The sequence below is a fragment of the Methylocella sp. genome, assembly GCF_041905455.1.
GTDB lineage: Bacteria > Pseudomonadota > Alphaproteobacteria > Rhizobiales > Beijerinckiaceae > Methylocapsa.
This window is the reverse complement of the sequence record NZ_JAYRLA010000003.1, coordinates 1-54,879: the sequence shown is the minus strand read 5'-3', so window position 1 is coordinate 54,879 and position 54,879 is coordinate 1. Positions and strand designations below refer to the sequence as shown.

Sequence of the window (54,879 nt, the reverse complement as noted above, 5' to 3'; positions counted from 1 at the left end):
CGCGACCGACGACTCCGCGCGCAGCGGAAGCGCCGGATCAAGATGCGCCCGCCACTGAAAGGCGTAAAGCGGCAGCAGGCCGCCATCAGCCTCGCCCTTCGCCACGGCGTCGAGAATCTCGTCATTCTCCAGGAATCGGACCCACAGGGAATATCCCTGCTCATTGAGGACATGGCGGGCGAAGGACGTCGCGAGCACCGCGACATGGCCGCTTTTGAACTCGGCCAAATCATGCGCCTGCGCGCGGTCCTTGGGCACGACGAGCGTCGAGCGCACGCGGACATAGGGGATCGTCTGCTTGAGCGGATCGTCCCCTTCGATCGCGACGGCGGGAACGAGGTCGCAGTCCGTCTTGCGGATATACTCCGCCGAGAACAGCCAGGTGTATTCGGCTTCGACGCCGAGGTTGCGGGCCAACGCGTCGCCGATGTCGATGAAAATTCCCTTCGGCTTCGGCCGGGCCGAAGAATAGGGCGGATTGTCTTCCTGCACGCAGATCTTGAGCGCGCCTGAGCTCAGGATTTCCGCCAGCGGACGCGCGAGGCCTGTATTCGCCGAGAGCGACAACGCGGCGAGCCCGGCGAGGGCGAGGCTATTTCGCCGCCGGCTTCGCCTGGAGCGAAAGCACATAAGCCACGAGTTTCCAGATTGTCGGCTCATCGAGCGAATCCTTCCACGTCGGCATGACCAGCGAGCCGCTTCTCTTGCCGTTGGAAATGGTCGTGAAGAGATAATCCTGCGTGAGATCGTCCCGACCGGCGATCGGCCCGGTCTTGCCGCCGCTGCCCGCATTGCCGTGACAGTAGACGCAGGTTTGCGCGAATTGAACCCGCCCCTCTTCGATGATCGCCGGGTCGCCGAGGTTGAACGGCGGCTGCGTTTCGGCTTCCTGCGCCTGCGCGGCGCCGCAAAAGGCGAGCGCGACCGCGGCCAGGCGCGCGGGATCGAAGCGCCGTCATGATCAAGAGTACAGGCATGTTCGATTTCGTCCTCATGGTCGCCGCCGTGCGGCGCAAAGGCGAAGGCTGGAAAAATCGGGCGCGAGCGAGCCGCCCGCGCCCGAGGGCTGGGAAAGTCAGTTGTCCTCGACCGAGAAAGTGATGACCGCCGCGCCGCCCTGCAGCTTGCTGACCGCCGGGAAGGCGCTCGCCATGAAGCCGGGCGCGAGCGATCCCCAGCCGGCGGGCACGGAGATATACTGTTCGCCGTTCACCGCGTAGCTGACGATGCCGGCGCGCACGCCGGAGCCGACGTTGAATTCCCATAGCTCCGCGCCGGAGTCCGCGTCATAGGCGCGGACGAATCCGTGGGCGACGCCGTTGAAGACGAGGCCGCCGCCCGTCGTCAATACGCCGCCGAGTCCGGGGATGTCGTAGGGGATCGACCATTTCAGCTTGCCGGTGAGCGGATCGCGCGCGTCGAGCCTGGCGCTCGCCGGCGCATTCAGCGGCGGGACCGCCTCGAGCTTGGAGACGCCGAGATAGAGGCCGGCGACGCCGATCTTCGAGACGTCCTGCCGCGCCGGGACGAGCGTCTGGCACACCTCCATAGCGTTCGTGTACCAGAGCTTGGTCGTCGGATTGTAGGCGCCCGCGTTCCAGCTGCGCACGCCGAGGAGATAGGGGCAAAGCACCGTCTCCTTTCCTAGCGGGAAGTCGCCGACCTGACCGATCGTCTCGCCTGTTTTCGGATCGATGTCTTTGACCCAGTTGATGTTCTCGGCGAGCCGCCACACGTTGTAGATCCTGCCGTTGCTCTTCTCCATCACGAAGACGAAGCCGCTCTTGCTCAGATGCATGATGAGCTGGCGCCCTTCGTGGTCGATCGCCACCGCTTCATAGGCGGCGTCGTAATCATAGTGATCGCCTGGAACTTCCTGCCGGTGCCATTTGAGGGAGCCGGTCTTGGGGTCGAGGGCGAGCAGGGACGCCGCGGCGTCTCCTGTCGCGTTGTTTTCGCCCACCGGCGTCGCATTCAGGCTTTCCCATTGTTTCCCCCTCTCACTGTCATGGACGGCCCGCGAGCCCGCAGGCGCGCCCCCCTCCGTTCAGGCGCCGAGCGATTTCTTTATGATCGCATTGACCGCTGCGGCCTTCTCCATCTGCACCATGTGTCCGGCGCCCTCGATCACCTGCGCCGTCCAGCCCGCGGGCGGCGGGGCGGCGTGCGAGGCCGGGATGACCTTGTCGGACGCGCCCCAGATCACCGTGACCGGCTTGCCGATCGCCTGCGCCTCCTTCGTCATGACGGCGCTCTGGCGCCCGCCGGCGAAGGCCGCGGAGGAGATCGCCGCGAGCGCCTCGCCGACGCCGTCGAGGCGCTTGTATTTCAGGAGGTCGTCGATCATCTGCCGGCTGACGAGGCCGCCCATCAGGATGACGTTCGGATCGCGCGCCATCTCAAGGTCGAGCGCTTCGTTGACCGCCTGCTTGTAGCTGATCTTGCGAGCCATGCCCGCTCCTCCCCTTTTTTCAGTATGAGACGTAGACGTCGGCCATGAGGTCCTTGGGCGAAGGCTGCGGCGCGGCCTTGGCGCTCGCCTCCTCGCCCGCGTAGAGATGGACGAAGCCCGGGATGTCCCCCTTGGCGAATTCGATGTGCAGCCGCTCCTCGAACTCGCGGATCGTCTTCATCTGGCGGTAGGCTTCGAGCAGCGCCGCCTTGTCGAGCGGATTTGATGCGTCGGTCATGAACGTCTCCCCTGCCGCCTATCTGGTCGCGGCGGCTTGTTGCGGAACTGTGGGCGCGGCGGCCGCGCGCATGAGGCCCTGCGTCGCCGCGTAGGCCATGCAGGCGCCGACGTCGACGCTGCGGAAGGCGTTTTCGCGAAGCGCGATCGCGATCGCGTCGCCGTCCTGGAAACTCACTTCGCGCTCGCCGTCGAAGGCGAGGGTCCCGGCCTTGAGCGCGGGCCGCGCCGTCTCGCCGGGGAGGAGGCGGCTCCAGCCGGCGACCGCGACGGGCGCGACGAGGCCCGGCGCGAGGAGGCGCACGCGCAGGGCCGCCGGCTCGCGGCGCGACACGGGCTCGAGCAGGCCGGCGATCGCCGCCATGCCGATGACGTCGGGGTCGGCGAAGGCGACGTAAAGCTCGCGGAAGGTCTCGACGCGCCAGAGCGCCTTCGCGCCGACGTGGGAGTCGGAGACGACGGCGACGTCGACGAGCGCGACATGCGCCTCGCCGTTGACCTTCGCCTCGAGCAGCTTGTTGGCGCGAAAGGCGACGCCTTCGGGCGCCTGGCCGGTCGCGGCGAGCGCCGTCGCGAGGCCGACCACGGTCGGCTCGCGCAGCTCCGCGAAGGCGTTGTTGGCGCCGGTGGAGATCGCGGCGAGCGGCGTCGTTCCGCAATGGGCGACGACCGCGCGATGGGCGCCGTCGCCGCCGAGCGCCAGGATCGCCGCGACATTGGCGCGGGCCATCATGCGCGCGGCGACATGGGCGTCCTCGACGGCGCTCCTGACCGGCATGTCGAGGACGCTGAGGCGCGGATAGGGAGAGCCGCCGCGGCGCGCGGCGCGGTCGAGCGTGCGCTCGACGCTTTGGACGGGGCCGGCGCGGTCGGGCATCATCAGGACCTCGCCGACGCCGCCGGCGGCAAGGCCCGCGAGCGCGCGCATGACGGCGTTGGCCCGATCGGCGATCTGGACGCCCGACGCCTGCGCGACGACGCGCCGGACGTCGCGCGCCGAAAACGGGTTGGCGATGATGCCGACGACAGGCGTCAAGAGCGTGCTCCCTGCGCCGCATGGAACCCGCGGCCGCAGGACATAGCACAAGCAAGGCGCCAAGCCGCTCGCGACGTTTAATATTGTTTTGAATCAATTAGTTGAAGAATGCGGCCGCGGCCCGCAGATGCCTCGCCTGCGGCGACGCGACGCCACAGGCGAGGCGCGCTCCGCGTCCCGTCGCCTCAGTGCGCGCGCAGGTCCGTTCGCCGGGACGAGGCTTCGTCCAGCCGTTTCAGCTCAACGCGCGAGTTTGAAAAAGGCCGCACAATTTTTTGAGCGAAGGCTCATTTTCGCGCGAAGGCTCAAAATCCGCGCTTTTGCGGCGGCACGAGCCCGAGCCGGCGCATCCGCCGATGCACCGTCGTGCGGTCGACCCCGAGCGCGGGGGCGACGGCCGACACGTTCCAGCGGTGTTCGCGCAGCGTCTCAAGCAGATGGGGGAGCGCGTCCTCGCCGGCCTCGGCGGCCGGCGCCGGCCGTTCCGGCGGGGCGAGCGCGAACGTCGCGGCGGCGAGGAGCGTTTCGGGCAGATCGTCGAGGCTGATCTCGCTCCCCGGGCAGACGGCGCTCGCGTAGTCGAGGCAGTTGACGAGCTCGCGGACGTTGCCCGGCCAGGAATGGGCGCAAAGCGCGGCTCTCGCCTCCTCGCTCAGGCTCAGCGGCTCGCCGCAGGACGAGCGCCGCCGTTCGAGCAGGACGTCGACCAGCCGGCCCACGTCGGCGCGCCGGCGCAGCGGCGGCAGCGTCAGCACGGCGCCGTTGAGGCGGAAGTAGAGATCCTCGCGGAACGCGCCCTCCGTCACGAGCGCGAGGAGGTCGCGGTGCGTCGCGGCGAGCACCCTGAGGAGCCGCGTCTGCGAGGCGCGCGGGCATGTCGCCGATCTCGTCGAGGAACAGCGTGCCGCCGTCGGCCGAGAGCACGAGGCCCTTCTTGCCCTTGCCGCCGGCGCCGGTGAAGGAGCCCGCCTCATGGCCGAACAGCTCGCTTTCGATGAGGCTCTCCGGCAGCGCCGCGCAGTTCACGGCGACGAAGGGCTTGCCGGCGCGCGGCGAGGAGGCGTGCAGCGCCTTGGCGAGATGCTCCTTGCCGACGCCGGTCTCGCCCTGAATGAGGATGCTCATCTGGGTTCCGACGATCTTCGCGGCGCGGCGCAGCGATTCGAGCATCGCGGGATCGCCGGCGCACATTTCGCGCGGCAGCGGCGGCAGCGGCGGCGCCGGCGGGCGGACGCAAGCGAAGCGGATTCAAGTCCGAATGTTTTTCGCCGCCGAATCGGAATAGACTTCGGACAAACCTGGCCCATGCCGCGGTCCCGCGCCTCGCGCGTCCGCGCAGGCGTCCTTGGCGCGGGGAGCCTCATGTGCGGCGCATCACGCTTTTCCTCAAGGGCAACGTCGACGTCTACGACTCGCTGCATTCCTGCCGCCTCGGCGGACGGGTGACGTGGAACGGGCTGAACGAGATTCTGCGTCCGCAGGGCGTTTCGGTCCGCCTGAAGCATGAGACCTCGACCGGCGCGCAGGCCCTGCTCGAAGCAGGCGGCGACGTTCCGGCGGAGCTCGCCGGCTTCGACGCGCCGCTGCGCGCCTATCCGCTCGAAAGCCAGTTCAGCGCGAGGCTCTTCGCATCCGACGCCGACGCCTTCGTCCTCTCGGTCATGCCGGAGATCGCCGCGCGGCTCGTGCGGCACAGGGAAAAGGGCTTCCTGTTCTTTCCCTACGAGGCGGCGAGCTGGCCCGCCCCCCTGCGCGAGCGGCTCGCCCGCGAGTTCGTCGAGGTCCCGCCTTCCACGGTCGAGCAGTCGATGGAGGCGCTCGAAGGCGTCCTCGAACGCCTCGCCGCGCGATCCGACGCGCCGGTCCTCATCTACAACCTCTCCTGCGCAGCGCCGGGCGAGTTCATCCATTGCCATCTGGGGCTCGAGGACGCCTTCTCGACCGTGGCGCGGCGCTTCAACCTCGGGCTGATCGAGCTCTCCGCGCGCAGCGGCGTCTCGATCGTCGACGTCGACGCCGTCCTCGCGCGGGCGGGCGCCGACAGGCTCAAGCTCGACGCGACGCATCTTGCGCCCGAAGGCTGCCGCCTCGTCGCGCAGGAGGTCGCGCGCATCCTCGCCGACCTTGGCGTTCTCGAAGAGGAGCGCGCATGCGCGCGAGCGTGATCCTGCGCTCGCGCGACGAGGCGGCGCGGCTGCGCCTGACCCTCGCTTCGCTCCGGGCGCAGAGCGAGGAGGCCGAAATCGTCGTCGTCAACGACGGATCGGACGACGCGACGGACGACGTGCTGCGCGAGGCGACGCGCCTCGCCCCGCTCGTGCGGATCGACCATGAAAAGGCGCAGGGCCGCTCGCGCGCGGCGAACGCGGGGGCGGCGCGCGCCGGCGGCGACGTCCTGATCTTCCTCGACGGCGACACGCTGGCCGGCCCCGATTTCGTCGCGCGCCATCTCGCCGTCCATCGCCGCCTTGACGGAGCGCTCGCGCGCGGCGAGACGCTGCACCTGCGCCAGACGCGGCTCTTCCGCGATCCCGACGCGCTGACGCCGATGCCCGGCGAGGAGGCGCGCGTTTCGGCGATGAGCGCGGCCGACCTCGCCCGCGCGCGCGTCGGCGTGGACGAGGTCGCCGGCGATTTCGCCTCGATCGAGGCGCGCGCGCAGGAGGGAATCTATCCCGGCGCGGGGCCGCGGCGTCTCTATCAGCTGGAGATGGCCGCGCTGCGCGAGGCGCGGGGCTGCGCGGTCCTGTGGGCGGCCGCCTCGGGCTCGAACCAGTCCGTTCCGCGCGCCGCCTTTCTCGACAGCGGCGGCTTCGACGACGAGCTTTCGATCAACGAGCATCGCGAGCTCGCCCTGCGGCTGACGCAGGCCGGGCTCGCCATGGCGCCGGCGGACGGGGCGCGCTCCTTCCACATGATCCACCGCAGGGGCTGGCGCGACCCGCTCGTCGAGACGGACTGGGAGGCGCGCTTCTACGCGCGCCATCCGCTGCCCGAGGTCGCCCTGCTCGCCGTGCTGTGGGCGAGCCTTGCCGACGCGCCCGCCGTTCCCGCGCCGGCGCGCATCCTCTCCCTGCCGCAGCTCGCGGAGGCGGCGCGGCGCGTGGGCGTCGTGGGCCTCGAGGCGGCGCGGGCGGCGCATCTTTGCGCCTGCGCGGAACAGGGCGCCGCCCTTGGCTAGCCAAAACTTCCTGATCCGCGCCAAGCCGGGCGCGCTGGAACAGGCCGCCTTGCGGCGCGCCGTGACGCGCATGGAGGAAGCGCTCGTCGCCGCAGGGGCGGACGCGCCGCGCTTCGCCTTCGCGCCGCAGGGCGACGCGGCGCCGGACGACGGCGCGCCGCGCGAAATCGTCGTCCTGTCGCTCGCGCAGGACGTCGAGCCGCTTGCGCAGGCCTGGGACCAGACGCAGGCGCGCCTTCGCGCCGAGGTTCCAGCGGGCGCGAAAGCACATGAGTTCTTCTATCTGACGACCGTGTTCCGCTGCGTGCGCGACGAGGCGCCGGAGCTCGCCGCCGCGCGGCGGACGCGCATCCGCCGCCTGAACCTTCTCGCCGCCGAACTGTCGCAGGAGACCGGCGCCTTCGTCGTCGACCTCGACCGGGCGCTCGCCGACGTCGGCGGACGCGCGCTCGACGCCGACTGGCGGCTCGAATCCCCCTTCGCCGTCGAGGCGGCGGCGCGCCGCCTCGCCATGGCGCTCCTCTCCGGCGCCTGCGACGACCTTTTCCCCGCGACGACGCTGGAGGCGGCGCTGGCGCATCTGCAGGCGCTTCCGCCGCCCTGGCCGAGCGAAGGCCCGGCGCGCGCCGTCCCGGCCGGGCTCAACACGCTGTCGATGCGCGTCGGCGGCTTCACCCAGACGGTTCAGACCTTCGGCGAGACGGACGGCCAGGCCGCGCTCTATCTGCGCGCGCTGCTCTCGGGCGCGATCGGCCCGCGCGACGCGCTGGCCCGGCTCAACGCTGCGGTCGCGCGGCGGGGCCTGCGCCAATGCGCCATGCTCGCCTTCGGCGGCGCGGCGCGCCTCGCCGTTCGCCGCCTGCGGCCGAACGGCTCCGCCCGAGGGGGGCGCCCTTGAGCGCGCCGGCCCTGCTGCGGACCATGAAGCTGATCCGCGCCTTCGAGGCGGCCCTCGCCGCGCGGCGCGACCATGGCTTCCAGCTTCTTTCCGCCGGCGAGGAGGCGGTCGCCGCCGGTCTTTGCGCGGCGCTGGAGCCGGGGGACCAGCTCCTGACCGGCGGCCGCTCGATCGGCTTCGCCCTCGCGCGAGGGATCGCGCCGCGCCGTCTGATGGCCGAGCTGCTCGGACGCCGCGACGGGGTGAACGCCGGCCGCGCCGGGCGCGGCCATGTCAACGACAAGGAGAGCGGCTTCTTCGGCGCGCACGCCGTCGTCGGCGGCAATCTCACCGTCGCCGCGGGGCTGGCGCTGTCGCGCCAGCTTTCCGGGGAAGGCGGGATCGTCGCGGTCGTCTTCGGCGACGGCGCCTGCGGCGCGGGCGCGCTGCACGAGGCGCTGAACCTTTCCGCGCTGTGGCGCCTGCCGCTGGCGTTCGTGTGCGACGACAACGGCTATTCGGTCTCGACGCCGCGCGCCGCCGCGCTCGCGGCAAAGCGCCTCGCCGATCTCGCCGCGCCGTTCGGGATACCGTCGCGACGCGTCGACGGCATGGACGTCGAGGCGGTCGCCGACGCCGCGCGCGAGGCCGCGGAAGCCGCCCGCGCCGGCGGACCGTTCTTCCTCGAATGCGCCTCGGCGCGCTTTCTGAGCCACTCGACCACGGCGCGCGAGACGCGGAGCAAGGCGGAGCTCGACGCGCTGCGCGCGCGCTGCCCGATCGCCGCGTATCAGCGCCTTCTCGTCGAACGCGGCGATCTCGACGACGGCGCGCTGGCGGCGCTCGACGCGGAGGTCGCGCGCGAGGTCGCCGAAGCGCTCGCCTTCGCCGACGCCTCCCCGCTGCCGGACCCGCAGGAGGCCCTCGCCGATGTCTGGTGAGCCCCGCGCGCGGCGGCTGTTCTTCCGCGAGGCGATCGCCCGCGCGCTCGCCGAGGAGATGCGCGCCGATGCGCGCGTCCTCGTCGTCGGGCAGGACGTCGGCGCCTTCGGCGGCTCCTACAAGGAGTTCGACGGGCTTTTCGCCGAGTTCGGCCCGGCGCGCGTGCGCGACGCGCCGGTCGCCGAGAACGCCATGATCGGGCTCGGCGTCGGCCTCGCCGCCGGCGGCTTCCGCCCGCTGGTCAGCGTCACCTACATGGATTTCCTGATGCTCGGCCTCGACCCGCTCGTCAATTACGGGGCGAAGCTGCGTTTCAAGTCGGCCGGGCGGATGGGCGCGCCGCTCGTCGTCAAGACCACCGCCGGCGCCAAGGGCCAGGGCGTCGCCCATTCGCAATGCATCGAAGCGTGGCTGATGTCGGTTCCGGGCCTCAAGGTCGTCGCGCCCTCGAACCCGGCCGACGCCTACGGCCTCATGAAGGCGGCGCTGCGCGAGCGCGGACCCGTCGTCTACGTCGACCACAAGAAGCTCTTTCCCGGCGCGGGCGAGGTTCCGCTCGAGGAGGCGCCGACGCCGATCGGCGTCGCCAAAATTCTTCGCGCGGGAACGGACGTCACCCTCGTCTCGCATTCCTACATGGTCCGCATCGCGCTGGAGGCGGCCGAGCGCCTCGCCGAGGCGGGCGTCTCCTGCGAGGTGATCGACCTGCGCAGCCTCGCCCCGCTCGACGTCGAGACGCTGGCCGCGAGCGTCGCCCGCACCGGGGCGCTCTTGACCTTGGAGGAGGGCCAGCTCGCCTGCGGCGTCGGCGCCGAGGTTTTCGCGCGCGTCGGCGAGAGGCTGGGGCCGATCCGCGCCGCGCGCGTCGGCCCCCTGCCCGCGCCCGTCTCCTCCAATCCCGCGCTCGAGGCGGCGGTCGTGCCGGACGCCGCGCGCGTCGTCGCCGCGGCGAAGACGCTTTGCGCGCGCGCTCGCGCAAGAACCGGAGAGCCTGAATGATCTACAAGCTTGTCGTGCCGCGCGTCGGCGAGGACGTCGAGGAGATCCGCGTGCTCGAATGGCATGGCGAGACGGGGCGCAGATTCGCGCCCGGCGAGCTGATCGTCGAGCTCGAGACGCACAAGGCGCTCGTCGAGGTGCGCTGCGGCCAGCCGGGCGTATTGCGCGCGGCGCTCGCGCAGGCCGGGGACTGGGCGAAGCTCGAGACGCCGATCGCCCTGCTGAGCGACGATGAAGGCGAGGCCCTGCCCGCCGATCCCGGGCAGGCCGCCGAGCTCGCCGTGGACTTCACGGTGGACTGAACGCCCGCCCGGCGTCGGCGAGGATGCGCAAGACTTCTCCGCGCAAGAAGCGCTGCAGCTCCTCGCTCTGATGTATCCCGTCGGCGAGATGCCGCGCTCCGCCGATCTCGGCGGCGATGGCGTCGACGTCGAGGACGCCGAGGGCGCCCGCCGCGGCGAGGTCGTCCAGCATGAGGTTCGTCTCCTTGCCGGCGACGAAGGCGAGAGTGCGCCCGAGCGGCGGGTCGAAGGGCGCGTAGCTCAGAATGTCCTCGCGCCCCGAGCTCGACATGCGGTTGACGACGATGAGCCGCGTTCCGGCCGCCGCCTGCGCGAGCTGCGCGTAGTCCCGCGCGATGTCGTCGAGCGTCCTTTCCTGCGGCGCGAAGGCGGCGGAAAGCCAGGCCCTGACCGCCGGGCCGGCGCAGCGCAGGTCGTCGGGCAGGATATAAAGACGGTAGCCGAGCTTCCTGTGGCGCAGCAGCGCGCGCGGCTCGGCGCTCGACGACATCAGCGCGAATCGCGGCGCCCGCCCCGGCGAGAGCCCGCGCGAATCGAAGACGGCGCAGCGCTCGCGCAGCGGGCTCGCGCCAAGCTGCGAAAGGAGCGCGCCGGCGAAGACGAGATCGGCCGGGCTCGGCGCCGGGCGCGCGTCGGCGAAGAAGCCGCGCAGGTCCTGCGCGATCTCCTCCGCCTCGGCCGGAGCGCGCAAAAGCCCGTCGAGCAGCACGGGCGCGCAGGGCGCGAGCGGCTTCTCGAAGACGTGGACGACATGCGCCGGGCCATGTGTCGCCGCGAACAGCTCCAGGAAGGCGGCGCGCCGGCCGCGCATAAAACCCGTGGCGTCGCACAGACCCATGATCGCGAGGACGGGCGCCTGCGCCGCGCCCTCGCCCCAGAAGGCGCGCACGCGCGAATAAAGGCCCGGCAGCAGCGCGGGGCCGGCGTCGACCGGCCAGCCGATCCGCCGTCCGGCGAGGATCATCGCGCGCAGCGGCGCCTCTCCCGCCGCGCCGACGATCCGGCAGACCGTCTCGCCCGCCCGCCAGGGCTCGAACACGCGCTCGTCGAGCAGGCCGCCGGCGCCGGCGTCGTCGAATTCGAGCCGACCGCCGAGCGGGCTCGCGAGGATGGCCTGCGCGACGTCCTCGCCCTCGAAGGCCGCGCGCGCCGCGCCGTCGAGGGAGAGCGAGCAGAAGGCGACCGGCTCGCCCGGCGCGACGAGGCTACCCTCCTCGCGCAGAAGGGCGAGGCCGGAGCGCCCGGCGCCGACGCCGAGCGGGGGAAGGGTCAGCGCGGCGCCCATCGATCCTGTCTCACCGGCCTTGCGCCGACCACATGTCGGGGCGCCACAGAATCGCGGCGGCGCTCGCGCGCAGCGCGCGGGCGGGCGCGCCGTCCGGGTCGTCGCCCGGATCGTCGGCGAACAGGGCGAGCGGCGCGCCGGGCGCGCAGGTTCCCCCGAGCGGCACGAGCAGGCGCACGAGCCGCGCCTTCTCGCGCGTGACCAGCCGGTAATAGGAGATCGGCGGGCAGGCCTGCGAGGCGACGTCGCCGAGATCGACGCTGAGGTCGAGGAGCTTGCCGCCCTGCGGCGCCTCGCCCTCCGTCACATGCACCGCTTCGACGCGGGCCTCGCTCATGTTAGGAATGAGCTTGGGAAGCGCCAGCTCGTACAGCATGTCTTCTCCTGAACCTCGTCTTCCGCGTCTCGCGCCGCAGCGAGCATTGGGCGCCGCATGCGTTTTGTCGATTCCCGGCGGAGCGAGAAAAGGTTCGGCCCGGGGCCCGCCTTCGACGACCGCCGCCGCACGACGGCGCAGGAGCGCGTCGTCGCCATGCTGCGGCTCGGCGGCTTCGCCTTCGCGCCGGATCGGGCGGGCGCCGAACGCGAGGCGCGCGAAGCGCTCGACGGCTGGGCGTCCGACGGCCTGCCCTTCGCGACCGACGCCAGCGGCGCGCGGCGCTTCGATCCGGTCGAGGTCGTTTGTTTTCTGAAGCGGCGCGGGCTTGGCGGACAAGACCCGTTCTTCGCGCGACGCTGGGTCGAAACGGGCCGGCGCCTCGTCGAAAGCCTCGCGCAGGCGCAGGGCGCGCAGATCGAATTCTCGCTGCGCCGGCGCTTCGCGATCCACGCGCCCGCCGGCGCGCGCCTGCGGCTGCGCGCTCCGGCGCCGCTCGAGAGCGTGCACGGGCCGGGAGCGGTCGCCCGCGCCGACGTCGAGGGGCTGGACGAGGCGCGCGTCAAGGCGGGCGAGGGGCGCCTCGAAATCCGCGGCGTCTCGCGCGGCCCGGGCGTCGTCGAGCTCGCCGCGACCTATCTTCTTTCGCGCGAGGCCGCGCCGTCCGCCGATCCGCCGCAGCCCGTCCATCTCGCGTCGCGCGAGGGGCTCGTCTGCGTCGACGCGCAGGTGGCGGAGCTCGCCCGCCGCCTCGCCGGGACGCCGGCGCGCCCTGAAGCGGCGCTCAAGGCCTTCTGGTCCTACATGCTGGACGAGCTTTGCTGCGGCCCTGTCCCCTATGAGCGGATCGACCCGCGCGCGCCCTGCGCTTTCGTCCTGCGTTCGGGCAGGTATGACTGCCAGCTCGGCGCGGCGCTGTTCGTCGCGCTGTGCCGCGCGGTCGGCGTCCCGGCCCGCGTCGTCGGCGGCCACGTCCTTTACGAGAAGGCCCCGACCAATCATTTCTGGGCCGAAGCCTGGCTCGACGGGCGATGGGCTCCGTTCGACTTCCTGTGCTTCGACCTTTCTCTCGGCGGCCGGGACGCGGCGTGGCGCGAGCGCTTCTTCGGTCGCCTCGACGCCCGCCTCATCGCCGAGCGCCGCCCGCTCGAATTCACCGGCGCGCCGGGCGTGACGATCCCGGCCATGTGGCGCGTCCTCCAGACGCCTGAGGCGGACGGCGCGCGCATCGCGCTCGAAGGCGTCGACGGCGCGCCGGTCCTTTCCGACCTCGTCTCCGTCAGGCCGGCGCCGTGAGCCCGAGGGACGCCGGCGCTATGAGCCCGTCACAGCGTGAAGGCCGGGCCGTTGCGTCCGCGCACCTCGATCGCGCCGGGCGCGAATCCGAAGGGCGCGAGCCCTTCCCTCACCTCTTTTTCGCGCCGGCGCAGCAGCCCGCGCGAGATGGAGAGCTCGTCGGCGAGCATCCGGTGATGACCCTCGCTCCAGGTGTTCGCGCCATGGCTCGCGTAGACGTAAAGCCAGGGCTTTTCGGCGACATAGCCGACGGCGCCGCGCGCGATCAGCGCCCTCGCCACGGCGAGGTCTTCGCCGCGCCGCGCCTCCTCGCCCGTCTCGGGGTAGCGCAGCGCCGGCGCGCGGCGCGCCATCAGCGTTCCCGGGTGCCCGCCCGCCGGCGTCGCCTTCCAGTTGGTCCAGGCCATCGCGCCCTCGCGCGGGAAATGCTGCATGACGTCCTGCAGATAGACGGCCTCGCCGTCGCCGCGCGCGAGGGCGTCGAGCTGGGCCGCGAGGCGCGCGGGATGCGAGCGGTCGTCGTCGTCCCACTGGCAGACGATGTCCGCTCCCGCCTCGGCGAGGCTCAGGTTGCGCAGCGCGCCGAGGCTCGGCTCGCCTTCCGGCTCGACGAGGCGGATCGAGGGATCGCCGAGCTCCGCGACGAACGTCCGCACGCGCGCGCGCGCCTCGCCGGCGCGCGGGTCGAGGACGATGACGAGCGACCTCTCTGCATGGGTCTGGCGGCGCCAGTCGGCGACGCTGTTCCGGAGGAAGGCGAAACGCTCGCCGACCGGCAGGCTGACCATCAGGCAGGCGACATGGGCCACTTTCGTCCCCGCTCCGCGCGAAAGGCGTCCTCTTGACGGCCGGCGCCGCGCCGCCCGATCCCGCCGCGCCGACGCGCGGGCTGATCGCCGACGAAGCCGAACGGGTACTTCGCGCCCATGTCCTTGAAAAGTGGTTTCCGGCGGCGATCGATCCGGCCGGCGGCTTCCACCAGAATTTCGCGCCCGACTGGCGCAGGCTCGAGGGCGGGCCGCGCTCCGTCGTGTTTCAGGCGCGCATGACATGGACTGCGGCGGCGGCGAACTCCGAATATCCCGGCGAGACGCTTTTCGCCGAGGCGAACCGCCATGGCCTCGCCTTCCTCGCCGCGCGGTTTTGGGACGAGCGCCGCGGCGGCTTCTTCTTCGCGGCCGGCCCGGACGGCCCCGGCGCGGACGGCGCCAAGCACGCCTACGGCCAGGCCTTCGCGATCTTCGCCGCGTCGGCGAGCCCCGGCGCGGGCGCGCTCGACCTCGCGAGAGATGCTTTCGCATGGCTCGACCATCATGGCCGCGACCCGCGCCATGGCGGCTATTTCGAGCAGTTTTCGCGCGAGGGCGAGCCGATCTTGCGCCGGCGTGGGCGCGACGAGATCGGCGAAACCTACGGCGGAAAATCGCTCAACGTCCATCTCCATCTGCTCGAAGCCTTCAGCGCGCTCCACCGGCGCTGGCCCGACCCGCGCCTGCGCGCGCGCCTCGCCGAACTCCTCGCCCTCCTGCGCGGCGCCGCCGCGTCAGGCGGGCTCGCGACGAGCTTTCGCCGCAACTTCCGCCCGAGGCGCCGGCCGTTGCGCGCTCTGGCGCGAAGCCTCGCGCGCCGCGAGGCGCCGAGCCTGCGCGCCGGGCAATCCTATGGGCACAATCTCGAAGCGGCCTGCCTGATGGACGAGGCCGCGCAGGCGCTCGGCGAGGACGCGGGCGCGGATGGGACGGCGAGGGCGCTGGTCGACCGGGCGCTCGAGGAGGGATGGGACGAGGCGAACGGCGGCTTCCGCCACCTCGGCCCGCCCGGCGCCGACGCGCGCAAGCTGTGGTGGGTTCAGGTCGAGGCGCTGAACGCGCTTTTGCTCATGCACGCGCGCCACGGCGAGGAAACCTCGCGTCACCGCGACGCCTTCCGCCGCGCATGGGACTTTCTCCTCGTGCGCCAGCTCGACGCGCGCCATGGCGGCTTGCATCCTGTCCTCGCGCCGGACGGGCGCCCGCTCGACGCGCCGAAAGGCGACGGCTGGACCGACCCCTACCACCAGACCCGCGCGCTGCTGAACGTCATGCGGACGCTGCGCAAAGCGGACGCTCAGCGCCCCTTGCCGTAAGCCTTGACGAGCCGCTCGCGCTTCAGGCGCGACAGGCGCTCGAGCCAGAAAATTCCGTCGAGCTGGTCGATCTCGTGCTGCAGGCAGACCGACAGGAAGCCCTCCGCCGCCTCCTCGCGCGGCGCGCCGGAGAGGTCCTCGCACGCCACCCTCACCCGCGCGGCGCGTAGAACCTCGGCGCGCGCGCCCGGCATCGAGACGCTGCCCTCGACCCCGCGGATCTTCTCCTGCGACGCCTCGAGGATCGCCGGATTGACGTAAAAGCGCGGCGCGCCGGGCTCGATCTCGATAACGACGAGGCGCGAGAGGACGCCGCAATGGGGCGCCGTGATTCCGACGCCGCCGGCCGCGCGCATCGCCGCGAGCAGGTCCTCGGCGAGGCGGGCGAGCGCGTCGTCGAAGGCTTCGACGGGCGCGGCCTTCCGGCGCAGGCGAGGATCGGGAAAGGCGAGGACGCTAAGGCTCATGCGCGCCATCCCCTACGCGCCGGGTCCTCGCGCGTCAAAGGCGAACCGGCGGCGGGGCGGGGCGTTGCAACGCGAGCGAACAGGGAGCCTCCCATGAAGATCAGCAACGTCGCCGACCTTTTGGTCGAAACGCTCCTCGTCGTCGGCGTCGAGCGCGTCTACGGCGCCGTCGGCGACAGCCTCAACGCCGTGACCGAGGCGATCCGGGCGAGCTCGAAGGCGCGCTGCGCCGCGCGCTCGCCCACGACGGGCCGGCGCTGGCCGACGTCGTCGTCGCGAGGCGGGAGCTCGCGCCGCCGCCCAAAATCGCCGCCGAGCAGGTCAGGGCTTCGGCCTCTATGCGCTGAAGGCGGTGATGAGCGGGCGCGGCGACGAGCTCGTCGACCTCGTCCGCGCCAATCTCCTGCGTTGACCCTGCGCGAAAATTCTTCGCAACCGGAAACGGGGCCGCCGCGTTCTCCAGTTGGACGGCGCAGCGCCGCGCGCAGGGGCGCAGCGGCGCGAGCCGCATGAATGTCGGAGAGTTGGATGGTCAGGGCCGGAATGGCGGCGGCGGCCGCGGTTCTTTTGATGGCGGGCGCGGCGGCGGCGCAGGTGCGCACGATCGGACCCGCCGCGCCGTTGCTGATGAGCGGGCGCAGCGTCGCCGTCACCTCCCTCGCCGCGCCGGCGCGCGAGACGCATGCGACGCCGGCCGCGCCCGCGCAGACGCGCGGAGCGGCGCCGGCCGAAGCGGGCTCGACGGTCCCGCCCGCCGCGCGCTAGCCGCGACCTGCGGGCCGCTCAGGAAAACGTGAAGACGCGGTGGGCGAGGAAGGTCCATAGCGTCAGCACGCCTGTCGTCACGACCTGAGCCGGAAGATAAGGCGCGCCCATCGCGTCGACGAACAGGCGCATCAACCCGTAGTTGAACGCCGCCGCCGCCAGCGCCACGGCTGCGAAGCGCCACAGCGCGCGCCGGTGCGGGGCGTCGGAGCGGAAGGTGTGACGCCGGTTCAGCGCATAGGACAGCGCCGCGCCGGCGAGCGCGCCGGCGAACGAGGCGCGCGGCGGCGCGGCCGAAAGCCCCTCCACGAGGGCGACGAGCACGAAATAGTGCAGCGCGGTCGCCGCCGCGCCGACGCCGACGAAAGATGAAAGCTGGCGCGTCAACTCCTTCATCGCTATACATCGCCTCCCGCCGCAGAGCGCGGCGCGGTTTCGCCCGACGCGGCGACGCGGTCAAGCCGGCCCGCCCTCCAACGGTCGCCGGCCGCAACTCAAGGAGCTCTCCCATGAAGGCGTCTTTCCGGCGGTTCTCCGCCGCCCTCCTCGCCGCCGGCGCCCTCGCCGGCCTCGGCGGCGGCGCGCAGGCGGCCTGGACGCGCGCCGGCGTGCTCGACTGCAACGTCGGCGCGGGCTTCGGCTTCATCATCACCTCGAGCCGGGCGCTTTCCTGCGTGTTCACGCCCCGTCGCGGCCCGGTCGAGCATTACGTCGGCACCGTCCGCCGCTTCGGCCTCGACATCGGCTTCACCAACGGCGGCCGCTTCGTGTGGGCCGTGCTCGCGGCCGGCCGCGCCGTCCCGCCATACGCCCTCTCCGGCGAATTCGTCGGCGCAGGCGCCAACGCCGCCTTCGGCGGCGGCCTCACCGCCAACGCGCTGGTCGGCGTCAACAACCGCTCGATCAGCCTGCAGCCGCTGTCGGTCGGCGTCGAGACCGGCGTCAACCTCTCGGCCGGCGTCGGCGCGCTGCGGCTCGAGGCGGTCGCCAACCCGCGCTGAAGGCCCGCCTTCAGCCCAGGCGCCGCGCGCGGCCGCATATTGCGGGGCGCGGCGCCGCCGCCTAGATTTTGCGGCGCGGCGCTCCGCCGCGCCCCGGAGCCGCCTCATGACCTCGTCCGAGCGAAAGCCCTTCTCCGCCTCCGGCCACGCGCGGCTCATCGTCCTCGGCTCGGGCCCGGCCGGCTACACCGCGGCGATCTACGCCGCGAGGGCCATGCTGGAGCCCACGCTGATCGCCGGCTTCGAGTCCGGCGGCCAGCTCATGATCACCACCGACGTCGAGAACTATCCGGGCTTCGCCGAGCCGATCCAGGGGCCCTGGCTCATGGAGCAGATGCGGCTGCAGGCCGAGAAGGTCGGGACGCGCATGGTCGCCGACCACATCGTGCGCGCCAACCTCTCGCGCCGCCCGTTCCGCCTGTTCGGCGACAGCGGCGCGGCCTACGCCTGCGACAGCCTGATCATCGCGACGGGCGCCAAGGCGAAATGGCTCGGCCTGCCGTCGGAGGACGCGTTCAAGGGCTATGGCGTCTCCGCCTGCGCGACCTGCGACGGTTTCTTCTATCGCGGCAAGGACGTGATCGTCGTCGGCGGCGGCAATTCGGCGGTCGAGGAGGCGCTCTATCTCAGCCATCTCGCCGCGCGCGTGACCGTCGTCCATCGGCGCGACGCCTTCCGCGCCGAGCGCATCCTGCAGGAGCGCCTGTTCGCGAGGCCCAACGTCGAGGTGGTCTGGAACTGCGCCGTCGAGGAGATCCACGGGACGCAGGACCCGCCCGGCGTCACCCATGTCACGCTGAAGGACGTCTCGACCGGCGCCCTGCGTCCGCTCGAGGCGCACGGGCTGTTCGTCGCCATCGGCCACCAGCCGGCCTCCGAGCTGTTCAGGGACCAGCTCGAGATCAAGCCGAACGGCTATATCTTCACCGCCCCGGACTCGACGCGCACGAGCGTCGAGGGCGTGTTCGCCGCCGGCGACGTGACGGACGACGTCTATCGCCAGGCGGTGACGGCCGCCGGCATGGGCTGCATGGCCGCGCTCGAGGCCGAGCGCTTTCTGGCGGCCGAGGCGCATCAGGCGCAGACCGCGCAGCTCTATTGACTTAAGCTCAAGGCGAGGGGGCGCCGGCGTCCCCTCGTTTCGCGGCCCGTCGCTCGAGGCGTCCGCTTTTGCGGAAAGCCCCGAGCTGTTCGGACGGACGCTAATCCGGGATGATGAGAATCTTCTCCCAGAAGTCGCATTTATGCGAAGCGGAGAACTGCGCGTCGGTGATCGCGGTCGAAACCGGGATGTTCTGCGCGAACACCGTCGGCTTGCCGCCCTTGGCGGCGTAGCGCGGCCACGGGCTGTCGCCCTGCCCGTTGGGATTTCCCGTATAGGCGAAGCTCGCCCAGGCTTGCACGAGCTGGTCGGAGAGCCGGCTTTGCAGCCGGTTCAGCTCATGCGGGATCCCCTCGGGGCCGCCATGATAGAGCGGGAAGAGATACTGGATGTCCGCCGTGTGGTAGGCGAGCGCCTGGAAGCCCGGCATCTTCGGGAAGTAGAAGGGCGCCGTGCGGTCCTGGAACTCATAGGCGTAATATTGCGTCTGCGGCCCCAGGATGCGGTCGTAGTGGCGCGCGCGGCAGGCGCCGGGATCGGTCTGCACCGCGTCCAGGGCGAGCTGCGGCGAGGCGTAGGCGTAGAGCGGATATTTCGCCAGAACCTTCTCGACGGTTCCCGCCGGATAGTTCGGCGGCGTGTTGATCGGCCCGGCGGGGCCGCTGTAGGTCGTCTTCACATAGGTCGTGAAGTCGTCCGCCGTGAAGGCGACGCGCGGCTTCTTGAAATACTCCGCGATCCCGAGGCTGAAATTGGCTTCGTCCTGGACGCGCCCGTTCATCATCGGCACATGGGCGAACTGGCCGTTCGACCAGGCCTCCCAGGGCTGGAGCGGAATGACCGCGCCGTCGACGAAGGGGCCGGTGATATAGGGCCCGTTGGCGCTCTGCGTACCCGAGAGCGTCAGCACCTTCGAAGCCGGCAGCGCGCGCAGGCATTTCGCGGTCTTGGTGTCCGCCCCGTCGCCGCATTTGGCGGCGACGCCGAACGCCTTGCCCCGCGTCAGCGCGATATCGGCGGTCGGGATCGTGCTCGGCACGCTGCTTTCGTAGATCGCGCGGTCGAGCAGGCCCTTCGACAGCGGCGAGATGACGTGCATGCCGGTGTCGGAGGCGCCGGCCGACTGGCCGCCCACCGTGACGTTGTTCTTGTCGCCGCCGAAGGCGGCGACGTTGCGCTTCACCCAGTTGAGCGCGAGCTGCTGGTCCATGATCCCGTAATTGCCGAACTTGCCCTTGTTCAGCGCCGGATGGGACAGGAAGCCCATGAGGTTGAGGCGATAGTTCACGGTGACGACGACGAGGCGGCCCTGAACCGCGAGCTTGGTCGCGTCATAATCGTTGCTTTCGCCGTCGACGTTGCCGCCGCCATGGATCCAAAACAGCACCGGCAGCTTGCTTTGCGCCGCCGATTCGACGTTCGGCGAGAACACGTTGAGATAGAGGCAGTCCTCATTGTTGTTCGCCGGGCCGGCGAACACGCCGAGCGTGGTGATCTGGGCGCAGGTCGGGCCGAAGGCGGTCGCCTTCAGGATGGATTTCCAGGCGTCCTTGCGCTTGGGCGGCTCCCAGCGCAGGTCGCCGACAGGAGGCTCGGCGTAGGGAATTCCAAGGAAGACCGCGGCGCCGTTCTTGTAGACGCCCTCGACCGTCCCTTCCTGAGTCACGGCTCTCGGGCCGCTCGCCGCGATCGCGAAGTGGGCCGCGAGCGCCGCTCCCGCCGCGACGACGACGCTGAGCGCGCGTCGTCCCGCCCATGCGCGCCGGGCCTGTTTCGACTCCTGAGACATGTTCCCTCCTCGCCGTCGCTTGGGCGACGGACGAGGGACCATAGGCGGGCGCGCAGGCCGCGCTCTTCCATGAAATTCCGCTCCTTGGCATGAAATGGCTGCGGCGGAGATAATTCATCCTACAGCGCAGCGTCGTAAATTTAGAAAATGAATCAAGAACCTATGCAACTTGCAGGCGATCACTAAGTTTTGACCCCAACGATAAGATGTCAGGGACGAAACGCCATGCACAGGGTGGAGACCTATTCTCCGCGCCATGCGATCGAGCGCCGGCGCGGCTGGGGCGCCGGCTCGATGCTGGTGCGCACGCAAGGCCCGGACGGGCGCTGCGAACGGGACATCTTCCGCCGCGACCTCGCCATAGGCGTCTGCTTCCAGAATCCGGGCAGCGCGGTCAGCTGGCGGCTGGAAGGCGAGCCGGCGCTCGACAAGACATGGCCGCAGGCGGGGGGAACGCACGACATGATCGTGCTGCCGCCGGAACACAAGTTCGAGTGCCGTTGCCAGGGAGCCGGCGAAGGGTTGTGGCTGTTCGTCGAGCCCGACTCCCTCGTTGACGACGCGCGCGTGAAAACCTTCGCTTCGCGCCCGCGCGTCGACGCCTCATGGGCGAGGGATCGCCTCGCCTTCGCGCTCGCGTGCGAATTGCGCAAGGAGAGCGCCAACGGCTTTCCGCGCGGGCCGATGTTTCTGGAAAGCGCCGCCGGCGCCTTCCTCGCGCAGCTCGCCTACGCCTGCCTGCGCGAGGAGCGCGCCGAGCCGCGCCAGCGCCTCTCCGGGCCGCGGCTGCGCCTCGCGCTCGACTATATCGAGGCTCACCTCGACCACAACGTGACGCTCGGCGAGCTCGCCGCCCTCACCCGCCTGACGCCGCGCTATTTCTGCAGCGCCTTTCGCGAGGCGACGGGGCGCCCGCCGCACCAGTTCCAGATCGAGCGCAGGGTGGAGCGGGCCAAGCAGCTCCTGATCGAGGGCGACCTGCCGCTGATCGAGATCGCCTATTGCGTCGGCTTCGCGAGCCAGAGCCATCTCAACGCCTATTTCCGCCGCTTCGTCGGCACGACGCCGGCGCATTTTCGCGCCGAGGGCGGGGCGAAGGCGCCCTGCGAGCGCCGCGCGCGCGCCTGAGCGATCATCTTCGCGTGAAGCTCGTCGCGCGCCTCGCCAGGCGCCGGCGCGGCGTCCATTCTCCTCCTGCGCCACCCGGCGCGGGAGGGCTATCCATGACGAAACTGCGCGTTATTCTGTCCGCCGCCGTCCTTTCGCTCGCCGCCGCGGCGGCGCAGGCCCAGTCGGCCGCCCCCGCCGCCTCGACCGCCCCGCCCAGGGCCGCGGCGCCTGCGCCGGCGGCCGCGCCCGCCAAGGCGAAGCCCGCCGCGCTCCTCGACCTCAATTCGGCGAGCCTTTCCGACCTGCAGGCGCTGCCCGGAATCGGCGACAAGCGCGCCGCCGACATCGTCAAGAACCGGCCTTACAAGGGCAAGGACGAGCTCGTCCAGAAGAAGATCATCCCCGCCGCCGTCTACGACAAGATCAAGGACAAGATCATCGCCAAGCAAAGCTAGGACGCCGGTCCGCCGCCTGGCGCGGCGGCGCCGTTCAACTTGACATGAACATGTGCTAAGCGCGGCGCATCCGCAGCCCGGCCGTCGCCGCGCGCCCGCAGTTCAAGGAAGGCGTCATGTTTCCCAAACCCCAGCCGCAGCTCTTCCCCAACACGCTCGCCTACGAGACGACGCCGATGGTGAAGCCGACGGGCTTTCGCGAATATGACGCCCGCTGGCTGTTCGAGAAAGAGATCAACCTGATGGGCGTGCAGGCGCTCGGGCTCGGGCTCGGGACCTTTCTGCGCGAGGCGGGCGTCAAGCCGGAGATCGTCGTCGGCCACGACTTCCGCTCCTATTCCGCCTCGATCAAGCTCGCCCTCGTCGCCGGGCTGATGGCCGCCGGCGTGAAAGTGCGCGACATCGGCCTCGCCCTCTCGCCGATGGCCTATTTCGCGCAGTTCGCGCTCGACTGCCCGGCGGTCGCCATGGTCACCGCCTCGCACAACGACAACGGCTGGACCGGCGTCAAGATGGGCGCGCAGCGCCCGGTCACCTTCGGCCCCGACGAGATGAGCCGGCTCAAGGAGATCGTGCTGTCCGGCGCCTATGGCGCGGCGCCGGGCGGCGCCTATGAATATGTCGAGGATTTCCCCAAGGTCTACGCCGCCGACCTGCTCGACCGCGCGAAGCTCAAGCGCAGGCTCAAGGTCATCGCCGCCTGCGGCAACGGCACGGCGGGCGCCTTCGCGCCGAAGATCCTCGAGGCGCTCGGCTGCGAGGTGATCCCGCTCGACGACGAGCTCGACTTCACCTTCCCGCGCTACAACCCCAACCCCGAAGACCTCGAGATGCTGCACGCCATCGCCGCGAAAGTGCGCGAGAGCGGCGCCGACGTCGGGCTCGGCTTCGACGGCGACGGCGACCGCTGCGGCGTCGTCGACGAGCGCGGCGAGGAGATCTTCGCCGACAAGATCGGCGTCATGCTGGCGCGCGACCTCTCGACGCTTTATCCGGACGCGACCTTCGTCGTCGACGTCAAGTCGACGGGCCTGTTCGCCTCCGACCCCGAGCTCAAGGCGCGCGGCGTCAAGGCCGACTACTGGAAGACCGGCCATTCCTACATCAAGCGCCGCGTCAGCGACCTCGGCGCCCTCGCCGGCTTCGAGAAGTCCGGCCATTTCTTCTTCAACCGGCCGGTCGGGCGCGGCTATGACGACGGAATCCTGACGGCGATCCACGTCCTCGAGATGCTCGACCGCAACCCGGACAAGTCGATGTCGCAGCTCTACGCCGCGCTGCCCAAGACCTGGGGCTCGCCGACCATGTCGCCGCATTGCGACGACGAGAAGAAATACGGCGTCGTCGAAAAGGTGCTCACCCGCTTCAAGGCGATGCAGGAGAAGGGCGAGCCCTTCACCGGCCAGAAGATCGAGAGCCTCGTCACCGTCAACGGCGTGCGCGTCACGGTCGAGGACGGCACCTGGGGCCTCGTGCGCGCCTCCTCGAACAAGCCCGAGCTCGTCGTCGTCGTCGAGAGCCCGGTTTCGGAAGCCCGCCTGCGCGAAATGTTTTCCGCGCTCGACGCCGTGCTGCGCGAGAACCCCGAGGTCGGCGCCTACAACCAGACGATCTGACGGAACGGGGCGCTCGCGCGCGCCCTCCTCAATCCTTGCCGTTCACGAGGCCGGCCGACCCATGGGCCGCCGGCAGGATCGGCGCGTCGCTCAGGAAGGTCGAGGCGAGGCCCGGCGAATTGGTCGAGGCCGCGTTCCAGATCGTCGGGTTGATCGAGCCCGTCGAGAGCCGGTAGTTGACCGCGCAATTGACGCAGCTTCCGCCCTGGAAGACGACGCCGCTCATCGCGCCCGATCCGCTGTCGACGTAGGAGCCGCCGCCGGCGTTCTGGTAGAAAGTGTAGTGGTTGAAGCCCTCGTTGTAGACGTAGGGAAAGGTGCCCTTGCGCGCGGTGATCTTGTTGGAGCGCGCCTCCGCGCCGAGCACGCTCTTGCCCGCGAAGTCATTGCCCGAGATCATGACGAAGCAGATCGACACATAGGAGGGGAACAGCCCGCTCGCATTCGTCAGCACGTTCCTGTTGATCTCGATGTTGCGCGAGACGTTGAAGAAATCGCGGCCCGGGACGCCCGGCGCCTGCGACGGCGTAAGATAGATGCCGCCATTGTTGACGAGATGGTTGCCGACCGTCGAGACGTTGAGGAAGGCGCCGTGGTACATGGCGATTCCGACCGGATTGCCGCTCATCGAATTGCCGCGGATGATCGCGTTCTCGAAGGCCGGGGCCGAGATCGCGAAGCGGTCGCCCGGCGCGGGCGTCACGTCGAACGGCGGATCGACGGTGAAGGTCGAGCCGTCGAAGCCGGCGATCCTGCGCCACTGGCCGGCGCCGGCGCCGCTGAAGACAATGACCTTCGAGCGCGGATAGACGACGAAGGGACATGAGTCCGGCGGACATTTGACGGCGTCGGCGATGGTCGTCGCGGAGGCCGAGGAGACGACGCCCGAATATTCGCGCGGATTGGGTCCGCCGCCCTCGTTGAGGATGGTTTCGCCGTCGTTGTTGTTCCACAGCAGCGTCCCGTTGGAGACGGCGAAAGTGTTGTTCTGGATGACCACGTTCGTGGCGAAATTGAGCGTCAGCTGGCGGCCCATGACCCGCGAGATGGTTTCGCCGACGCGCACCGGCCGATTGAGGAACGGCCAGGTCATCGTCGCCGCCTCCTTCGGCCCGGCGACGATGACGTCGGCCGCGCTGCGCGTGAAGCGGTTCGCCTCGATGATCGCGTTCTCGACCCTGTTCATCGAGTTCTGGTTCGTCGCGAAGGCGACGCTGTTGTTTCTGAAGACGAGATTGGTTATGTCGCTCAGCAGCAATGGGCCGAGGCCGCCGGTCTTGCTGGCGGGATCGCCGTTGAAGTAGTTGATCTTCTGCGAGAACGTCGAGTTCATGACGGCGATGCGGTCGCCGCGCAAGTTGATCGGCCCGCCCGTGCCGAGGTCCCACACGACCCGCTGGATGAGCACCTTCGACACCGGCTGCGACCATGTGCCAAGGTTGGTCGTGGCGCTCGTCGCGTCGAGATTCTGAAATGCGACGTCGACGATGGCGACCTGGCTCGCGCCCGACGCTATGATGACGCCGCGCGGCCCGTTCGAATAGATGATCTTCGTCGAGCCGGAGCCCGCGCCGCGCAGCGTCACGCCGGAATAAAGGGTGATCTCGTTCGGCCCGGCGTTGTAGACGCCGGCCGGCAGGTAGACGACGCCGCCTGTGCGCGCGGCGAGGCGGCTCGCCTGGTTGATCGCCGCCGCGTCATTGGTCTTGCCGTCGCCCTTCGCCTTGATCTGCAGGGCGGGATCGGTCTTCACATTGTAGACGTGATGATCGGCTTCGACCGAGGTCGGCGAGCCGGCCTTGTAGCGCGGCCCGTCGGCGGCGATGAAGTCATAGGCCCATGGCAGGCCGCTCGCATAAGGGTCGACGCCCGCGGCGTGCCCCTGCGCCGTCGCTTCGCTCTGCGCGCCCGCGGCGTAGCCGTTCGAGACCGCGACCGTGTAGCTGTGGCCGGGAACGACGCCGGCCGGCGGCGTGGCGTAAAGCGCGTAGGCGTCGCTGCCGGAAAGCGTGACGGGCGCCTTGAGCGCGGCGCCCGTCGCCACATCGGTCAGCGTCGCCGTCGGCGCGAGCGTCCCGAGGTAGAGGTTGCGGCCGAACACGCGAAAGCGCGTCCCCGGCGCGATGTCCGGCATGTCGAAATGATGCGCCTCGGGCGCGTTGAGAAACACATGCGGGCTCGAGACCGTCCCGTTCTGCGCCCAGACCTCGTAGACGTCGAGCGCCGCCGTCTTGGGAATTTCGGCGACGATCGTCGAGTCGTCGCCCCTCTTGACGGCGATCTCGACGGCCGCGCCCTGGCGCGAGCCCTTCAGGAACAGGCGCGGGGCCGCGCCGAAGCCCGACCCCTGCAGGCTGAACACGTCGCCGGGCTTGGCCGTGAACGGGCGGTTGACGATCGTCGGCCCCGCCGCGTCGGCGCGGGCGGTTTTGGCCGACGCCGGCCCCGCCGGGGAGAGCGGACAAGCGAGAGAGAAAGCGAGGAGCCCGGCGGCGGCCGGGACCGCCGAGCGCCGGGCGCGCGTCGACTTTGCTTCGAACACTTCGATCCTCCTGAAGAACGGCGCGCCTGCGCGCGCGATATCGCGCGCCGCGACGGCGACGCCTGCCTGGGGAAGATCAGTGGCAAACAGACGTTACGTCAGATGCAGCGCGCGCGCCGCATTCTTAGGGAATATATTGCCTAAACTTGTAGATGAGGGCGTTCGCGACGCAGCGTGACGCGGAACGACGCTGCGTCGGGCGCGGCGAATTCTATCCCCAGAGCTCGCGCGAAGCGGGATGGATCAGCGAGCCCTCGTAGACGAGCCCGTCCGGCCGATCTTTCGCCAGAAGCAGCGGGCCGTCGAGGTCGACGTAGCGCGCCTCCTGCGCCGCGAGCAGCGCCGGGGCCATGGCCAGCGAGCTCGCCACCATGCAGCCGACGAAAAGCTCGAAGCCGAGCGCGCGCGCCTCAAGGGCGCAGGCGAGCAGCTCGGTGAGCCCGCCGGTCTTGTCGAGCTTCAGGTTGACGGCGTCATAGCGCGCGCGCAGCGCGGCGAGCCCGCCGCGCGCATGGGCGCTCTCGTCGGCGCACACCGGCAGCGGCCGCGCGACGCGGCCGAGCAGATCGTCGCGTCCGGCCGGCAGCGGCTGCTCGACGAGCGCGACGCCGGTTTTCGCGCAAAATTCGAGCTTGCGCTCCAGGTCGGCCTCGCTCCAGGCCTCGTTGGCGTCGACGATCAGGCTCGCGTCAGGGGCGGCGGCGCGCACGGCGAGAAGGCGCGCCTCGTCGCCTTCGCCGGCGAGCTTGATCTTGAGCAGCGGCCGGGCCGCCTCGCGCGCGGCGCGCGCCGCCATCTCCTGCGGCGTCCCGACCGAGATCGTATAGGCGGTGGCGAGCGGGCGCGGCGCCGGCAGGCCGGCGAGCTCATGCGCCCTGCGGCCGGAAAGCTTCGCCTCGAGGTCCCACAGCGCGCAGTCGAGGGCGTTGCGCGCGGCGCCCGGCGCGAGCAGCCGCGCCAGCTCCTCGCGCCCCGCCCCGGCCTCGAGCGCGCCGCGGACCCCCTCGATCTGCGCGAGCGCGCTGTCGACGCTCTCGCCGTAACGGGCGTAGGGCGTCGCCTCGCCGCGCCCGCGCGCGCCGCCCTCAAGGATCTCGACGACGACGACCACGGCCTCGGTCTTCGCGCCGCGCGAGATGACGAAGGCGTCCTTCAGGGGAAAGCGCTCGACGGCGCAGTTGAGAACGCGCATAGGGGACGCTCGCCAATCATGGGCGCGCCGCGCCGCAGGCCTTCGACGCCCGCCGCTTAAGGGCGGCCGCCGCCCCGGTCAAGCGCCGTCCCTCGCGGCCTCGACTTCGCCGCCGCGCGTCGCTACATCTTTCGCGTCGCGGCGCGGAGCGTGGTCGATGGAGGTTGCGGAGGGCCCGACGTTCGCGGCCGAGACGGAAGGCGGCGGGACGCGCCTGAAGCTCGCCGGCCACTGGTCGCTCGACGCCTGCGCCGGCGTCGAGGAGGGCTCGCAGGCGCTCGTCAAGGCGGCGGCGGGCGCGAAGACGGCGGTGCTCGACCTTTCCGGCGTGCAGCGGATGGACACCGCCGGAGCGTGGCTGATCGACCGCGCGCGCAGCGAGCTCGACGAAAAGGGCGTCAAGGCGAGCTTCGCCGACGCCCGGCCGGAGGTGGCGCTCCTGCTGAAGGAGGCGCATTTCCGCGATTTCGAGGAGCCGAAGCGCAGGCGCGGCTTCTTCCTGACGGGCCTGCTCGCCGACGTCGGCGAGACGGTCGTCGGCGCCGGCAAGGACCTGCGCCGGGGCGTCGAATTTTTGGGCGAGGTCACCGCCTCGATCGGCTCGAGCCTCGCGCGCCCGCGCGACTTCCGGCTCACCGCGCTCGTCGCCCAGATGGAGAAGATCGCCTTTCGCGGCGCGCCGATCATCATCCTGATCAACTTCCTCGTCGGGGCCATCGTCGCGCAGCAGGGCATCTTCCAGCTGCGCCGCTTCGGCGCGACGATCCTCGTCGTCGACCTGCTCGGCATCCTGATCCTGCGCGAGCTCGGCGTGCTCCTCACCTCGATCATGATCGCCGGCCGCTCGGGCTCGGCGATCACCGCCGAGCTCGGCTCGATGAAGATGCGCGAGGAGATCGACGCGCTGAGCGTGATGGGCGTGCGGCCGGTCGACGCGCTGATCGCGCCGCGCATCCTCGCGCTGATCCTCGCCCTGCCGCTGCTCACCTTCATCGCCGACATGAGCGCGCTCGCCGGCGGAATCCTCGTCGCCTTCCTCTACGGCAACATCACGCCGAAGAGCTTCATCGCCCTGCTGCCCGAGGCGATCGCCCTGCGCACCTTCCTCGCCGGGATCATCAAGGCGCCGTTCATGGGCCTCATCATCGGCCTCATCGCCTGCATGGAGGGCATGGCGGTCGCGGGCTCGGCCGAGTCGCTCGGACGCCAGGTGACCGCCTCGGTGGTGAAGTCGATCTTCATGGTGATCGTGGTCGACGGCCTGTTCGCGGTGTTCTTCGCCGCCATAAGGTTTTAGCGTGGCGCGCTTCTCTCCCGCCTCCCTGCTGCGGTTCGGCCAGAGCCGGCGCGACCGCAAGCCGCGCTCGGCGGCGCCCGAGATCGCCATCAAGGTGCGCGGCCTCGTCGTCGGCTTCGGCGACAAGCTCGTGCTCGACGGGCTCGACCTCGACGTGCGGCGAGGCGAGATCCTGGGCTTCGTCGGCGGCTCGGGCCAGGGCAAGTCGGTGCTGACGCGGGCGATCCTCGGCCTCACCCCGAAGCGCGCGGGAACCATCGAGCTGTTCGGCCAGAATCTCGACACCGCCTCCGACGCCAAGGTCGACGCGCTGCAACGGCGCACCGGCGTGATGTTCCAGGGCGGCGCGCTGTTCTCCTCGCTGACCGTCAAGCAGAACGTGCAGACGCCGATGCGCGAGCATCTGAAGATCTCGCCGCGCCTCGCCGACGACCTCGCCATGCTCAAGATCGAGCTCGTCGGGCTCGACCCCGACGCCGCCGACAAATATCCGTCCGAGCTTTCGGGCGGCATGGTCAAGCGGGCGGCGCTGGCGCGGGCGCTGGCGCTCGACCCGGAGCTCCTTTTTCTCGACGAGCCGACCTCGGGGCTCGACCCGATCGGCGCCGCCGAATTTGACGATCTCATCTCGACGCTGCACAAGACGCTCGGCTTCACCGTGTTCATGGTGACGCACGACCTCGACAGCCTCTATTCGATCTGCGACCGCATCGCCGCGCTCGCCGACAAGAAGGTGATCGCGACGGGGACGATCGAAGACATGCTGGCCGCCGAGCATCCCTGGCTCAGGGCCTATTTCCACGGCAAGCGGGCGCGTCAGCTCGACGCCTCGCAGCTGCGCCGTAAAAAGGCCGACGCCGCGGCCGAGCAGGACTCGTAGGCTTCATGGAGACACGCGCGAACTACGCCCTGATCGGCGCCTTCGTGGTGGCGGTGATCGCCGCCGCCTTCGCCTTCGTGCTGTGGTTCTCGGGCGGCGAGAAGCCCGGCGGCCAGCGCGTCTACAAGGTGATCTTCATGGGCTCCGTCTCCGGCCTCATCCGCGGAGCGCCGGTGCTGTTCAACGGCGTGCGCGTCGGCGACGTCAACAAGATCGACTTTTCGCCCGACAATCCCGGCGAGGTCTTCGCCCTGGTCGAGGTCGACGGGCGCGTGCCGATCCGCGTCGACACCAGGGCGCGGCTCGAGACGACGGGCCTCACCGGCGTCGCCAACATCGCCCTGACCGGCGGCTCGGACACGGCCGCTCCGCTCGAGCCGCCGCCGGGAGGCGGGCCGCCGGTGCTGCGCGCCGAGCGCTCCGACTTCCAGGACCTCGTCGAAAGCGCGCGGCGCATCTCCGCCCAGGCGAGCGCCTTCCTCGAGCGCACCAACAAGCTGCTCGAGGACAATTCCGGCCCGATCAACGACTCCGTGCGCAATGTGCGGAAATTCACCGACGCGCTCGCCGCGAACTCGGACGGGATCAAGGATTTCACCGCGGCCATGGCGGAGGCCGGGCGCGCCGTCAAGCCGCTCGCGGCGCGGCTCGACACGCTCGCCGCCGACTCCGGACGCATCGTCAAGGCGGTCGACCCCGATCAGGTGAAGAAAATCGTCGACAACGCCGCCGACGTCTCCAAGAAGCTCAACGCCGCCGCCGACAAGGTGGACAGCGTGCTCACCAACCTCAACGCCTTCCTCGCCACCGGCGACGACAAGGGCGCCTTCGCGCAGGTCTCGGAGGCGGCGCAGTCGGTGCGCCAGCTCGCCGACAACGTCAACCGCAGCTGGAAGGACATCGGCGCCAATCTGACGCGCTTCTCCAACACCGGGCTGCGCGAATATCAGGCGCTCGCCGCCGACGGACGGCGCACGCTCGAGATCCTGTCGCAGGCGATCCGCTCGATCGAGCAGAACCCGCAGCAGTTCATCTTCGGCAAGCGCCAGCAGATCCCGGACTATTCGGGGCGCTGAGCCGCTATTTGCGCGACTTGCGCGACAGATGCAGGCAGGCGAGCGAGACGAGCGGAAGGGCGAGGTCGACCCAGAACGCCGGGCCGGCGTTGTCGACCGCGAAATTGCGCGCGACGATCATCTGGCGCGCATGGCCGACGCCGTCGCCGGCGAGGAAGATGGCGTTGATCAGCGTCACGGCGGCGCGAAAGCCGAAGCTCGCATAGACGGAGAAGCAGCCGGCGATCCCGAGCGCGAGGTCGGCCATGCCGACCTCGAACTGGAACGGGCTGTCGGCCCAGCCGATGGCGTTCGCCGCGAGCGCCGGCTGAAAAAGATGGAAATAGGCCGACCACAGCCCGCCGAGCCCGATGGGCAGCAGCAGGAGCCAGGACAGCAGCCGGTCGGCGACGGGCTTGCCGCGGTCGAGGGCCGCGGCGACGAAGGCCAGCGCGAACAGGATCGGGCCGACGTTCTCGAAGACGAGCGGCAGGAGGCTCGAAAGGCTCGGCGGACTCACAGGCGCTCCGTCAGACCGGCGGGATCAGCACGGCGGCGCCCGAAAGGCGGCCATGGCGCAGGTCCTCGAGCGCCTCGCTGGCGCGCTCGAGCGGATAGGGAACGGTCGTCGCGCGCGCCGGAATCCGCGGCGCGAGCGCCAGAAACTCCTGCGCGTCGCGGCGGGTGAGATTGGCGACCGAGCGGATGATCCGCTCCTCCCAGAGGTCGGCGTAGGGAAAGCCCGGCACGTCGCTCATATGGATGCCGCCGCAGCAGACGCAGCCGCCGCGCTCGAGCGCCTTCAGCGCGGTCGGGACCAGCGCGCCGACGGGGGCGAAGATCAGCGCCGCGTCGAGCTTTTCGGGCGAGGGCTGGTCCGAGCCGCCGGCGAAGACCGCGCCGCAGCTTCGCGCGAAGTCCTGCGCCGCGAGATCGCCGGGGCTCGTGAAGGCGTAGACCTTGAAGCCGACGTGGCGCGCCGCCTGCGCGACAAGATGGGCGGCGGCGCCGAAGCCGTAGAGCCCGAGGCGCCGGCCGCGCCCTTCGAGCCTCTCCTCGCCCTCGAAGGCGAGGCGCAGGGTGCGGTAGCCGATGAGCCCGGCGCACAGCAGCGGCGCGGCCTCGGCGTCGGAATAGAGGTCCGGCAGGGGAAAGACGTAGCGCGCGTCGGCGCAGGCGTACTGGGCGTAGCCGCCGTCGACGTCGTAGCCGGTGAAGCGGGCCTTCTCGCACAGGTTCTCGCGTCCCGAGCGGCAGAAGCGGCATTCGCCGCAGGTCCAGCCGAGCCAGGGGACGCCGACGCGCGTCCCGAGGGCGGGCGCGGCGACGCCCTCGCCGAGCGCTTCGACGCGGCCGACGATCTCATGGCCGAGCGCGAGCGGCAGCTTGGGCCTGGGCAATTCGCCGTCGAGGATATGCAGGTCGGTGCGGCAGACGGCGCAGGCGAGGACGCGGATGAGGATTTGCCCGGGTCCGGGCCGCGGCGTCTCGATCTCACGCAGGACGAGCGGGCGGCCGGGGCCCTCGAAGATCATCGCCTTCATGTCGCGCTCCCGCCGTTTCAGGCTCAATCCGTCTCGTTCAGGTCGAGGGCGAAGATGCGCCGGATGCGGTCGGCGAAGCGGCGCGCCGAATTGGCCGCGCGGCCGGGCGCCGCCGCCTTCTCGTCATTCTGCTCCAGCGTCCGGTGCAGCGCCAGCGCCGCGCCGAGCGCGCGCGAAAGCTCCGGCCGCTCGCGCAGGATCGGGGCGAGGTCCTGCGCCCCGATCTCATAGACGACGACGCGGGTGATCGCGCGAATGACGCCGCGCGCCGGCTCGCCGAGGAGCAGGCCGCCCTCGCCGAAATAATCCCCGGCGCCGAGGCGCGCGAGCTCATGCTCGCGCTCGCCATGCTTCTGCGTCAGGGCGAGCGCGCCGCTGAGCACGACGCAAAGGGCGTCGGCGACGGCGCCCGCGCCGATGACGACTTCGCCCGGCTCATAGTCGCGCCGGCGCATCTTGGCGGCGAGCGCGGCGCGGTCGCCGTCGGCGAGCGAGGCGAACAACGGCAGGCTTTGCGCGAGCCGGGCCGCGGCGTCGGTCGCGACGTCGGCCTCTGGCGGCGGCGCGCCGTCGCCCGCCTCCGGAGCGAACCGCAGCCCCGCCGCCGCGGCGTGGCGATAGAGGCGGTCGAACATCTCGTTGCGGGCCGCGTCGAGCTGCGCCCGGTCCGGCGCGCGGCCCGTGAGCTCCAGCTCGATCGCCGTGGCGCTGAGCGCCTTGACCGCGACGAGGGGCGCGGGATCGTGCAGGATCAGGTTGCAGCTCTCCAGCGCGTCGCGGGCGATCGCCACGATTTCGGCCGGCGCCATGGTCGGCCGCAGCCGCGCCGCGGCCTTCGCCGCGCGCGAGGGCTCGGGCCAGCTCTGGTTGACGATGCGCGTCTTGGCGACGACGCTGTTGGGAATGATGGCGACGTCATGCGCCGCGGTCAGGAGATGCACGTTCTGCCAGTTGGTCTCGATCACCCGCCCCTCGACGCCGCCCTCGAGCGTGATCCAGTCGCCGATGGCGTAGGAGCGCCCGAGGCTCATGGCGACGCCCGAGAAGACGTCGGAGAGCGTGCTCTGCAGCGCGAGGCCGAGGATGATCGCCACCGCGCCGGAGGTCGCGAAGACGGCGCCGACGGGAATCCTGAACAGCTGGCCGAGAATGGCGAAGCCGACGCACAGATAGACGACGACGCCGATGAGCTGCCGGAACAGCCGGCTTTCGCGCGGCTTGCGCTCGAAGATGACGAAGACGGCGGCGAGCCCGGTCAGGCAGCGGCCGAGGCCGATCCACCACAGGAACGACGCGACGTAGACGGCGAGCCGCCGCGCCGGCTCGACGTCCGACAGGTCGTGCGGCTCGTAGGGGGCGAAGCCATGGCCGACGAGAAGCAGCGTCAGCGCGGCGAACATGCACAGCCGCGCGGCGAGGCGCGAGGGCGCGTCGCCGCGGATGAGAAGGATCGCGACGCCGGCGCCGGCGAGCGCGAGGGCGGCGACGAGCGCCGCGACGGAGAGATGGCTCGCGAGCCCGGACAGCGCCTCGCTCATCGCCGCATGGCTCCATCCCCGCGCCGCCCCGCCGGCGCGCCCGCCTCAGGCGAGTTCGGCCGCGACCGCCGCGCCGGCGTAGGCGACCTGCGCGTCCTGCGGCGACTGCACGCCCGAGACGCCGATGGCGCCGATGATCGAGCCCTGGTTGAACAGCGGCAGGCCGCCCTCGATCGGCGTCGCGCCGGGCAGCGACATCATGACGAGCCGGCCGCCCGCGACCGCCTCCTCGATGCCCTTGGTCGGGCGCTTGAACAGGAAGGCGGTGCGCGCCTTCTCCTGCGAGACGACGATCGAGCCGGGCGGCGCCTCGTCGCCGCGCTGCAGGTAGAGGAGATTGCCGCCCTCGTCGAGAACGGCGATGGTCACGCGCCACTCGTTCTTCCTGGCCTCCGCCTCGGCCGCGGCGGCGATCGCCTTGGCGTCCGCCAGAGTGAGAGCTTTCTTGAGATACATCGTCCGTCCCGCCTCCCCGACATCCGCGTCCCGCAACCTCGAGCGCGGCCTGTGCTTATAGGCGAAGACGCATGCGAATAGAAGCGGCCCCGCCCGCTCAGGCGCCCGCGGGCCGAGGCGCCGCGCCGCGCAAAAACTGCGTCACGGCGGAGGCGACCAGAGCGCGCGCCTCGGCCCGTCCGGGCGGCTTGCGCGCGCCGATCAGGCACTGCTGGCGGATGGTGCCGGTCAGCATGTCGAGGAAATGGTCGGCCGCCCGCGCGCCGTCGGCGACGACGATCCGCCCCTCCGCCTTGCGCGCCTCGAGGAACTGCGCGAGGAAGAGCCGCGCCGCGCCCGGCCCGCGCCGCCAGAAGCGTTCGGCGAGCTTCGGCACGCGCGCCGCCTCGGAGATCATCAGGCGGTGCAGGCTCAGCGCGCGGCGCGAGGTGACGCCGAGAAGATAGCGCTCGCCGATCTCGCTCAGCGCCGCCTCGAGCGGCTGCGGCCCCAGCGCCTCCGGCGCGAGGCCGCGGAAGATCGTTTCGCAGACCTCGACGACGAGCGCCTCGAACAGGCCCTGCTTGCCGCCGAACAGGGCGTAGAGCGTCTGCCGCGAGCCGCCGGAGCGGGCGATCACCTCGTCGATGGTCGCGCCGTCGTAGCCCTTCTCCTCGAAGACCGCCCAGGCGGCGGTCAGGAAGGCCGCGCGGCGCGCCTCGAGGCGCCCGCCCTGCGTCGCGCGCGCGGACGGCCGGGCGCGGGTCCGGGAAGGAGGGGAGGAGGTCGCGGCCGCCCGCGCGTCGCCCATGCCGTTCTTCGCCCAACGAAAAAATGACCTGCGCGGCGCATTGTGCCACACGTTGAACGTACTGTACAATACAGTACGCTTTCTCGTCGTTCGGAGGCGCGGCCGCGCCGGGCCGGATTCGCCCGGGCGGACCGCGCCCCGTCTCGCGCGCGCCGCGCGGCCGCGTCCAGGAGCTTTCGATGGGCCTCACCGCTTTCGCCCTGCGCTACAAGCACACCTTTTACGTGCTGGCGGTGCTGATGCTGTTCCTCGGCGGGACGGCGATCCTCAAGGCCCCGAAGGACATCTTCCCGAACGTCAACATCCCGGTCGTGACGGTGATCTGGCAGTACACCGGCCTGACGCCCGAGGAGATGGAGGCGCGCGTCACCACCTACAGCGAGTTCTCGATCAGCGCCAACGTCAACGACATCAAGAACATGGAGAGCCAGACGCTGGCCGGGATCGCGGTCCAGAAGATCTATTTCCAGCCGAACGTGAACATCGAGCTGGCCATCGCGCAGGTGGTCTCGGCGACCAACTCGATCCGCTCGCTGATGCCGCCGGGCATCAATCCGCCGACCATCGTGCGCTTCAACGCCTCCTCCGTGCCGGTGCTGCAGCTCTCGCTGAGCTCCGACCGCCTGAACGAGCAGCAGCTTTACGACTACGGCATCTACCAGATTCGCCAGGCGCTGGCGCCGATCGCCGGCGTCACCCTGCCGACGCCCTACGGCGGCAAGTACCGCCAGATCATGATCGACCTCGACCCGGACGCGATGCGCGCGCGCGGGCTCACGCCGAACGACGTCGTCAAGGCGGTCAACGCGCAGGCGCTCACCCTGCCTTCGGGCGACGCCAAGCTCGGCGACCAGCAGTTCATCGTCAAGGTCAACGCCAATCCGGCCTCGGTCGAGGAGCTGAACAGCGTCCCGGTCAAGAAGGACGGCGGCGCGACGGTCTTCCTGTCCGACGTCGCCCATGTGCGCGACGGATGGGCGGTGCAGCAGAACATCGTGCGCGCCGAGGGCAAGCGCTCCGTCCTGCTGACCATCATCAAGAACGGCAACGCCTCGACGCTCGACGTCGTCAACAGGGTCAAGGCCGCCCTGCCCGACATCGAGAAGGCGGCGCCGCCCGGCATGCAGGTCAAGCTCCTGTTCGACCAGTCGACCTTCGTCGAGAACGCCATCGAGGGCGTGCTTCACGAAGGCGCCGTCGCGGCCGGCCTCACCGCGCTGATGATCCTGATCTTCCTCGGCTCGTGGCGCTCGACGCTGGTCGTCATGGTGTCGATCCCTCTCTCCATCCTGACCTCGATCGCCGTCTTGACGGCGCTCGGCCAGACGATCAACACGATGACGCTCGGCGGCCTCGCCCTCGCGGTCGGCATCCTCGTCGACGATTCGACGGTGACGATCGAGAACACCCACCGCCTGCTCGAGGAGGGCGTCGACTTCGACCAGGCGGTGCTCGAGGGCGCCGCCGGCATCGCCGTGCCGACGCTGATCTCGACGCTGTCGATCTGCTGCGTCTTCGTCGCGGTGTTCTTCCTCGAGGGGGCGGCGGCCTATCTGTTCGCCCCGCTCGCCATGGCCGTCGTCTTCGCCATGCTCGCCTCCTACGGCATCTCGCGCACGCTGACGCCGATCATGATCAGCCTCCTGATCCGCAAGGAGCACGAGGGAAGGCATGACGCGAAGGACTGGCTGTCGCGCTTCCACGCCCGCTTCAACGCCGGCTTCGACCGCTTCCGCGACTATTACGCCTGGCTGCTCGAGCGGATCATGCGGCGCACGGTCGCGACGCCGCTCGTCGCACTCTGCGTCGTCGGCGCCGCGGCCTTCATGGCGCTCAACGTCGGGCGCGACTTCTTCCCGCGCGTCGACGCCGGGCTGATCCAGATCCACGTGCGCGCGCCCGCGCGCACCCGCATCGAGCGGACCGAGCAGATCTTCCAGGCGATCGAGGACAAGATCCACGAGCTCGTGCCGCCGGAAAACCTCAAGCTCACGCTCGACAACATCGGCCTGCCGGCGCGCGTCTACAATCTCGCCTTCACCGACGGCAGCGCCATCGGCGTCAACGACGGGGTGATCCAGCTCGAGCTCACCGAGCATCGCACGAAGTCCACCGCCGAGATCGTCAAGCTGCTGCGCGCCGAGCTGCCCAAGGCCTTCCCCGACGTGATGTTCTATTTCCAGCCGGCGGATCTCGTGACGCAGGTCCTGAACTTCGGCGTGCCGACGCAGATCGACGTGCAGATCCAGGGCCGCGACCGCGAGAACAACGCCCGCGTCGCCAAGCTCGTCGCGGAGAAGATGCAGGCCGTCCCCGGCCTCGTCGACGTCCATGTCCAGCAGGAGCTCGACGCCCCGCAGCTCTATTACACCATCGACCGCACGCGGGCGCAGCAGCTCGGCCTCAGCGTGCAGGACATCGCCAACAACCTGAACATCAGCCTGTCGTCGTCGCAGCAGGTGTCGCCGAACTTCTGGTCGGACCCCAAGAGCGGCATCCCCTATTACATGCCGGCGCAGACGCCCGAATACCGCATCACGACCAAGAACGACCTCGACAACACGCCGCTTTCGGCCGGGCTCGACGCCTCCGGCTCGCCGATCCCGACCGTGCTCGGCAATCTCGCCTCCGCCGAGCGGCGCAGCGTGCAGTCGGTCATGAACCACTCGAACATCCAGGGCGTCCTCGACGTCTACGCCAGCGTCCAGGACATCGACCTCGGCGCGGCGGAGACGGCGATCCGCAAGATCGTCGAGGAGGTGAAGGGCGAGCTGAAGCCCGGCAACCGCATCCTCGTGCGCGGCCAGATCGAGAGCATGGATTCGGCCTTCGGCAACCTGACCATCGGCCTCATCTTCGCGGCGGTGTTCGTGTATCTCCTGATGGTCGTGAACTACCAGAGCTTCGTCGATCCCTTCGCCGTCATCCTCGCCCTGCCGGGCGCGGGCGCGGGCATCATCCTCATGCTGTTCGTGACCGGCACCAGCTTCAGCGTGCCTTCGCTCATGGGCGCGATCATGGCGGTCGGCGTCGCCTCGGCGAACTCGATCCTGCTCGTGACCTTCGCGCGCGAGCAGCGCCAGGCCGGCATGAGCCCGTTCGAGGCGGCGCTCTCGGCCGGCGAGACCCGGCTGCGGCCGGTGCTGATGACGGCGGCGGCGATGATCGTCGGCATGGCGCCGATGGCCATCGGCGCGCCGGGCTCCGAGCAGAACGCCGTCCTGGCGCGGGCGGTGATCGGCGGCGTCTTCGTCGGCACCCTGACGACGCTGCTGTTCGTGCCCTATCTCTATTCCATCATCGGCCGCTTCGAGAAGGAAGAGCCGCATGAGGGCGAACGGCGTTCGTCGCACGGCCCGAACGCGCATTTCAGACACGTCGACCTGCAAGGATCGCTGACATGACCACCTCAAGCGCCGACGTCGGCCAGGAACTCGAGGCGCCGCCGCAAGGCGATTCCGCCCGCGCGCCCGGACCCGATCCGGCGCTCGAGAAGCGCCGGCGCCGCCTCGCCCGCGTCCTCGGCCTCGCGGCGCTGCTCGCCGCCGCCGGGCTCGTCGCCTTCGGCGTGACGGCGAAGGGCAAGCGCGGCGCCGACGCGAAGGCCGTCATGGAGGCGCGCCGTTCGTTCACGCCGACGGTGCGCGTCGTCACGGCGAAGGAATCCGACGCGCCGCGCGTCGTCCAGCTCACCGGCAACATCGCCGCGTTCGAAAGCGCGACCATCTACGCGCGCGCGACCGGCTATATCGGCGAGCGGCGCGTCGACATCGGCTCCCGGGTCAAGAAGGGCGACGTGCTGGCGGTGATCGCCGCTCCCGACCTCGACCAGCAGCTGGCGCAGGCGACGGCCACGCTGCAGCAGCAACGCGCCGCGGTCATGCAGGCCAAGGCCAACGCCGACCTCGGCCGCATCACCGACCAGCGCACCTCGCAGCTCGTCGCCAAGGGATGGTCGAGCGCGCAGCAGGGCGACACCGACAGGCTCACCCTCGAAGGCCGGGTCGCCGCGCTCGCGGTCGCCGAGGCCAACGTCGCGGCGCAGGAGGCCGCGGTCAGCCGGCTGCAGCGGCTCGCCGACTATGAGCGCGTCGTCGCGCCCTTCGACGGCGTCGTCACCGGAAGGCTGATCGACGTCGGCAGCCTCGTCACCGCCGACGCCGCGAGCGGCACCTCGTTGTTCACCATCGCCCGCGACGACGTCCTGCGCGTGCAGGTCTTCGTGCCGCAGTCCGCGTCGGTCGGGATCGCCGACGGCGACATCGCCGACGTGAGCGTCGCCGAACGGCCGGGCCGGGTGTTCAAGGGCAAGGTGTCGCGCAACGCCGAGGCGCTCGCGCCCGGCACCAGGACCCTGCTCACCGAGGTCGACATCGAAAACAAGGACGGCGCGCTGTCGCCCGGCATGTATTCGATCGTCAAGCTCAAGGCGCGCCGGCCGGCGCCGGTGTTCGTCGTCCCGTCGCAGGCGGTGATCTTCGACCGCGGCGGCATGCAGGTGGCCGTCGTGAAGGACGACGGCGCGCTCGAGATGCGCAAGATCGGCGTCGCGCTCGACAACGGCGCGACGCTCGACGTCGAGCAGGGGCTGAAGGCCGGCGACCGCATCGTCATAAGCCCTCCGGCCAACGTCGCCAACGGCATGAAGGTCGAGGTCGCGCCGGAGGCCTGAGCGCCGGCGCGCATAGTTGACTCAAATTATCGGGTAAAATAGAGCCGGTCTCTCCCGGGCGCCCGCCCGCCCAGCCCGCCCGAGGGACCGATGCAGCCCACATTCCCGTCACGCGCCGCAAGGGGCCTCGCGCTCGCCGCGGCCCTCATCGCCGCCCTCGTCGCGCCGGCCTTCGCCGCGCAGAAAGTCAGGATCGGCTACATCCCGGTGCTCGGCTCGGCGCAGCTCTTCGTCGTCGACGGAAAGGGCTGGGCGAAGGAGGAAGGGCTCGAGATCGAGGCGGTCCGCTTCGGCTCCGGGCCGCAGGCGATGCAGGCGCTCGCCGCCGGCCAGCTCGACGCCTATCTCGCCGGCGTGCTGCCGCTGCTCGTCGCCCGCTCGAAGGGGGTGGACGTCAAGGTGATCGCCGCCGCCGCGATCGAGGAGCTTCAGCTCGTCGGGCGCGGGCCGCTCGCCGAGGCCGCCGCCGCGGCGGGCGGCGACATGAAGGCCGCCTTCGCCGCCTTCGCGAAGGCGCAGGGGCGCAAGCCCAAGCTCGCCGCCCAGCCGGCGGGCTCGGTGCCGGACACGCTGCTGCGCTACTGGCTCGACCAGTCCGGGATCGATCCGCAAAGCGTCGAGATCGCCGGCATCGACATCGACGCCGCGCAGCAGGCGTTTCTGGCGGGCTCGGTCGACGCCGCGGTGCTGCGCGAGCCGGCCGTCACCGTCGTGCTGGAGCGGGTCAAGGACTCCAGGATCCTCGTCACCGGCCATCAGTTCATGCCCGACCAGCCGGGCTCGGCGCTCGCCCTCTACAAGCCGGGCTCGCCCGAGGCGAAGGCGCTCGGCGAGAAGCTCGTGCGCCTTCATCTGCGCGCGACCGCGCTGCTCGAGGAGCGTCCGGCCGAGGCCGCGCCCTTCGTGCTCGCGGCGCTCGGCTCGGGCATCCTGACCGAGGCGCAGATCACGAGCGCGCTCAAAGGGGCGCGCGGCGCCTTCGTCGCCGATCCGGCGCGCATCGTCGACGGGGTGGCGAAGCTGCAGGACTTCCAGCTGAAGCTGGGCGTCGTGCGCAAGGCGACGCCGGTCGCCGAGCTGTTCGACCTCGACCTCTACCGGCGCGCCGCGCAATGACGCATCCTGCGTCGGCGCGCCGCCCGCCGGCGCGCCTCGCGGGCGCGCGCGCGCTCGGCCCGCATCTGCTCGCCGCGCTCGGCCTCCTGCTGTTCTTCGCCTTCTGGGAGGCGGCGGGGCGGCTCAACCCCACGCTGTCCGCCCTCATCCCGCTGCCGAGCCAACTGCCGCAGGCCTTCGCCGACGAAGCCGCCGGGGGGTTCTGGTTCGTCGCCGTGAAGCACAGCCTGTCGCATTACCTCGTCGGCGTCGCCATCGGCACGGTTCTTGGCGTCGCCTTCGGCCTCGTCTGCGGCGTGCTGCCCTGGTTCGAGGCGCTGTTCTCGGGGATCGTGCGGCTTTTGCGCCCCATCCCCGGCCTCGCCTGGGTGCCTTTCGCCATCCTGTGGTTCGGCCTCACTCCGGCGGCGGCGGCCTTCGTCATCGCCATCGCCGTGTTCTGGCTCAATTTCTACGCCGCCTTCGGCGCGGTGCAGGCGATCGACCCGGGGCTGTTCGAGGTCGCGCGCGCCTTCGGCCATGGCGGGTTCCTCGGCCGGCTGTTCAAGATCGCCCTGCCGGCGTCGGCGCCGGGCGTGCTCGCCGGCGCGCGCGCCGGGCTCGGCCAGGCGTGGATGTCGGTCGTCGCCGCCGAGCTGTTCGGCGTGCCGGGCGTCGGCGCGCGCATGATGCAGGCGGCGAGCCTGCTCGCGACCGACCTCGTCGTCGTCTACATGCTGACCATGGCGCTGCTCTACGCGGCGACCGACGTGCTGTTCCTCGGGATCAGGCGGAGGCTGCTCGCATGGCTCCCATAGCGCGGCTCAGCGACGTCGGCCTCGCCTACGGCTCGGGCGAGGCGCGCGTGCGCATCCTCGAGAACTGCAGCCTGACGCTCGAGCGCGGCGAGTTCGTCGCCCTGCTCGGCCCCTCCGGCGTCGGCAAGTCGACGCTCCTGCGCGTGCTCATGGGGCTGCATCCGCCAAGCTCCGGCGAGGTCTTCGTCGACATTCCCGACGCGCCCGGACGGCGTAGGATGGCGCTCGTCTTTCAGGACGCGCGGCTGCTGCCGTGGCGGCGCGTCGGCGCCAACGTCGCCTTCGGCCTCGAAGGCCTGCGCCTCTCCCGCGCCGAGATCCTCGCGCGCTCCAGGGCCGCGCTCGAGCTCGTCGGCCTCGGCGCGCAGGCGCGGCGCTGGCCGCACCAGCTCTCCGGCGGCCAGCGCCAGCGCGTCGGCCTCGCCCGCGCGCTGGCCGTCGAGCCCGAGCTTCTCCTGATGGACGAGCCCTTCGGCGCGCTCGACGCCATAACGCGGGCCGACCTGCAGGACGAGCTCGCGCGGCTGCGCGCCGCGACGGGCAAGACCGTGCTGTTCGTCACCCACGACATCGACGAGGCGGTCTATCTCGCCGACCGCATTGTGCTGCTCGCCGGCTCGCCCGCCCGCGTCATGGGCGAATTCGCCGCCGAGCCCGCGCCGCGCCGGCGCGGCGACCCGCACGCCGCGCTCCTCTCGGCGACGATCAGGGCGAGGCTCGAAGGCGCCGCCGACATCGTCGACTTCGAGATATGAGCGCCGGCGAGGCGTCCTGGCCTACTCCTCGTCGAGCGCGAAGCCGACCTTGAGCTTGACCTGGAAGTGATGGACCTTGCCGTCCTCGATATGGCCGCGCGTCTCGACCAGCTCGAACCAGCGCAGCCGGCGCAGCGTCCCGCTGGCGCGCTCGATCGCCCGCTTGACGGCGTCGTCGATCGACTCGGCCGAGGAGCCGACGAGCTCGACGACCTTGTAGACATGGTTCGACATCGCTGATCCTCTTTTTTCTCGTTGCGCGCAGCGTCTGCGCCGCGACAGGCGACCATGAGGACGCGCCGGCGTCAAATTCTTCGATTGCCGCCGGCCCCGCGCCCCGTCATTCTGCCGCCGCCGCAGGACTTCGCCCGCAACAGGGCGCGATGAGACGAGGGCGCGATGAGACATGATTCCGCCCTCGGCTGGACCCTGCCGCGCGAGGAGGGCCTCGGCCTCGTCCGCCGCGCCGGCGCCGACGGGCTCGAGATCGCCGTCCTGCCCAATGGCGCGCTGTTCTCGATCGTCCGCCATGGCGCCGGCGCGCCGGTCATGGTCAACCAGATCCTCGGCTCCCCCATCGGCGGCGGCCTCGCCGGGCCGATCCTGCGCGTTGCGGGGCAGGCGCCGATCGAGGCCTGCGGCGCGCGCGCCGCGCGCTTCGGCGCCGACGCCGCGGGCTTCGTCTGGGAGGGGGAGGCGCACGGCCTTTTCTGGCGCGCGCGCCTCGCCCCGGCGCCGTCCGCGCCGGCCTGGGTCTGGCGGCTCGAGATCGACAATCGAGGGCCGTCCCCGCGCGCGCTCGACGCGCTGCTCATACAGGACCTGGGGCTCGGGCCGCGCGGCTTCCTCATGGGCAACGAGGCCTACGCCTCGCAATACGTCGACCATTTCATCGCCGACCATCCACGCTTCGGCCCCGTCGTCATGAGCCGGCAGAACCTCGCGCAGGACGGCGCCCATCCGCTCGTCCTGCACGGCTGCCTCGACGGCGCCGCGGGCTTTTCGACGGACGGCAAGGAGCTTTTCGGCCCCGCCGCGCGCGACGGCGGACGCTTCTCCAAACGCTACGGCGAGGCGCTGTCCAGCCGGCGGCTGCAGCACGAGATGGCCTGCGTCGGCCTCGCCGCGCGCCCGCTCCGGCTGGAGCCCGGCGAGCGGACGCAAATCCGCTGGTTCGGCCTGTTCGTCCCCGACCAGCCCGCCGCCTCGAGCGCCGCCGACCTTGAAAGGCTCGAGGCGGTCGAATGGCCGCGCGCATGGCCCGCCCCCGCCATGGCGACGCCGCGCCGCAGCCTCGTCGAGCGCGCCGGGCCCCTCGCCGCAGACGCGCTGGACGACGCCGCGATCGACGCGGATTATCCCGCGCGCTTCGCGCAGGAGCGCGCGAAAGGACGGCTGAACTCCTTCTTCGTCGACGAAGGCGGCGGCCTCAACCGCCATGTCGTCGCGCGCGAGAAGGAGCTCGCCGTCACCCGCCGTCACGGCGCCATCCTGCGCACCGGGGCGGCGCTGCCGCCGGACGACGCCACGATGTGCGCGACCGCCTGGGCGCATGGCGTGTTCGCCGCCCAGCTCACGCTCGGCAACACCTCGTTCCACAAGCTGTTCTCGGTCTCGCGCGACCCCTACAACGCGACGCGGGCGAGCGGCCTGCGCCTCATCGTCGAGATCGACGGACGCTGGCGCCTGCTCGGCGTCCCCTCGCTGTTCGAGAACGGCCTCTCCGACTGCCGCTGGATTTATCGGCTCGGCGCGGAGACGATCACCGTCGCGCTCGAGGCGAGCGGCGCCGATCCCGTCATGGTTCTCCGCGTTTCGTGCGGGCCGACTGCGCGCCGCTTCATCGCCTTCGGCCAGCTCGTGCTCGGCGAGCGCGAATATGAGCACGCCGGCCGCGTCGAGATCGACGCGGCGCGCAAGCGCGCGACGCTGCGGCCGGGAGCCGATTTCCTGTGGGGCCAGCATTATCCGCAGGCCCGCCTCGACCTCGTCGCCCTGACGCCGGACGAGATCGAGGCGATCGGCGGGCAGGGCCTGCTCTACGACGAGCCCGGCGCGGACGGCGGCGGCTACATCGTCCTGCGCACGCGCGAGACATGCGGCTTCGCCTTCGCCATAACCGGCGATCTCAATGATTTCGAGCAGGCAGGCGCGCTCGCCGCCCGCGCGGCGCAGGGCCTTTCGCGCGAGGACGCGCTCGATCCCGCGCGAAAATTCTGGCGCGGCCTCACGCGCGGCGCGAAAATCGAGGGAGACGAGGCGGCGTCGGCGCTGTTCCCGTGGCTCGTCCAGAACGCGCTCATCCATCTCTCCGTCCCGCACGGGCTCGAGCAATACACCGGCGCCGCCTGGGGCGTGCGCGACGTCTGCCAGGGGCCGCTCGAGCTGCTGCTGGCGCTGCGTCATGACGCGCCCGCGCGCGACATCCTGCGCGTCGTCTTCGAGCAGCAGTACGAGGACACGGCCGACTGGCCGCAATGGTTCATGCTGGCGCCCTATGGCGCGATCCAGGACCGCTCCAGCCATGGCGACGTCATCGTCTGGCCGCTGAAGGCGGTCTGCGACTATGTCGAGGCGACCGGCGATTGCGCGATCCTCGACGAGGAGCTGCGCTGGCGCGACCGGAAAACCCTCGAGCGCACGGCGCGCGCCGAGCCGCTGCGCGTCCATCTCGCCCGGCTCATTGACGCGGCGCGGGCGCGCTTCCTGCCGGGAACGCATCTCATCCGCTACGGCGAGGGCGACTGGAACGATTCGCTGCAGCCGGCCGACCCGCGCCTGCGCGACCGCATGGTCTCCTCCTGGACCGCCGCCCTGCTCTTCCAGCAGCTACTGCGCTACGCGGCGATCTGCGAAAGGAGCGGGCGCGCCGATGAGGCGGACGGGCTGCGCGCGCTCGCGCAGGAGATGAGGCGAGATTTCCGCGCGCTGCTGCTGCGCGAAAAAATCGTCGCCGGCTACGGAATTTTCGGCGCCGCTGGCGAGCCGCCCGAGCTGCTGCTGCATCCGTCCGACCGGCGCACGGGCCTGAAGCTCTCCCTGCTCGCCATCGAGCGGGCGATCGCCGCCGGCCTCTTCACCGAAGAAGAGAGCGAGGCGCATCTTTCGCTCATCCGCGAAAACCTGCTCTACCCCGACGGCGCGCGGCTGATGGATCGCCCCGTCGCCTATCGCGGCGGTCCGGAGACGCTGTTCCGCCGCGCCGAATCGGCGAGCTTCTTCGGCCGCGAGATCGGCCTCATGTATACGCACGAGCATCTGCGCTACGCCGAGCTGCTCGCCCTGCGCGGCGAGCGCGCGGCGTTCCTTGAAGCGCTCGCCGCGGTCAATCCGGTCTGCGTCGCCGACAAGGTCGAGGCCGCCCTGCCGCGCCAGCGCAACGCCTTCTTCTCCTCGAGCGACGCGGCCTTTCCCGACCGCGCCAGCGCCAGCGCCGACTGGGACGCGCTGCGCGCCGGGCTCGTCGGCGTCGAGGGCGGATGGCGCGTCTATTCGAGCGGGCCGGGCATCTTCGTCAACCTGCTGGTCGCCCAAGCCTTCGGGCGCAGGCGCGACTTCGGGCGCGAGACGCGCGAGGAGGCTTTCGGGCCGCGCCTCTCCTGGGATCTCGACACGTCGAGCTGAGCGCCGCCGGCGTCACGCCGGCGGCGCGCAAGGCGCTGGGGTTCAGCGGTCGAATCCGGCCTCGTCGCAGCGCCCGTCCTCGATCTTCCACTCGACGGGATCGCACGGGCTTTCGTCGGTTTCGCACATCTTCTGGCAGACGCGGCCGGGCTCGGCCTCCTCCGTCCCGTCATAGGCTTCGGGATCGTCGGATTCGGGCGGCGGCAGGACGCCCGAGACGGGCGGGCGGCCGTCGCGCCCATATTGCGCGCTCGCCGGCGCGCCGGCGAGGATGGGAAGAAGCGCGAGCGTCGAGATCGTAAGACGCAAGGTCGCGAGGCGCGGGTTCGCAAGGCGCATGTCAGGCTTCCGTTTCTGCTGCGGACTTCGCGGCGCGCGCGTCCGGCGGGGGTCCGTCGGCGGGCGTCGGCGGCTGCGGGGCGCGGCCGCGCAGCCGGTCGAGCCGCTCGCCGATCGCGCGGGCGACGACATAGAAGGTCGGCGTGAAGAGAAGGCCGAACAGGGTGACGCCGAGCATGCCGGCGAACACCGCCGTGCCGAGCGCCTGGCGCATCTCCGCGCCCGCGCCCTGCGCCCGCGCGAGCGGCAGCACGCCGAAGACGAAGGCGAAGGAGGTCATCAGGATCGGCCGCAGCCGCGTGCGCGCCGCCGAGACCGCCGCCTCAGCCCGGCTCATGCCTTCGTCCTCCGCCTGCTTGGCGAATTCGACGATCAGGATGGCGTTCTTGGCGGCGAGGCCGACCAGCACGACGAGGCCGATGTCGACGAGGATGTTGCGGTCGAAGTCGCGGAAGGTGACCCCGATCATCGCCGCCAGAATGCACATCGGCACGATCAGGATGACGGCGAGCGGCAGCAGCCAGCTCTCGTAGAGCGCGGCGAGCAGCAGGAAGACGAACACCACGGCGAGGCCGAAGGCGAGCATCGCCGTGTTGCCGGCGAGCTTCTCCTGCAGCGCGATCTCGGTCCATTCGAAGCCGAAGCCCTGCGGCAGCGCCTGCCTGGCGAGCGCCTCGATCGCCGCGATGCCCTGCCCCGACGAGAAGCCGCGCGCGAGCGCGACCTGCACTTCCGCCGCCGGATAGAGGTTGTAGCGGGTGACCCTGAACGGCCCCGTCGTATCGTTGAGGCTCGCCACCGAGCCGATCGGCACCATGTCCCCGGCGGCGTTGCGGGTCTTCAGGTTGGCGACGTCGCGGGTCGTCAGGCGGAACGGATTGTCGGCCTGCGCGGTGACCTGGTAGGTGCGGCCGAGCAGGTTGAAATCGTTGATGTAGGCCGAGCCCATATAGATCGACAGCGCGCCGAAGACGCGGCTGATCGGCACGCCGAGCAGCTCGGCCTTGGTGCGGTCGACGTCGGCGAAGATCTGCGGCGTCTTGGTGTTGAACAGGGTGAAGGCCTGAGTGAACGTGGGGTTCTGGTGGATCGCCCCGACGAGGCCCCAGGTCGCGCCCTCGAGCGCCGGCAGGCCTCGTCCGGCGCGGTCCTGCACATAGCCCTTGAGCCCGCCGCCGGTGCCGATGCCGGGCACCGAAGGCGGCTCCAGCACGAAGGCGAAGGCCTCGGTGATGACGGACAGCTCGCGGCGCACGTCGGCGAGGATCTTCGCCGAGGTGAGGCCCGCCTTCACGCGTTCGTCGAACGGCTTCAGGCTGAGGAAGATGACGCCGGTGTTGGTGGCGTTGGTGAAGGTCGCGCCGTCGAAGCCGGCGAACACCACCGAATGCTGAACCCCCTCCTGCTTGAGGATGATGTCGGTCGCCCGCCGCAGCACGCGGTCGGTGCGGTCGAGCGAGGCGCCCGGCGGCAGCTGGAAGGCGGCGATCAGATAGCCGCGGTCGAGCGGCGGAATGAGGCCGGTCGGCGTCTTGTTGAGGAGGTCGAAGGCGAGATAGATGAGCCCGGCGTAGACGAGGAGCACGACGACGCTGAGCCGGATCAGCCGCGCGGTGAGCGCGCCGTAGAACGCGCCGAGCTTCTCGAAGACGTAGTTGAAGCCGGCGAAGAACCAGCGCAGCGGCGCGCCGAGCGCGTGCAGGAGGCCATGCGGCTCGCGTCCCTCGCGCCCCTTGAGCAGGATCGCCGCGAGGGCCGGCGAGAGGGTCAGCGAGACGAAGGCCGAGATCAGCGTCGCGCTCGCGATGGTGATCGCGAACTGACGGTAGAAGGCGCCCTGCAGCCCGGTGATGAAGGCGGTCGGGATGAACACCGCGCACAAGACCAGCGCGATGGCGACGAGGGCGCCGCCGACCTCGTCCATGGTTTTGTGCGCCGCCTCCTTCGGGCTCATCCCGTGCTCGAGGTAGCGCTCGACGTTCTCGACGACGACGATGGCGTCGTCGACGACAATGCCGATGGCGAGCACAAGGCCGAACAGCGAGAGCGTGTTGAAGCTGAGGCCCGCGCCGCTCATGAACAGGAAGCAGCCGATCAGCGAGACGGGGATGGCGATGACCGGAATGACCGCCGCCCGCCAGGTCTGCAGGAAGACGATGACGACGAGCACGACGAGAGCCATCGCCTCGTAGAGCGTGTGCACCACCTCGTCGACCGACTGCTGGATGAACTCGGTCGGATTGTAGACGACCTCATAGTCGACGCCCGGCGGAAAATCCTTCTTCGCCTCCTCCATGGCGGCGCGCACGGCGGCGGCGGTGGCGAGCGCGTTCGAGCCCGGCCGCTGGAACACCACCATGGCGGTGGCGACGTCGTGGTCGAGATAGGCGTTGACCGTGTAGTCCTGCGCGCCGAGCTCGACGCGGGCGACGTCGCGCACCCGCACATAGCCCTCGGGCCCGGCGCGGATGACGATGTCCTCGAACTGGGAGACGTCGGCGAGGCGCCCGAGCGTCTGCACCGAGAGCTGGAAGGCGCCGTTCGAGGACACCGGCGGCTGGTTCACCGCGCCGGCGGCGACCTGCAGGTTCGCCGCCTGCAGCGCCGCCACCACCTCCTCGGCGGTGAGGCCGCGCGCCGCGACCTTGGCCGGATCGAGCCAGATGCGCATGGCGTAGTCGCGCGCGCCGAACACTTCGACGCGGCCGACGCCGTCGACGCGGGCGATGCGGTCCTTGAGGTAGAGCGTCGCGTAGTTCGAGATGTACTGCTGCGAGCGGGAGGCGTCGGGCGAGACGAGATGCACGACCATCATCAGGTCGGGCGAGGCCTTCTGCACCGTGACGCCCTGGCGCTGCACCGCCTCGGGCAGGCGCGGCGTCACGATGGCGACGCGGTTCTGCACCAGCACCTGCGCCTTGTCGACGTCGGCGCCGGGCTTGAAGGTGACGTCGATCGACAGCCGCCCGTCGCCGGTCGACTGCGACGTGATGTAGAGCATGTCGTCGACGCCGTTGACCTGCTGCTCGATCGGCGTCGCGACGGTCTCGGCGATCACCTCGGCCGAGGCGCCCGGATAGGTCGTCGAGATGTTGACCGTCGGCGGCGCGATCTCCGGATATTCGGAGACCGGCAGCGCGCGCTGGGCGATCGCCCCGGCGATGGTCAGGATGATCGAGAGGACCGCCGCGAAGATCGGCCGCTCGATGAAGAAATGAGTGAAGCGCATCAGTTGGTCTGCGCCGGCTGCGGGAAGACGATCTCGCCGGGCTTCGGGTCGACCAGCGCGCCCGGCCGCACGAAGGGATTGGCGACGCCGGCGATGATCACGCGGTCGGCGGGGTCGAGCCCGCCGAGCACGACGCGCAGCCCTTCGTGCAGCGGGCCGAGCGTGACCCGCCGCGGGACGACCTTGTTGTCGGGGCCGACGACGAGGACGATCTTGCTCGCCTGGTCGGAGACGATCACGTCGTCGGGCACGAGCAGCGCCTTGACGTCGCCGCCGAACAGGCGCAGCCGGCCGAACGCGCCCGGCAGCAGGAACAGGTCCTTGTTGTCGAGCTTGGCGCGGCCGCGGATGGTGCCCGAGCGCGCGTTGAGCTGGTTGTCGACGAAGTCCATCCTGCCGTTGTGGGCGTGGCTCCAGTCCGGCTCGTCGGCGAGGCGCACCATCACCGGATTGGCGAATTCGCGCGAGGACGGGCGCTCGTTGGCGGTGGCGAGGCGGGCGTAGCGGATGTAGTCCGCCTCCGAGGCGTCGAAGACGAAATGGATCGGGTCGAGCGTGACGATGGTGGTGAGCAGGCTCGCGCCCGACTGGCCGCCCTGCACGAGATTGCCGACGTCGACGCGATGGTCGGAGACGCGCCCTTCGATCGGCGCGCGCACCTGCGTCCATTCGAGGTTGAGCTCGGCGTTATGCAGCGCCGCCTCGGCGGAGAGCTGCTGCGCCCTGGCGATATCGAGCGCCGACTTGCGCTGGTCGACGTCGCGGCCGGTGATCGCCCGGCTCTCGACGAGCTGCTGGGCGCGCGCGACGTCGCTCGTCGCCACCTCGACCTGCGCCCGCGCCTTGACGACGTCGGCGCGCGCGCTGTCGAGCGCGTTCTGGTAAGGGCGCGGGTCGATGGTGAACAGCAGGTCGCCGACCTTGACGAGCTGGCCGTCGGTGAAATGGATCGAATCGACGGCGCCGGAGACGCGCGGGCGCACCTCGACCTGCTGCAGCGGCTCGAAGCGGCCGGTGTATTCGTCCCAGCGCGGAACGGTGCGCGCGAGCGGCGGGGCGACCGTCACCTGCGGCGGCGGCGGCCCCGGCGGCGCGTCCTTGTGGTCCTCCGCGAAAGCGCGCGGCCCGACGGCGAAAACAAGAACGGCGGCGAGGACGGCGCCGCGCGCGAGGCCCGCGGCCGAAGAAAGCGTGAGCATGAACCCCTCCACGCGCGATGAGGCCCCGCCCAGGCGCCCGCCGACCCGCGTCCGCGCATGTGCGAAGGAGTTTCGTCCCGGCCGGCGCGATTCGCACGACCGAGGAAAGCTGCGCGGCGGCGCTCGTCGTCGCCGGCCGGAGGCCGCGACGCGGGCGCATGACGCGCCGCGCCATGTCAAAACAGGATTGGCCGCGAAACGCAAGTCGGCCAACGCGGCGCGCCTCAGGCGAGGGCGCCCGCGGCCCTGGCCTTGTCCGTCCGCGCCGCCCCCCATGCGCGCGCGAGCAGGCCGGCGAGGGCGCGCAGCCGCCGCGCGTCGAATTCGCGCGCGTCCCCGTCCCCGGCGCGCCCGTAGAGCGCCGCGTCGAGCGCCGCGAGCTCCTGCGCCAGGCGCGGATCGCGGCAGGCGCGCGAAAAGCGCGCCGGATCGAGCCGCGCGAGGGCGAGCGCCTGCGCCTTCACCCCCCGCGCGTCGCCCCGGCGCGCGGCGCGGCGCGCCCGCGCGAGGAGGCCGCGCGCCGGGCTTGTCCATTCGGCGACGCGCTCGCCGATCCCCTCGGCCGAGAGGATCGCCGCGGCGAGCGCCAGCGCCCACAAGGCGCCGACCAGCGCCGCGGCGAGGAGGCGCCGTCCGGCGCCGTCCGCGCCCGGCCTCTCGTCCCGCCGCGCGCGCCGGTTCGGATCGAGGAAGGCCACCGTGCGGCCGGCGACCGAGGCCTCCCGCATGCGCCGCTCGGCGGTGTCGAACCAGGGCACGCGGACCGGCGGCATGGCCGCGGCGTCGGCGGACACCGGACGGATGTCGTAGCGATAGACCGCCCGCGCCGAGAGTCCGTCCTGCGTCGCGATGGTCTGGCGCTCGACGGGCGCGGCGAAGACGATGACGCCCGGGGCGCGCATGTTCGGGGCGGGCGGCAGGCGGTCGGCGGTGAGCCCCTGCGCCTCGATCGTCAGCGTGCGGCGCGTCGTGTCGTTGAGGCCGAGCCGGTCCGGCGCCGGGTCCCAGCTGTCGGTGAGCGTCACCGAGCGCGCCGGCAGCCAGAAGTCGTCCGGCTTGCCGACGCCCTCGTGCGGGCGCGCCTCGACGACGACGGGAGCCGAGGAGAAGGATGCGTCGTGACGGCTGTTGTCGGGCTCGATCAGCTCGACCTTGCGGGTGAACGGGCCGATCGTCAGCGCGCCCGCCTCGCGCGGAAAAATCGCGATCCTGCGCTCCATCCCGCGCGCCGGAACGCCGTCGAGGTCGGCCGCGACCTCGACGTCGCGGCCGAACTGGCGCCAGTCGAAATTGATGAGCTCGGGCTGCTGGATCTCGTGCCGGGCGACGGGAGCGCCGATGACGGAGCGCAGGCGCAGGACCAGCATCTCGCCGACATATGGATTTTTCGGTCCCTCGACGACCGCCTCGGTGAGCGCGGGCGGCGGCTGGACCCGCTGCTGCGCGAGGGCCGGGAGAGAAAGGGCGAGCAGGAAGACGAGGAACGCGCCGCGCCTAGTCATCGTCGCCTCCCGCCTGCGGCCCCTGCGCCTTGCGGCGGGCCTGCTCGGCGCGGATGTGCAGCTTGAGCCAGGCGCCCGGATCGTCGTCGAGGGCGTCGAGCCAGCCGCGCGTCGGCTGCACGGCGTGCGCGTTCAGCGTGCGGCGCGCCGAGAGGTCGCGCGCGGCCATCATTTTGGTGATGTCCGCCATCATGCCCCCGCTCGCCCCCTGTCCGCCGGCGGCGCCGGCCGTTCCGCTCGCTCCGCTCTGCGCATCGGGCGCGGCCGCGTCGGAGACGCCGGACTGAGGCGCCGCGCCGCGCCCCTGCGCGCCGGTCGACTTCGACTGGATGGTCCCGACGAGGCCGCTCCCCGAGCTTCTGGCGTCGCTGAGCTCGGAGGCCGAGCGCGGCCCATGGATGCGCTTCGTCGCGTCGCCGCCGGCCGTTCCGCCCCGCCGCGCCTCGGCGCCGCCGGCGGCCAGAGCCGCGACGATCTCGCGGTTGGCGGCGGCGTCCTCGTCGGCGGGATCGAAGGCGAGCGCCTCGTCATAGGCCGTCAGCGCCTGCGCGAAGCGGCCCTGCCGGGCGAGCGCGTTGGCGCGGTTGTAGGCGTTCCGCGGCGCGGAGCCGAACGCCTCCTCCGCCTCGCGCCAGCGCCCCGCCTCATAGAGCGCCGCGCCGCGCCAGGCGGGATCTTCGAGCGCCTTCGCCGCCGTCGAGGGCAGCCCGAGCGCGAGCAGCGCCCGCCCCGGCGCGTCGGCGCCGCCGAGGACGAGCGCCGCGGCCGGGGCGGCGAGGAGGAGGGCGAGGACGAGCCGCCTCATCGCGCTCCCCGCCGCAGCGCGAGGAGCAGGAAGAGGCCGGCCGCCGGCAGGACGAAGGGGCCGAGGTCGCGCCAGAACAGCGCGGCGGCGCGCGCGTCGCCGAGGCGGCGGATGGCCCGCCCGGCGACGGCGTCGAGGACCGGACGCGGCGCGGCGGCGTCGGCCGCGGCCCCGCCCCCTGCGGCGGCGAGCCTGCCCAGCGCCGCGCGGCGCGCGCCGGCGTCCGTCTCCGCGTCGCGCGCGTCGGCGGCGAGGAACAGCGCGTGCACGGCGAGCCCCTGCGCGCGCAGCGCCCGCGCCTCGGCGAGCGCCGCCTCGTCGAGGCCGGCGCCGGACGAGATCAGCGTGACGTCGCCGGCGGAAAGGTCCATGGCCTTCGCGATCCGGCGGGCGAGCGCCAGCGCCTTGTCGGGCCGCGCGCCGGCGTCGGGCACGGTCTCGCCGTCATAGGCGAAGATCAGCGAGCCGACGGCGGCGGAATCGTCGGTGGCCGGAGCGGCGAGATAGGCGTCCCCGGCGTAGAGCACGAGGCCGGCCTGGCGCGAGGCGCCCGCCTCGAGCGCGAGCTGCGCGGCCGCGCGCGACTGGCGCAGCTGAGCGAGCGAAGTGGCCTGCGCGGACAGATCGACGAGGATCAGATTGGCGTCGAGGTTGCGATGGCGCTCGGCGCCGGAGGCGCGCAGCGCCGGGCCGGCCAGCGCCAGCGCGAGGCAGGCGAGCGCCGCGCTCGCCGGATCGGGCGCGAAGCGCCGCGCCCCGCGCCGCGCCGCGCGCTCCGACCGGCGCGCCATGACGGCGAGCAGTCCCGGGTCGGCGGCGCGCTCCCAGTCGCCGAAGCCGGCGCGCCGGCGCGCCGCCAAAGCCATGAGCGCGATCAACGGCAGGGCGGCGAGCCACCAGGGCCGCAGCAGGGCGAAATCGCCATAGGAGATCATGACGGGGCGAAGCCCGCGCCGCGCCCGCGCGTAAGCGCGAAGGCCGCCGTCGCGAGGAAGGCGAACGCCGCCGGCCAGGGCCAGAGCGCGCGTCGCTCGACGCCGGCGGAGACGCCCGCCTCGCCGACGACCAGCGCCTCGATCGCCCGCGAGGCGGCCTCGAGGCCCGCCGTGTCCTTCGCGCGAAAGGCCTCGCCGCCGCCGATCGCCGCGAGCTTTTGCAGCGCCTCGAAGTCGACCGGATCGCCGAGGCCGTTGAAGGTCTTCGTGTCGATGACGCCCATGCCGATCGTATAGACGCGCACGCCGAGCGCCGCCGCGAGCCTCGCCACCTCGTTGGGGTCGGTCGTGCCGGCGTCGTTGGAGCCGTCGGAGAGGAGCACGATGACGCGCGAGGGCGCGCTCGACTGCGACAGCCGGCGCAGCGCGAGGCCGAGCCCCTCGCCGATCGCCGTCGAATGGCCGACGATGCCGAGCGGCGTGTCGCGCAGCGTGCGCGCCACGGCGTCGACGTCGAAGCTCAGGGGGGCGGCGGCGTAGGCCTTTTCGGCGAAGACGACGAGGCCGACGCGGTCGCCGGCGCGCCGCGCGATCAGCTCCGCGCCGACCTTCTTCAGCGCGTCGACGCGGCTCGCGGGCCTGCCGTCGATCTCGAAATCCTCCACCGCCATGCTGCCCGAGAGATCGAGCGTGAACATGATGTCGCGCCCCGAAACCGGCGTCGCCGGGGCGGCCGAAAGGCTGCGCGGCCCGGCGAGCGCGACGACGAGGGCGGCCCAGGCGAGCGCGGCGAGGATTTTTGCGGGGGCGACGGTTCGCCTTGCGCCCGCGCCGGCCGCGCCCGAAAAGCGTTCGGCCAGCGCGCGCGGCGTCAGGATCGCGCCCGCCGGCGCGCGCCGCGCGCGGGGAAGCCGGCGCGCGAGCAGCGGCAGCAGCAGCGGCGCCGGCAGGGCGAGGAAGGCGAGCGGCGCGGCGAAGTCGAAGCCGGCGAGGGCGGTGGAAAGGCTCATCGGAGCGCTCCCCGCAGCGCCTCCGCCGGGACGCGCGCGATCAATCTTTCGAGCGCCCGTTCGATTTCATCGAGCGTCGACGGCGCGGGCGGCGGCCGGCGGTAGAGCGCCTCGCCGAGCGCGCGGCCCTCCCCGGCGGTGAAGAACGAAGACTTGAGAGCGCGGTCGAGCGGCTCGAGCGAGGCCGCG

At 71.3% G+C, this 54,879-nt stretch carries 50 protein-coding genes and 4 pseudogenes (1 of these 54 only partly in view); 24 read left to right on the top strand and 30 right to left on the bottom strand.

Annotation, left to right across the window (positions count from 1 at the left end):
- The 8 genes and pseudogenes from ACE3OG_RS03680 to ACE3OG_RS03645 all read right to left on the bottom strand — a co-directional run.
- Positions 1-492: the 5' portion of a substrate-binding periplasmic protein gene (locus ACE3OG_RS03680; protein ID WP_374306138.1), read on the bottom strand. The gene continues 159 nt to the left of window position 1, outside the view; the window shows 492 of its 651 coding nt (coding positions 1-492); it begins with the start codon at positions 490-492; its stop codon lies off the left edge, out of view.
- Between the two features lie 100 nt (positions 493-592).
- Positions 593-844 (bottom strand): cytochrome c, encoded by a 252-nt coding sequence (locus tag ACE3OG_RS03675; RefSeq protein WP_374306311.1) that lies wholly within the window; start codon positions 842-844, stop codon positions 593-595.
- Between the two features lie 231 nt (positions 845-1,075).
- The gene (locus ACE3OG_RS03670; protein WP_374306137.1) at positions 1,076-1,963 is read right to left on the bottom strand and encodes a PQQ-binding-like beta-propeller repeat protein; all 888 of its coding nucleotides are present in this window, start codon (positions 1,961-1,963) and stop codon (positions 1,076-1,078) included.
- 84 nt (positions 1,964-2,047) lie between these two features.
- The gene (locus ACE3OG_RS03665) at positions 2,048-2,452 is read right to left on the bottom strand and encodes an alpha/beta fold hydrolase (RefSeq protein ID WP_374306135.1); all 405 of its coding nucleotides are present in this window, start codon (positions 2,450-2,452) and stop codon (positions 2,048-2,050) included.
- 79 nt (positions 2,453-2,531) lie between these two features.
- Positions 2,532-2,690, bottom strand: a pseudogene (locus tag ACE3OG_RS03660) (ABC transporter substrate-binding protein); the annotation flags it as partial.
- Between the two features lie 18 nt (positions 2,691-2,708).
- Positions 2,709-3,725: an NAD(+)/NADH kinase gene (locus ACE3OG_RS03655; RefSeq protein ID WP_374306134.1), complete on the bottom strand. Its 1,017-nt coding sequence runs from the start codon at positions 3,723-3,725 to the stop codon at positions 2,709-2,711.
- 305 nt (positions 3,726-4,030) lie between these two features.
- Positions 4,031-4,567, bottom strand: coding sequence for a helix-turn-helix domain-containing protein (locus ACE3OG_RS03650; protein ID WP_374306133.1), 537 nt, complete (start codon positions 4,565-4,567; stop codon positions 4,031-4,033).
- Positions 4,568-4,646: 79 nt separating this feature from the next.
- Positions 4,647-4,850, bottom strand: a pseudogene (locus tag ACE3OG_RS03645) (sigma 54-interacting transcriptional regulator); the annotation flags it as partial.
- Positions 4,851-5,089: 239 nt separating this feature from the next.
- On the opposite strand from ACE3OG_RS03645, the gene ACE3OG_RS03640 reads away from it, so the two are divergent.
- The 6 genes from ACE3OG_RS03640 to ACE3OG_RS03615 are packed head-to-tail and all read left to right on the top strand — an operon-like array spanning position 5,090 to position 10,026.
- A complete protein-coding gene (locus ACE3OG_RS03640; protein WP_374306132.1) occupies positions 5,090-5,890 on the top strand; it encodes a hypothetical protein in 801 nt (266 codons plus the stop codon).
- On the top strand, positions 5,875-6,906 hold the full coding sequence (locus tag ACE3OG_RS03635; RefSeq protein WP_374306131.1) for a glycosyltransferase family 2 protein: 1,032 nt from the start codon (positions 5,875-5,877) through the stop codon (positions 6,904-6,906). Before ACE3OG_RS03640 ends, ACE3OG_RS03635 begins: the two co-directional genes overlap by 16 nt.
- A complete protein-coding gene (locus ACE3OG_RS03630; RefSeq protein WP_374306130.1) occupies positions 6,899-7,804 on the top strand; it encodes a hypothetical protein in 906 nt (301 codons plus the stop codon). Before ACE3OG_RS03635 ends, ACE3OG_RS03630 begins: the two co-directional genes overlap by 8 nt.
- Positions 7,801-8,724 (top strand): thiamine pyrophosphate-dependent dehydrogenase E1 component subunit alpha, encoded by a 924-nt coding sequence (locus ACE3OG_RS03625; protein ID WP_374306129.1) that lies wholly within the window; start codon positions 7,801-7,803, stop codon positions 8,722-8,724. The genes ACE3OG_RS03630 and ACE3OG_RS03625 overlap by 4 nt, the downstream gene beginning before the upstream one ends.
- Positions 8,714-9,724 (top strand): alpha-ketoacid dehydrogenase subunit beta, encoded by a 1,011-nt coding sequence (locus ACE3OG_RS03620; RefSeq protein WP_374306128.1) that lies wholly within the window; start codon positions 8,714-8,716, stop codon positions 9,722-9,724. The genes ACE3OG_RS03625 and ACE3OG_RS03620 overlap by 11 nt, the downstream gene beginning before the upstream one ends.
- Positions 9,721-10,026, top strand: a complete 306-nt coding sequence (locus ACE3OG_RS03615; protein ID WP_374306126.1) for a lipoyl domain-containing protein — start codon at positions 9,721-9,723, stop codon at positions 10,024-10,026. Before ACE3OG_RS03620 ends, ACE3OG_RS03615 begins: the two co-directional genes overlap by 4 nt.
- Here the strand turns inward: ACE3OG_RS03615 and ACE3OG_RS03610 are convergent.
- Positions 10,013-11,311 carry a hypothetical protein gene (locus tag ACE3OG_RS03610; protein ID WP_374306125.1) on the bottom strand — a complete coding sequence of 433 codons (1,299 nt, stop codon included), beginning with the start codon at positions 11,309-11,311 and terminating at the stop codon, positions 10,013-10,015. The genes ACE3OG_RS03615 and ACE3OG_RS03610 overlap by 14 nt on opposite strands.
- Before the next feature lie 10 nt (positions 11,312-11,321).
- Entirely contained in the window at positions 11,322-11,687 is a 366-nt protein-coding gene (locus tag ACE3OG_RS03605; protein WP_374306124.1) for a hypothetical protein, read from the bottom strand.
- Positions 11,688-11,744: 57 nt separating this feature from the next.
- Between ACE3OG_RS03605 and ACE3OG_RS03600 the strand changes: the two genes are divergently transcribed.
- Positions 11,745-12,983 carry a transglutaminase family protein gene (locus ACE3OG_RS03600; protein ID WP_374306123.1) on the top strand — a complete coding sequence of 413 codons (1,239 nt, stop codon included), beginning with the start codon at positions 11,745-11,747 and terminating at the stop codon, positions 12,981-12,983.
- A gap of 29 nt (positions 12,984-13,012) precedes the next feature.
- Here ACE3OG_RS03600 and ACE3OG_RS03595 read toward each other — a convergent pair whose 3' ends face one another.
- Positions 13,013-13,792, bottom strand: coding sequence for a glycosyltransferase family 2 protein (locus ACE3OG_RS03595; protein WP_374306122.1), 780 nt, complete (start codon positions 13,790-13,792; stop codon positions 13,013-13,015).
- A 32-nt stretch (positions 13,793-13,824) separates the two neighbouring features.
- Between ACE3OG_RS03595 and ACE3OG_RS03590 the strand changes: the two genes are divergently transcribed.
- Positions 13,825-15,108, top strand: coding sequence for an AGE family epimerase/isomerase (locus ACE3OG_RS03590; RefSeq protein ID WP_374306121.1), 1,284 nt, complete (start codon positions 13,825-13,827; stop codon positions 15,106-15,108).
- Here ACE3OG_RS03590 and ACE3OG_RS03585 read toward each other — a convergent pair.
- A complete protein-coding gene (locus tag ACE3OG_RS03585; RefSeq protein WP_374306120.1) occupies positions 15,090-15,575 on the bottom strand; it encodes a peptide deformylase in 486 nt (161 codons plus the stop codon). The genes ACE3OG_RS03590 and ACE3OG_RS03585 overlap by 19 nt on opposite strands.
- 200 nt (positions 15,576-15,775) lie before the next feature.
- On the opposite strand from ACE3OG_RS03585, the pseudogene ACE3OG_RS03580 reads away from it, so the two are divergent.
- Together ACE3OG_RS03580 and ACE3OG_RS03575 are read left to right on the top strand one after the other, a co-directional pair.
- Positions 15,776-15,987 (top strand): annotated as a pseudogene (locus ACE3OG_RS03580) (pyruvate dehydrogenase); the annotation flags it as partial.
- Between the two features lie 116 nt (positions 15,988-16,103).
- Positions 16,104-16,340, top strand: coding sequence for a hypothetical protein (locus ACE3OG_RS03575; RefSeq protein ID WP_374306119.1), 237 nt, complete (start codon positions 16,104-16,106; stop codon positions 16,338-16,340).
- An 18-nt stretch (positions 16,341-16,358) separates the two neighbouring features.
- Here the strand turns inward: ACE3OG_RS03575 and ACE3OG_RS03570 are convergent, their stop codons facing one another.
- Complete coding sequence (locus tag ACE3OG_RS03570) at positions 16,359-16,736, bottom strand: GtrA family protein (RefSeq protein ID WP_374306118.1); 378 nt, start codon at positions 16,734-16,736, stop codon at positions 16,359-16,361.
- Between the two features lie 113 nt (positions 16,737-16,849).
- On the opposite strand from ACE3OG_RS03570, the gene ACE3OG_RS03565 reads away from it, so the two are divergent.
- Both ACE3OG_RS03565 and trxB read left to right on the top strand, forming a co-directional pair.
- Positions 16,850-17,341, top strand: coding sequence for a DUF992 domain-containing protein (locus ACE3OG_RS03565; protein WP_374306116.1), 492 nt, complete (start codon positions 16,850-16,852; stop codon positions 17,339-17,341).
- A 106-nt stretch (positions 17,342-17,447) separates the two neighbouring features.
- Positions 17,448-18,443, top strand: a complete 996-nt coding sequence (gene trxB / locus ACE3OG_RS03560; RefSeq protein WP_374306115.1) for a thioredoxin-disulfide reductase — start codon at positions 17,448-17,450, stop codon at positions 18,441-18,443.
- Positions 18,444-18,543: 100 nt separating this feature from the next.
- Here the strand turns inward: trxB and ACE3OG_RS03555 are convergent, their stop codons facing one another.
- Positions 18,544-20,232 (bottom strand): carboxylesterase/lipase family protein, encoded by a 1,689-nt coding sequence (locus tag ACE3OG_RS03555; RefSeq protein ID WP_374306113.1) that lies wholly within the window; start codon positions 20,230-20,232, stop codon positions 18,544-18,546.
- A gap of 225 nt (positions 20,233-20,457) precedes the next feature.
- Between ACE3OG_RS03555 and ACE3OG_RS03550 the strand changes: the two genes are divergently transcribed.
- The 3 genes from ACE3OG_RS03550 to ACE3OG_RS03540 all read left to right on the top strand — a co-directional run bounded on the left by ACE3OG_RS03550 (position 20,458) and on the right by ACE3OG_RS03540 (position 23,413).
- On the top strand, positions 20,458-21,360 hold the full coding sequence (locus tag ACE3OG_RS03550) for a helix-turn-helix domain-containing protein (RefSeq protein WP_374306112.1): 903 nt from the start codon (positions 20,458-20,460) through the stop codon (positions 21,358-21,360).
- A gap of 95 nt (positions 21,361-21,455) precedes the next feature.
- Complete coding sequence (locus ACE3OG_RS03545) at positions 21,456-21,797, top strand: ComEA family DNA-binding protein (RefSeq protein ID WP_374306110.1); 342 nt, start codon at positions 21,456-21,458, stop codon at positions 21,795-21,797.
- Positions 21,798-21,913: 116 nt separating this feature from the next.
- Positions 21,914-23,413 carry a phosphomannomutase/phosphoglucomutase gene (locus ACE3OG_RS03540; RefSeq protein WP_374306109.1) on the top strand — a complete coding sequence of 500 codons (1,500 nt, stop codon included), beginning with the start codon at positions 21,914-21,916 and terminating at the stop codon, positions 23,411-23,413.
- 28 nt (positions 23,414-23,441) lie between these two features.
- Here the strand turns inward: ACE3OG_RS03540 and ACE3OG_RS03535 are convergent, their stop codons facing one another.
- Both ACE3OG_RS03535 and dgcA read right to left on the bottom strand, forming a co-directional pair.
- Entirely contained in the window at positions 23,442-25,955 is a 2,514-nt protein-coding gene (locus tag ACE3OG_RS03535) for a glycosyl hydrolase family 28-related protein (protein WP_374306107.1), read from the bottom strand.
- A gap of 211 nt (positions 25,956-26,166) precedes the next feature.
- Positions 26,167-27,147: an N-acetyl-D-Glu racemase DgcA gene (gene dgcA / locus ACE3OG_RS03530; protein ID WP_374306106.1), complete on the bottom strand. Its 981-nt coding sequence runs from the start codon at positions 27,145-27,147 to the stop codon at positions 26,167-26,169.
- Positions 27,148-27,304: 157 nt separating this feature from the next.
- Between dgcA and ACE3OG_RS03525 the strand changes: the two genes are divergently transcribed.
- The 3 genes from ACE3OG_RS03525 to ACE3OG_RS03515 all read left to right on the top strand — a co-directional run bounded on the left by ACE3OG_RS03525 (position 27,305) and on the right by ACE3OG_RS03515 (position 30,400).
- Complete coding sequence (locus ACE3OG_RS03525) at positions 27,305-28,444, top strand: ABC transporter permease (RefSeq protein ID WP_374306105.1); 1,140 nt, start codon at positions 27,305-27,307, stop codon at positions 28,442-28,444.
- Positions 28,445-28,538: 94 nt separating this feature from the next.
- On the top strand, positions 28,539-29,324 hold the full coding sequence (locus tag ACE3OG_RS03520; protein WP_374306310.1) for an ABC transporter ATP-binding protein: 786 nt from the start codon (positions 28,539-28,541) through the stop codon (positions 29,322-29,324).
- A gap of 5 nt (positions 29,325-29,329) precedes the next feature.
- Positions 29,330-30,400 (top strand): MlaD family protein, encoded by a 1,071-nt coding sequence (locus ACE3OG_RS03515; protein ID WP_374306104.1) that lies wholly within the window; start codon positions 29,330-29,332, stop codon positions 30,398-30,400.
- A gap of 4 nt (positions 30,401-30,404) precedes the next feature.
- Here ACE3OG_RS03515 and ACE3OG_RS03510 read toward each other — a convergent pair whose 3' ends face one another.
- From ACE3OG_RS03510 to ACE3OG_RS03490, 5 genes are all read right to left on the bottom strand, one after another.
- On the bottom strand, positions 30,405-30,899 hold the full coding sequence (locus ACE3OG_RS03510; RefSeq protein WP_374306103.1) for a DUF6790 family protein: 495 nt from the start codon (positions 30,897-30,899) through the stop codon (positions 30,405-30,407).
- A 10-nt stretch (positions 30,900-30,909) separates the two neighbouring features.
- Positions 30,910-31,923, bottom strand: a complete 1,014-nt coding sequence (locus ACE3OG_RS03505; RefSeq protein ID WP_374306309.1) for a zinc-dependent alcohol dehydrogenase family protein — start codon at positions 31,921-31,923, stop codon at positions 30,910-30,912.
- 23 nt (positions 31,924-31,946) lie between these two features.
- On the bottom strand, positions 31,947-33,461 hold the full coding sequence (locus ACE3OG_RS03500) for a mechanosensitive ion channel family protein (protein ID WP_374306102.1): 1,515 nt from the start codon (positions 33,459-33,461) through the stop codon (positions 31,947-31,949).
- 45 nt (positions 33,462-33,506) lie between these two features.
- Positions 33,507-33,917, bottom strand: coding sequence for a heme-binding protein (locus ACE3OG_RS03495; RefSeq protein WP_374306101.1), 411 nt, complete (start codon positions 33,915-33,917; stop codon positions 33,507-33,509).
- Between the two features lie 97 nt (positions 33,918-34,014).
- Complete coding sequence (locus ACE3OG_RS03490; RefSeq protein ID WP_374306099.1) at positions 34,015-34,707, bottom strand: TetR/AcrR family transcriptional regulator; 693 nt, start codon at positions 34,705-34,707, stop codon at positions 34,015-34,017.
- A 179-nt stretch (positions 34,708-34,886) separates the two neighbouring features.
- Here ACE3OG_RS03490 and ACE3OG_RS03485 point away from each other — a divergent pair, with 179 nt between their 5' ends.
- From ACE3OG_RS03485 to ACE3OG_RS03465, 5 genes are all read left to right on the top strand, one after another.
- Positions 34,887-38,111, top strand: coding sequence for an efflux RND transporter permease subunit (locus tag ACE3OG_RS03485; RefSeq protein WP_374306098.1), 3,225 nt, complete (start codon positions 34,887-34,889; stop codon positions 38,109-38,111).
- Positions 38,108-39,379, top strand: a complete 1,272-nt coding sequence (locus tag ACE3OG_RS03480) for an efflux RND transporter periplasmic adaptor subunit (protein WP_374306097.1) — start codon at positions 38,108-38,110, stop codon at positions 39,377-39,379. Before ACE3OG_RS03485 ends, ACE3OG_RS03480 begins: the two co-directional genes overlap by 4 nt.
- 90 nt (positions 39,380-39,469) lie before the next feature.
- Entirely contained in the window at positions 39,470-40,495 is a 1,026-nt protein-coding gene (locus ACE3OG_RS03475; protein WP_374306096.1) for an ABC transporter substrate-binding protein, read from the top strand.
- A complete protein-coding gene (locus ACE3OG_RS03470; protein WP_374306095.1) occupies positions 40,492-41,292 on the top strand; it encodes an ABC transporter permease in 801 nt (266 codons plus the stop codon). The genes ACE3OG_RS03475 and ACE3OG_RS03470 overlap by 4 nt, the downstream gene beginning before the upstream one ends.
- Entirely contained in the window at positions 41,280-42,047 is a 768-nt protein-coding gene (locus tag ACE3OG_RS03465) for an ABC transporter ATP-binding protein (protein WP_374306094.1), read from the top strand. Before ACE3OG_RS03470 ends, ACE3OG_RS03465 begins: the two co-directional genes overlap by 13 nt.
- 21 nt (positions 42,048-42,068) lie before the next feature.
- On the opposite strand, the gene ACE3OG_RS03460 is transcribed toward ACE3OG_RS03465, so the two are convergent.
- Positions 42,069-42,281 carry a dodecin gene (locus ACE3OG_RS03460; protein ID WP_374306093.1) on the bottom strand — a complete coding sequence of 71 codons (213 nt, stop codon included), beginning with the start codon at positions 42,279-42,281 and terminating at the stop codon, positions 42,069-42,071.
- Between the two features lie 165 nt (positions 42,282-42,446).
- Here ACE3OG_RS03460 and ACE3OG_RS03455 point away from each other — a divergent pair, with 165 nt between their 5' ends.
- Complete coding sequence (locus ACE3OG_RS03455; RefSeq protein ID WP_374306092.1) at positions 42,447-45,671, top strand: GH36-type glycosyl hydrolase domain-containing protein; 3,225 nt, start codon at positions 42,447-42,449, stop codon at positions 45,669-45,671.
- A 42-nt stretch (positions 45,672-45,713) separates the two neighbouring features.
- Here the strand turns inward: ACE3OG_RS03455 and ACE3OG_RS03450 are convergent, their stop codons facing one another.
- The 8 genes and pseudogenes from ACE3OG_RS03450 to ACE3OG_RS03415 all read right to left on the bottom strand — a co-directional run.
- Positions 45,714-46,010, bottom strand: a complete 297-nt coding sequence (locus ACE3OG_RS03450) for a hypothetical protein (protein ID WP_374306091.1) — start codon at positions 46,008-46,010, stop codon at positions 45,714-45,716.
- Between the two features lies 1 nt (position 46,011).
- Positions 46,012-49,239, bottom strand: coding sequence for an efflux RND transporter permease subunit (locus ACE3OG_RS03445; RefSeq protein WP_374306090.1), 3,228 nt, complete (start codon positions 49,237-49,239; stop codon positions 46,012-46,014).
- Positions 49,239-50,438: an efflux RND transporter periplasmic adaptor subunit gene (locus tag ACE3OG_RS03440; RefSeq protein ID WP_374306089.1), complete on the bottom strand. Its 1,200-nt coding sequence runs from the start codon at positions 50,436-50,438 to the stop codon at positions 49,239-49,241. The genes ACE3OG_RS03445 and ACE3OG_RS03440 overlap by 1 nt, the downstream gene beginning before the upstream one ends.
- A 224-nt stretch (positions 50,439-50,662) precedes the next feature.
- On the bottom strand, positions 50,663-51,940 hold the full coding sequence (locus tag ACE3OG_RS03435) for a hypothetical protein (RefSeq protein WP_374306088.1): 1,278 nt from the start codon (positions 51,938-51,940) through the stop codon (positions 50,663-50,665).
- Positions 51,933-52,745: a tetratricopeptide repeat protein gene (locus ACE3OG_RS03430; protein ID WP_374306087.1), complete on the bottom strand. Its 813-nt coding sequence runs from the start codon at positions 52,743-52,745 to the stop codon at positions 51,933-51,935. Before ACE3OG_RS03430 ends, ACE3OG_RS03435 begins: the two co-directional genes overlap by 8 nt.
- Entirely contained in the window at positions 52,742-53,680 is a 939-nt protein-coding gene (locus ACE3OG_RS03425) for a VWA domain-containing protein (RefSeq protein ID WP_374306085.1), read from the bottom strand. The genes ACE3OG_RS03430 and ACE3OG_RS03425 overlap by 4 nt, the downstream gene beginning before the upstream one ends.
- The gene (locus tag ACE3OG_RS03420; RefSeq protein ID WP_374306084.1) at positions 53,677-54,690 is read right to left on the bottom strand and encodes a VWA domain-containing protein; all 1,014 of its coding nucleotides are present in this window, start codon (positions 54,688-54,690) and stop codon (positions 53,677-53,679) included. Before ACE3OG_RS03420 ends, ACE3OG_RS03425 begins: the two co-directional genes overlap by 4 nt.
- A pseudogene (locus tag ACE3OG_RS03415) lies at positions 54,687-54,879 on the bottom strand (hypothetical protein); the annotation flags it as partial. The gene ACE3OG_RS03420 and the pseudogene ACE3OG_RS03415, both read right to left, overlap by 4 nt.

What these genes read in the sequence shown, in the direction of transcription:
- ACE3OG_RS03665 (WP_374306135.1), bottom strand. Translation starts at nt 2,452, where the DNA reads ATGGCTCGCAAGATCAGCTACAAGCAGGCGGTCAACGAAGCGCTCGAC.
- ACE3OG_RS03635 (WP_374306131.1), top strand. Translation starts at nt 5,875, where the DNA reads ATGCGCGCGAGCGTGATCCTGCGCTCGCGCGACGAGGCGGCGCGGCTG.
- ACE3OG_RS03620 (WP_374306128.1), top strand. Translation starts at nt 8,714, where the DNA reads ATGTCTGGTGAGCCCCGCGCGCGGCGGCTGTTCTTCCGCGAGGCGATC.
- ACE3OG_RS03615 (WP_374306126.1), top strand. Translation starts at nt 9,721, where the DNA reads ATGATCTACAAGCTTGTCGTGCCGCGCGTCGGCGAGGACGTCGAGGAG.
- ACE3OG_RS03610 (WP_374306125.1), bottom strand. Translation starts at nt 11,311, where the DNA reads ATGGGCGCCGCGCTGACCCTTCCCCCGCTCGGCGTCGGCGCCGGGCGC.
- ACE3OG_RS03605 (WP_374306124.1), bottom strand. Translation starts at nt 11,687, where the DNA reads ATGCTGTACGAGCTGGCGCTTCCCAAGCTCATTCCTAACATGAGCGAG.
- ACE3OG_RS03600 (WP_374306123.1), top strand. Translation starts at nt 11,745, where the DNA reads ATGCGTTTTGTCGATTCCCGGCGGAGCGAGAAAAGGTTCGGCCCGGGG.
- ACE3OG_RS03585 (WP_374306120.1), bottom strand. Translation starts at nt 15,575, where the DNA reads ATGAGCCTTAGCGTCCTCGCCTTTCCCGATCCTCGCCTGCGCCGGAAG.
- ACE3OG_RS03575 (WP_374306119.1), top strand. Translation starts at nt 16,104, where the DNA reads ATGGTCAGGGCCGGAATGGCGGCGGCGGCCGCGGTTCTTTTGATGGCG.
- ACE3OG_RS03570 (WP_374306118.1), bottom strand. Translation starts at nt 16,736, where the DNA reads ATGAAGGAGTTGACGCGCCAGCTTTCATCTTTCGTCGGCGTCGGCGCG.
- ACE3OG_RS03565 (WP_374306116.1), top strand. Translation starts at nt 16,850, where the DNA reads ATGAAGGCGTCTTTCCGGCGGTTCTCCGCCGCCCTCCTCGCCGCCGGC.
- trxB (WP_374306115.1), top strand. Translation starts at nt 17,448, where the DNA reads ATGACCTCGTCCGAGCGAAAGCCCTTCTCCGCCTCCGGCCACGCGCGG.
- ACE3OG_RS03555 (WP_374306113.1), bottom strand. Translation starts at nt 20,232, where the DNA reads ATGTCTCAGGAGTCGAAACAGGCCCGGCGCGCATGGGCGGGACGACGC.
- ACE3OG_RS03550 (WP_374306112.1), top strand. Translation starts at nt 20,458, where the DNA reads ATGCACAGGGTGGAGACCTATTCTCCGCGCCATGCGATCGAGCGCCGG.
- ACE3OG_RS03545 (WP_374306110.1), top strand. Translation starts at nt 21,456, where the DNA reads ATGACGAAACTGCGCGTTATTCTGTCCGCCGCCGTCCTTTCGCTCGCC.
- ACE3OG_RS03540 (WP_374306109.1), top strand. Translation starts at nt 21,914, where the DNA reads ATGTTTCCCAAACCCCAGCCGCAGCTCTTCCCCAACACGCTCGCCTAC.
- dgcA (WP_374306106.1), bottom strand. Translation starts at nt 27,147, where the DNA reads ATGCGCGTTCTCAACTGCGCCGTCGAGCGCTTTCCCCTGAAGGACGCC.
- ACE3OG_RS03525 (WP_374306105.1), top strand. Translation starts at nt 27,305, where the DNA reads ATGGAGGTTGCGGAGGGCCCGACGTTCGCGGCCGAGACGGAAGGCGGC.
- ACE3OG_RS03515 (WP_374306104.1), top strand. Translation starts at nt 29,330, where the DNA reads ATGGAGACACGCGCGAACTACGCCCTGATCGGCGCCTTCGTGGTGGCG.
- ACE3OG_RS03505 (WP_374306309.1), bottom strand. Translation starts at nt 31,923, where the DNA reads ATGAAGGCGATGATCTTCGAGGGCCCCGGCCGCCCGCTCGTCCTGCGT.
- ACE3OG_RS03500 (WP_374306102.1), bottom strand. Translation starts at nt 33,461, where the DNA reads ATGAGCGAGGCGCTGTCCGGGCTCGCGAGCCATCTCTCCGTCGCGGCG.
- ACE3OG_RS03495 (WP_374306101.1), bottom strand. Translation starts at nt 33,917, where the DNA reads ATGTATCTCAAGAAAGCTCTCACTCTGGCGGACGCCAAGGCGATCGCC.
- ACE3OG_RS03490 (WP_374306099.1), bottom strand. Translation starts at nt 34,707, where the DNA reads ATGGGCGACGCGCGGGCGGCCGCGACCTCCTCCCCTCCTTCCCGGACC.
- ACE3OG_RS03485 (WP_374306098.1), top strand. Translation starts at nt 34,887, where the DNA reads ATGGGCCTCACCGCTTTCGCCCTGCGCTACAAGCACACCTTTTACGTG.
- ACE3OG_RS03480 (WP_374306097.1), top strand. Translation starts at nt 38,108, where the DNA reads ATGACCACCTCAAGCGCCGACGTCGGCCAGGAACTCGAGGCGCCGCCG.
- ACE3OG_RS03475 (WP_374306096.1), top strand. Translation starts at nt 39,470, where the DNA reads ATGCAGCCCACATTCCCGTCACGCGCCGCAAGGGGCCTCGCGCTCGCC.
- ACE3OG_RS03470 (WP_374306095.1), top strand. Translation starts at nt 40,492, where the DNA reads ATGACGCATCCTGCGTCGGCGCGCCGCCCGCCGGCGCGCCTCGCGGGC.
- ACE3OG_RS03465 (WP_374306094.1), top strand. Translation starts at nt 41,280, where the DNA reads ATGGCTCCCATAGCGCGGCTCAGCGACGTCGGCCTCGCCTACGGCTCG.
- ACE3OG_RS03460 (WP_374306093.1), bottom strand. Translation starts at nt 42,281, where the DNA reads ATGTCGAACCATGTCTACAAGGTCGTCGAGCTCGTCGGCTCCTCGGCC.
- ACE3OG_RS03455 (WP_374306092.1), top strand. Translation starts at nt 42,447, where the DNA reads ATGAGACATGATTCCGCCCTCGGCTGGACCCTGCCGCGCGAGGAGGGC.
- ACE3OG_RS03450 (WP_374306091.1), bottom strand. Translation starts at nt 46,010, where the DNA reads ATGCGCCTTGCGAACCCGCGCCTCGCGACCTTGCGTCTTACGATCTCG.
- ACE3OG_RS03445 (WP_374306090.1), bottom strand. Translation starts at nt 49,239, where the DNA reads ATGCGCTTCACTCATTTCTTCATCGAGCGGCCGATCTTCGCGGCGGTC.
- ACE3OG_RS03440 (WP_374306089.1), bottom strand. Translation starts at nt 50,438, where the DNA reads ATGCTCACGCTTTCTTCGGCCGCGGGCCTCGCGCGCGGCGCCGTCCTC.
- ACE3OG_RS03435 (WP_374306088.1), bottom strand. Translation starts at nt 51,940, where the DNA reads ATGACTAGGCGCGGCGCGTTCCTCGTCTTCCTGCTCGCCCTTTCTCTC.
- ACE3OG_RS03430 (WP_374306087.1), bottom strand. Translation starts at nt 52,745, where the DNA reads ATGAGGCGGCTCGTCCTCGCCCTCCTCCTCGCCGCCCCGGCCGCGGCG.
- ACE3OG_RS03425 (WP_374306085.1), bottom strand. Translation starts at nt 53,680, where the DNA reads ATGATCTCCTATGGCGATTTCGCCCTGCTGCGGCCCTGGTGGCTCGCC.
- ACE3OG_RS03420 (WP_374306084.1), bottom strand. Translation starts at nt 54,690, where the DNA reads ATGAGCCTTTCCACCGCCCTCGCCGGCTTCGACTTCGCCGCGCCGCTC.